At 48.4% G+C, this 57,671-nt stretch carries 46 protein-coding genes, 4 tRNA genes and 1 rRNA gene (2 of these 51 running past the window's edge); 32 read left to right on the forward strand and 19 right to left on the reverse strand.

Annotated elements, in window-relative coordinates:
• Window positions 1-580, forward strand: a 23S ribosomal RNA gene (locus tag LC508_RS25020); it begins 2,305 nt to the left of the window's first position.
• A 245-nt stretch (window positions 581-825) separates the two neighbouring features.
• Here the strand turns inward: LC508_RS25020 and LC508_RS25025 are convergent.
• Window positions 826-2,094: an MFS transporter gene (locus LC508_RS25025; RefSeq protein WP_033143731.1), complete on the reverse strand. Its 1,269-nt coding sequence runs from the start codon at window positions 2,092-2,094 to the stop codon at window positions 826-828.
• 279 nt (window positions 2,095-2,373) lie between these two features.
• On the opposite strand from LC508_RS25025, the gene LC508_RS25030 reads away from it, so the two are divergent.
• From LC508_RS25030 to LC508_RS25055, 6 genes are all read left to right on the forward strand, one after another.
• The gene (locus LC508_RS25030) at window positions 2,374-3,774 is read left to right on the forward strand and encodes an ABC transporter substrate-binding protein (protein ID WP_033143730.1); all 1,401 of its coding nucleotides are present in this window, start codon (window positions 2,374-2,376) and stop codon (window positions 3,772-3,774) included.
• A 44-nt stretch (window positions 3,775-3,818) separates the two neighbouring features.
• Window positions 3,819-4,742 (forward strand): carbohydrate ABC transporter permease, encoded by a 924-nt coding sequence (locus tag LC508_RS25035; RefSeq protein WP_033143729.1) that lies wholly within the window; start codon window positions 3,819-3,821, stop codon window positions 4,740-4,742.
• A gap of 1 nt (window position 4,743) precedes the next feature.
• Window positions 4,744-5,571, forward strand: a complete 828-nt coding sequence (locus tag LC508_RS25040) for a carbohydrate ABC transporter permease (protein ID WP_033143728.1) — start codon at window positions 4,744-4,746, stop codon at window positions 5,569-5,571.
• 89 nt (window positions 5,572-5,660) lie between these two features.
• Window positions 5,661-7,265, forward strand: a complete 1,605-nt coding sequence (locus tag LC508_RS25045; RefSeq protein ID WP_103732639.1) for an extracellular solute-binding protein — start codon at window positions 5,661-5,663, stop codon at window positions 7,263-7,265.
• A 3-nt stretch (window positions 7,266-7,268) separates the two neighbouring features.
• A complete protein-coding gene (locus LC508_RS25050; RefSeq protein ID WP_103732638.1) occupies window positions 7,269-9,134 on the forward strand; it encodes a sensor histidine kinase in 1,866 nt (621 codons plus the stop codon).
• Window positions 9,106-10,524, forward strand: a complete 1,419-nt coding sequence (locus LC508_RS25055; protein WP_103732637.1) for a response regulator — start codon at window positions 9,106-9,108, stop codon at window positions 10,522-10,524. Before LC508_RS25050 ends, LC508_RS25055 begins: the two co-directional genes overlap by 29 nt.
• 74 nt (window positions 10,525-10,598) lie before the next feature.
• Here the strand turns inward: LC508_RS25055 and LC508_RS25060 are convergent, their stop codons facing one another.
• Both LC508_RS25060 and LC508_RS25065 read right to left on the reverse strand, forming a co-directional pair.
• On the reverse strand, window positions 10,599-11,303 hold the full coding sequence (locus tag LC508_RS25060; protein ID WP_033143235.1) for a DUF6320 domain-containing protein: 705 nt from the start codon (window positions 11,301-11,303) through the stop codon (window positions 10,599-10,601).
• A 21-nt stretch (window positions 11,304-11,324) separates the two neighbouring features.
• Window positions 11,325-12,623: an alcohol acetyltransferase gene (locus LC508_RS25065; protein ID WP_103732000.1), complete on the reverse strand. Its 1,299-nt coding sequence runs from the start codon at window positions 12,621-12,623 to the stop codon at window positions 11,325-11,327.
• A 164-nt stretch (window positions 12,624-12,787) separates the two neighbouring features.
• Between LC508_RS25065 and LC508_RS25070 the strand changes: the two genes are divergently transcribed.
• Window positions 12,788-13,684: an alpha/beta hydrolase gene (locus LC508_RS25070; protein WP_054350769.1), complete on the forward strand. Its 897-nt coding sequence runs from the start codon at window positions 12,788-12,790 to the stop codon at window positions 13,682-13,684.
• 5 nt (window positions 13,685-13,689) lie between these two features.
• On the opposite strand, the gene LC508_RS25075 is transcribed toward LC508_RS25070, so the two are convergent.
• From LC508_RS25075 to LC508_RS25095, 5 genes are all read right to left on the reverse strand, one after another.
• Complete coding sequence (locus LC508_RS25075) at window positions 13,690-15,246, reverse strand: PucR family transcriptional regulator (protein WP_054350770.1); 1,557 nt, start codon at window positions 15,244-15,246, stop codon at window positions 13,690-13,692.
• 148 nt (window positions 15,247-15,394) lie between these two features.
• A complete protein-coding gene (locus tag LC508_RS25080) occupies window positions 15,395-16,765 on the reverse strand; it encodes an MFS transporter (protein ID WP_054350771.1) in 1,371 nt (456 codons plus the stop codon).
• A gap of 32 nt (window positions 16,766-16,797) precedes the next feature.
• Window positions 16,798-17,787 (reverse strand): uroporphyrinogen decarboxylase family protein, encoded by a 990-nt coding sequence (locus tag LC508_RS25085; RefSeq protein WP_033143240.1) that lies wholly within the window; start codon window positions 17,785-17,787, stop codon window positions 16,798-16,800.
• Between the two features lie 127 nt (window positions 17,788-17,914).
• Complete coding sequence (locus LC508_RS25090; RefSeq protein ID WP_033143241.1) at window positions 17,915-20,515, reverse strand: PAS domain-containing hybrid sensor histidine kinase/response regulator; 2,601 nt, start codon at window positions 20,513-20,515, stop codon at window positions 17,915-17,917.
• Between the two features lie 48 nt (window positions 20,516-20,563).
• A complete protein-coding gene (locus LC508_RS25095) occupies window positions 20,564-22,252 on the reverse strand; it encodes a methyl-accepting chemotaxis protein (protein ID WP_054350773.1) in 1,689 nt (562 codons plus the stop codon).
• A 201-nt stretch (window positions 22,253-22,453) separates the two neighbouring features.
• Between LC508_RS25095 and LC508_RS25100 the strand changes: the two genes are divergently transcribed.
• Window positions 22,454-23,887 carry a GntR family transcriptional regulator gene (locus tag LC508_RS25100; protein ID WP_103732001.1) on the forward strand — a complete coding sequence of 478 codons (1,434 nt, stop codon included), beginning with the start codon at window positions 22,454-22,456 and terminating at the stop codon, window positions 23,885-23,887.
• Between the two features lie 58 nt (window positions 23,888-23,945).
• Here the strand turns inward: LC508_RS25100 and LC508_RS25105 are convergent.
• The 4 genes from LC508_RS25105 to LC508_RS25120 form a co-directional block, all read right to left on the reverse strand.
• A tRNA-Cys gene (locus LC508_RS25105) sits at window positions 23,946-24,016 on the reverse strand.
• Between the two features lie 77 nt (window positions 24,017-24,093).
• Window positions 24,094-24,165 (reverse strand) — tRNA-Glu (locus LC508_RS25110).
• A 21-nt stretch (window positions 24,166-24,186) separates the two neighbouring features.
• A tRNA-Cys gene (locus LC508_RS25115) sits at window positions 24,187-24,257 on the reverse strand.
• A 4-nt stretch (window positions 24,258-24,261) separates the two neighbouring features.
• Window positions 24,262-24,333 (reverse strand) — tRNA-Glu (locus tag LC508_RS25120).
• A gap of 197 nt (window positions 24,334-24,530) precedes the next feature.
• On the opposite strand from LC508_RS25120, the gene LC508_RS25125 reads away from it, so the two are divergent.
• The 4 genes from LC508_RS25125 to LC508_RS25140 all read left to right on the forward strand — a co-directional run bounded on the left by LC508_RS25125 (window position 24,531) and on the right by LC508_RS25140 (window position 27,815).
• Window positions 24,531-24,926: a PH domain-containing protein gene (locus LC508_RS25125; protein WP_033143244.1), complete on the forward strand. Its 396-nt coding sequence runs from the start codon at window positions 24,531-24,533 to the stop codon at window positions 24,924-24,926.
• Between the two features lie 210 nt (window positions 24,927-25,136).
• Window positions 25,137-25,706, forward strand: coding sequence for an RNA polymerase sigma factor (locus LC508_RS25130; protein WP_052099673.1), 570 nt, complete (start codon window positions 25,137-25,139; stop codon window positions 25,704-25,706).
• Entirely contained in the window at window positions 25,703-26,449 is a 747-nt protein-coding gene (locus tag LC508_RS25135; protein ID WP_054350818.1) for a hypothetical protein, read from the forward strand. The genes LC508_RS25130 and LC508_RS25135 overlap by 4 nt, the downstream gene beginning before the upstream one ends.
• Window positions 26,450-26,651: 202 nt before the next feature.
• On the forward strand, window positions 26,652-27,815 hold the full coding sequence (locus LC508_RS25140) for an SAM-dependent methyltransferase (protein WP_118593827.1): 1,164 nt from the start codon (window positions 26,652-26,654) through the stop codon (window positions 27,813-27,815).
• 69 nt (window positions 27,816-27,884) lie between these two features.
• Here the strand turns inward: LC508_RS25140 and LC508_RS25145 are convergent, their stop codons facing one another.
• Window positions 27,885-28,631, reverse strand: coding sequence for a DUF6198 family protein (locus LC508_RS25145; protein ID WP_054350819.1), 747 nt, complete (start codon window positions 28,629-28,631; stop codon window positions 27,885-27,887).
• A 142-nt stretch (window positions 28,632-28,773) separates the two neighbouring features.
• Between LC508_RS25145 and LC508_RS25150 the strand changes: the two genes are divergently transcribed.
• The 3 genes from LC508_RS25150 (at window position 28,774) to LC508_RS25160 (ending at window position 34,869) form a co-directional block, all read left to right on the forward strand.
• Window positions 28,774-32,409: a DUF11 domain-containing protein gene (locus tag LC508_RS25150; protein ID WP_158587238.1), complete on the forward strand. Its 3,636-nt coding sequence runs from the start codon at window positions 28,774-28,776 to the stop codon at window positions 32,407-32,409.
• Between the two features lie 179 nt (window positions 32,410-32,588).
• Window positions 32,589-33,296 carry an ABC transporter ATP-binding protein gene (locus tag LC508_RS25155; RefSeq protein WP_103731878.1) on the forward strand — a complete coding sequence of 236 codons (708 nt, stop codon included), beginning with the start codon at window positions 32,589-32,591 and terminating at the stop codon, window positions 33,294-33,296.
• On the forward strand, window positions 33,289-34,869 hold the full coding sequence (locus LC508_RS25160; protein ID WP_054350827.1) for a hypothetical protein: 1,581 nt from the start codon (window positions 33,289-33,291) through the stop codon (window positions 34,867-34,869). Before LC508_RS25155 ends, LC508_RS25160 begins: the two co-directional genes overlap by 8 nt.
• Before the next feature lie 5 nt (window positions 34,870-34,874).
• Here LC508_RS25160 and LC508_RS25165 read toward each other — a convergent pair whose 3' ends face one another.
• Both LC508_RS25165 and LC508_RS25170 read right to left on the reverse strand, forming a co-directional pair.
• Window positions 34,875-35,084 carry a hypothetical protein gene (locus tag LC508_RS25165; RefSeq protein ID WP_199687227.1) on the reverse strand — a complete coding sequence of 70 codons (210 nt, stop codon included), beginning with the start codon at window positions 35,082-35,084 and terminating at the stop codon, window positions 34,875-34,877.
• 26 nt (window positions 35,085-35,110) lie between these two features.
• Window positions 35,111-35,587 (reverse strand): hypothetical protein, encoded by a 477-nt coding sequence (locus tag LC508_RS25170; protein WP_199687224.1) that lies wholly within the window; start codon window positions 35,585-35,587, stop codon window positions 35,111-35,113.
• Window positions 35,588-36,124: 537 nt separating this feature from the next.
• On the opposite strand from LC508_RS25170, the gene LC508_RS25175 reads away from it, so the two are divergent.
• From LC508_RS25175 to LC508_RS25210, 8 genes are all read left to right on the forward strand, one after another.
• A complete protein-coding gene (locus tag LC508_RS25175; protein WP_103731877.1) occupies window positions 36,125-36,433 on the forward strand; it encodes a hypothetical protein in 309 nt (102 codons plus the stop codon).
• On the forward strand, window positions 36,433-38,520 hold the full coding sequence (locus LC508_RS25180; RefSeq protein ID WP_054350828.1) for a DUF11 domain-containing protein: 2,088 nt from the start codon (window positions 36,433-36,435) through the stop codon (window positions 38,518-38,520). The genes LC508_RS25175 and LC508_RS25180 overlap by 1 nt, the downstream gene beginning before the upstream one ends.
• Before the next feature lie 184 nt (window positions 38,521-38,704).
• Window positions 38,705-39,883: a DUF6070 family protein gene (locus LC508_RS25185; protein ID WP_103731876.1), complete on the forward strand. Its 1,179-nt coding sequence runs from the start codon at window positions 38,705-38,707 to the stop codon at window positions 39,881-39,883.
• Window positions 39,884-40,015: 132 nt separating this feature from the next.
• Window positions 40,016-40,651 carry a GyrI-like domain-containing protein gene (locus LC508_RS25190; protein WP_103731875.1) on the forward strand — a complete coding sequence of 212 codons (636 nt, stop codon included), beginning with the start codon at window positions 40,016-40,018 and terminating at the stop codon, window positions 40,649-40,651.
• A gap of 68 nt (window positions 40,652-40,719) precedes the next feature.
• Window positions 40,720-41,199 (forward strand): MGMT family protein, encoded by a 480-nt coding sequence (locus LC508_RS25195; protein ID WP_054350832.1) that lies wholly within the window; start codon window positions 40,720-40,722, stop codon window positions 41,197-41,199.
• 308 nt (window positions 41,200-41,507) lie between these two features.
• Window positions 41,508-42,044, forward strand: coding sequence for a helix-turn-helix domain-containing protein (locus LC508_RS25200; protein WP_054350833.1), 537 nt, complete (start codon window positions 41,508-41,510; stop codon window positions 42,042-42,044).
• Between the two features lie 26 nt (window positions 42,045-42,070).
• On the forward strand, window positions 42,071-42,790 hold the full coding sequence (locus LC508_RS25205) for an ABC transporter ATP-binding protein (protein WP_103732557.1): 720 nt from the start codon (window positions 42,071-42,073) through the stop codon (window positions 42,788-42,790).
• Entirely contained in the window at window positions 42,777-44,342 is a 1,566-nt protein-coding gene (locus LC508_RS25210) for an ABC transporter permease (protein WP_103732556.1), read from the forward strand. The genes LC508_RS25205 and LC508_RS25210 overlap by 14 nt, the downstream gene beginning before the upstream one ends.
• Window positions 44,343-44,345: 3 nt before the next feature.
• On the opposite strand, the gene LC508_RS25215 is transcribed toward LC508_RS25210, so the two are convergent.
• Genes LC508_RS25215 through LC508_RS25225 form a run of 3 tightly spaced genes read right to left on the reverse strand, consistent with a single transcriptional unit; the run spans window position 44,346 to window position 46,765 of the window.
• Entirely contained in the window at window positions 44,346-45,077 is a 732-nt protein-coding gene (locus tag LC508_RS25215; protein ID WP_103732555.1) for an ABC transporter permease, read from the reverse strand.
• A gap of 3 nt (window positions 45,078-45,080) precedes the next feature.
• A complete protein-coding gene (locus LC508_RS25220; RefSeq protein ID WP_054350838.1) occupies window positions 45,081-45,854 on the reverse strand; it encodes an ABC transporter permease in 774 nt (257 codons plus the stop codon).
• Window positions 45,851-46,765 (reverse strand): ABC transporter ATP-binding protein, encoded by a 915-nt coding sequence (locus tag LC508_RS25225; RefSeq protein WP_033143259.1) that lies wholly within the window; start codon window positions 46,763-46,765, stop codon window positions 45,851-45,853. Before LC508_RS25225 ends, LC508_RS25220 begins: the two co-directional genes overlap by 4 nt.
• Window positions 46,766-46,925: 160 nt before the next feature.
• On the opposite strand from LC508_RS25225, the gene LC508_RS25230 reads away from it, so the two are divergent.
• Both LC508_RS25230 and LC508_RS25235 read left to right on the forward strand, forming a co-directional pair.
• The gene (locus LC508_RS25230) at window positions 46,926-47,645 is read left to right on the forward strand and encodes a response regulator transcription factor (RefSeq protein ID WP_103732554.1); all 720 of its coding nucleotides are present in this window, start codon (window positions 46,926-46,928) and stop codon (window positions 47,643-47,645) included.
• On the forward strand, window positions 47,642-49,024 hold the full coding sequence (locus LC508_RS25235; protein ID WP_103732553.1) for a sensor histidine kinase: 1,383 nt from the start codon (window positions 47,642-47,644) through the stop codon (window positions 49,022-49,024). The genes LC508_RS25230 and LC508_RS25235 overlap by 4 nt, the downstream gene beginning before the upstream one ends.
• On the opposite strand, the gene LC508_RS25240 is transcribed toward LC508_RS25235, so the two are convergent.
• Window positions 49,012-49,179 carry a hypothetical protein gene (locus tag LC508_RS25240; RefSeq protein WP_181014500.1) on the reverse strand — a complete coding sequence of 56 codons (168 nt, stop codon included), beginning with the start codon at window positions 49,177-49,179 and terminating at the stop codon, window positions 49,012-49,014. The two genes, LC508_RS25235 and LC508_RS25240, sit on opposite strands and share 13 nt — an antisense overlap.
• An 846-nt stretch (window positions 49,180-50,025) precedes the next feature.
• On the opposite strand from LC508_RS25240, the gene LC508_RS25245 reads away from it, so the two are divergent.
• The 6 genes from LC508_RS25245 to LC508_RS25270 all read left to right on the forward strand — a co-directional run.
• Entirely contained in the window at window positions 50,026-51,006 is a 981-nt protein-coding gene (locus LC508_RS25245; RefSeq protein ID WP_033142194.1) for a LacI family DNA-binding transcriptional regulator, read from the forward strand.
• Between the two features lie 324 nt (window positions 51,007-51,330).
• Entirely contained in the window at window positions 51,331-53,238 is a 1,908-nt protein-coding gene (locus LC508_RS25250; RefSeq protein WP_103732920.1) for a PTS beta-glucoside transporter subunit IIBCA, read from the forward strand.
• A 12-nt stretch (window positions 53,239-53,250) separates the two neighbouring features.
• Window positions 53,251-54,714: a glycoside hydrolase family 32 protein gene (locus LC508_RS25255; RefSeq protein WP_103732919.1), complete on the forward strand. Its 1,464-nt coding sequence runs from the start codon at window positions 53,251-53,253 to the stop codon at window positions 54,712-54,714.
• An 84-nt stretch (window positions 54,715-54,798) separates the two neighbouring features.
• The gene (locus tag LC508_RS25260) at window positions 54,799-55,047 is read left to right on the forward strand and encodes an HPr family phosphocarrier protein (protein ID WP_033142191.1); all 249 of its coding nucleotides are present in this window, start codon (window positions 54,799-54,801) and stop codon (window positions 55,045-55,047) included.
• A gap of 40 nt (window positions 55,048-55,087) precedes the next feature.
• A complete protein-coding gene (gene ptsP / locus LC508_RS25265; protein ID WP_103732836.1) occupies window positions 55,088-56,701 on the forward strand; it encodes a phosphoenolpyruvate--protein phosphotransferase in 1,614 nt (537 codons plus the stop codon).
• A 224-nt stretch (window positions 56,702-56,925) separates the two neighbouring features.
• Window positions 56,926-57,671: the 5' portion of an ABC transporter ATP-binding protein gene (locus tag LC508_RS25270; protein WP_054350845.1), read on the forward strand. It continues 43 nt past the right edge of the window; 746 of the gene's 789 nt are visible here — the first part of the coding sequence; it begins with the start codon at window positions 56,926-56,928; its stop codon lies beyond the right edge, outside the window.

Genomic DNA, 57,671 nt, shown 5'->3' on the forward strand with positions numbered 1-57,671 from the left:
AGAGTGCAAAGGCAGAAGGGAGCTTGACTGCGACACCGACGGGTGGAGCAGGTACGAAAGTAGGGCTTAGTGATCCGGTGGTATTAAGTGGGAATGCCATCGCTCAACGGATAAAAGCTACCCTGGGGATAACAGGCTTATCACTCCCAAGAGTTCACATCGACGGAGTGGTTTGGCACCTCGATGTCGGCTCATCGCATCCTGGGGCTGTAGTAGGTCCCAAGGGTTGGGCTGTTCGCCCATTAAAGCGGTACGCGAGCTGGGTTCAGAACGTCGTGAGACAGTTCGGTCCCTATCCGGCGTGGGCGTAGGATATTTGAGAGGAGCTGTCCTTAGTACGAGAGGACCGGGATGGACGGGCCGCTGGTGTACCTGTTGCAGTGCCAACTGCATGGCAGGGTAGCCAAGCCTGGAAGGGATAAACGCTGAAGGCATCTAAGCGTGAAGCCCCCCTCAAGATGAGATATCCCATTCTTTAAAGAAGTAAGACCCCTTGAAGACGACGAGGTAGATAGGGCAGAGGTGGAAGTGCAGCAATGTATGGAGCTGACTGCTACTAATCGGTCGAGGGCTTGACCTGAGCACGGAAGTGCAAACGGCGGAGTTGAAAAAAGGTTTTTGAGTTTTGTATATGCGGTTTTGAAGGTACATAAAAGATATGTACATGATATCCTATGAACATGATTTGATGTTTATAGGATTTTTTATTTTACAGAAATAATGAACAGAAATATATCCGGCAGCAAAGGGCAGAATACGAAAAAATCCACAGTACACCAGTATTACAAGTGTACTGTGGATTTTTTTGTCTGCTCATAAATCAGATCAATGTTTTTCCCGCTTCAGATCTTTGGAGAAGGACAGAAGCGCCAGCCCTAAAAGGAAAATACAGATATTGAAATAGAAGGGATAGGCCGGATTCAGGTCATAGAACCATCCGATCAGGCTGCCGAAGGGAACGGAAAGGGCAATCATCAGCATGTTATAGAGTGCATATATTCTGGAACGTTCCTTTTCATCTACGAACAGTGCCATAAGCGCGTCTTTCCTGGGAATGACAATAGCGTAAGCGGAGGATTCCAGGATTGTGTACAGCATAACCAGCAGGAGGTTTTTCTGCGGACAGAGAATCAGGAGTATATGGCTGGCTATGTAGATAAAAAATCCGATGATCATGGAGTTTCTGATCCTGAGCCGGTGAAACAGATTCTGCAGGAACACCACGAAGAGGATCATGATCACAGTCCTTATGAGCGGAAATACAGCCACCAGTTCTTCTGAAATATGCAGGCTCTCTGTTATGTAGAGTGAAAAAAAGTTAGTAGTCGCAATCAGAAGTATATTGGTTAAAGTCATAATGTAGACCACAAGGCGCATCCTGGATGAGCGCAGGATCTGCATGAAGATTTCCTTATATCCGGTCAGCATGGAAAAATAGGACATATTCTTAGTCTCTTCCATTCGCTGCCGGCCAATCTTGGTTTCACCTCCGAATTTGTAAAGAAGAACAAATTTGGCTGTCATGGATATTCCTGACAGGAAGAAGATCACGCGAAATACAGGTACCAGATCATATATTTTCAGCAGCCAGATGGAAAGTGGTGCGAAGAATACAGAGAGCATACCGCATATCTGTATCAGGGTAAATGCATTGGTAATATGCTCCGGGGGACAGTCCTCAATAAACAGGCAGTTCCAGGAAGTATTGGTGATCTGAAAGGAGGCATTGATGGCAGCTGCAATCAGAAAATGCCAGAAATTCTGGGAGAAGGCCCATATAAAACAGGGGATACTCCAGGAGATGGTGTCAAAGATCACAGTTGCCCTGCGCCGCCCCATTTTGTCAGTCAGGGCGCCTCCGATAAATGCAAAGAAAACCTGCAGCAGAAAACCAAGTGAGAGGGTAGTCCCGATCTCCAGGCTGGAAAGCCCGATCTTCCGCATATAAAGTGCCTGATACGGGGAAAAGAGAGAATAAGGGATGAACCAAAGAGGCTCTGTGCAGATAGACCATTTAGGGTTCCCTTTCAGCTGGAGGAAGGTCTGTACCAGAACATGGTTTCGGATTCTGTTTCTTAAGGGGTAAGATTTCATAATGAGTAAGCGTTCCTTTTCATCGTAATATTATAGAGAATCTTTTTTCATTATAAGGAAAGGCAGCCTTTAAGTAAAGCAGATAATCTCTTAAAATTCAACAAAATTTCACCATGGAAACAGTCGTTATGCTCAGAAAATTAGGCGTTTCTAAAAAAATGACACCAGATTAAAATTTGGGCCATTATGTGAGGAAAAGGCCGGAGATATAATAAAGCCATCTCAAAAGGAAGCAGCACCATAAAGCGTGCAGAATAAAAAACAGGAGGAATGAAAAGTATGAGAATGAAAAGAGCAGCGGCATTTACACTGGCTGGTCTGATGGCAGTTTCCATGACGGCATGTGGTTCAGGAAACGGGGGAAGTGCAAAGGGCAGTACATCTGACAGCACAGAGGAGACGAAAAATGAGGCGGCGGCTACAGCGGGGAAAAAGGATGCCTCTGAAAAGCTGGTCGTGTGGACACTGGCGGATGACCTGAAACAGTTTGCTGAGCGCTACTGTGAAAAGAACCCGGATGTACAGATAGAAACTGTGACCATCGCACCTGCAGATTATCCCACAAAGATACAGACAGCCATGCGCGGAAAACAGACCACTCCGGATATCATTGTAGGGGAACCGCAGATGCTGGAGGATATGTACGAGGCGGGATATTTCGAGGATTTGGATCAGGAGCCTTACAATGCCCAGGACTATGCAGATAAGATCGTAGACTATGTGTGGGATGTGGGAAAAGACGCAGACGGCGTGCAGAGAGCAATCTCCTATCAGATCACTCCCTGCGGTGTTTTTTACAGAAGGGATATTGCAGAGAAAGTGTTTGGGACGGATGACCCGGAGGAAATCGGTAACATGTTCCAGGATTATGACACGATTCTCTCAACAGGGGAGACACTCAGGGATGCCGGCTACAAAATATTTGCCTCTGACATGGAGATGACATATTTTTCCGGTGACAGCGCCTGGGTGGAGGACGGAAAGCTGAAGATAGATCAGGCCAGAATGGACTATCTTGACTCCTGCGTGAAGCTCTACCAGAACGATATGACAGCATACGTTGCCCAGTGGTCCACAACCTGGTATCAGGCTATGGGCGGTTCTGTGCCGGTGATCGACAAAGAAACAAACGTATGGGATGAGACCGAGATGGAGGAAGCTGCTGAGAACGGAAAGACAACAGAAATCTTTGCCTACGGCCTTCCCGCCTGGGGTGTGGTGACCATGCGAGACCATGTGGGCGACTTATCAGGAAAATGGGGAGTATGCGCAGGTCCTGCTTACGGATTCAGCGGCGGTACCTACATAGGCATCAGCGCTCTCAGTGAAAAGAAAGAGCTGGCCTGGGATTTCCTGAAATTCTGTACCTTGACGGAAGAGACACTGGACTGGTGGATCGAGGCTTCACAGGGAGACGTGGTATCTTATCTTCCATGTCTGGAAAAGCATAAAGAGGATGAAAATACGGTATACGGCGGTGAGAAATTATACCAGTTCTTCCTGGAACAGGCAGAGGGGATTGACTATTCTAAAGTCACCAAGTACGACAAGAAGATAAATGATGCATGGGCAGCGGCCATCGACTCCATCAAGACAGGAGAAAAGTCAAAAGAGGATGCAGTGGATGAATTTTACGATGTAGTAGCATCCACATATCCGGAGATTGAAATCCAGCGCTGAGTGTAACTGTGCAGACAGTTCTGTGTATAGAAAAGAGGGAAAAAATGGGAGAAAAGGCTGTGCCCGGAAAAAAGAAAAGAAACATTGAGTCAACCGGTTATTTCTTTGTTGCTCCGTTTGTGATTGCATTTATCATTTTCAGCGTCTATCCGGTGCTTCGGACATTTTATCTGAGCTTTACCGATTATAAGGGATTCGGGGATGCGGCGCTGACGGGAGGTGTGAATTATCTGCGTGTTCTTCAGGATAAATTTTTCTGGAGATCCCTGTGGAACACCGCGAAGATCTGGAGCGTAAATATTGTCCTGCAATTGGGACTGGCTTTGGCACTGACGATTGTGTTCAGTGATATCAAATATAAGATAAGAGGACTGGCAGTTTTCAGAGCCTTATATTACCTGCCGAATCTGATCGCGGCAACATCTGTTGCATTTCTCTTCAAAACACTGCTGGACTGGAGATACGGAACCCTGAACCAGATCCTTGTGGGTTCCGGCGCTGTGGGCAGCCCGGTCAACTGGCTTGGCTCCACGGCCACAGCCCCCTATGTGATCTCCGTCATCAGCGCGTGGATGTGGTTTGGCAACTCCTTTATCATGCTGATGGCAGGGGTACAGGGTATTTCAAAAGATTATTTTGAAGCAGCGGCCATCGACGGGGCAGGGAGGATGAAAACTTTTACAAGAATTACACTGCCGCTTCTAAAGCCTATTATGCTGTATGTGGGAATCACATCACTGATCGGCGGACTGCAGATGTTTGACCTTCCGTTCCTTATCAGCGGCGGTACGGCGGGAAATCCAAGCGGCAGTACCCAGACAGTTGTTATGTATCTCTACAAATTCGGATTTGAGACAAATCAGGTGGGATATGCATCTGCTATTGCCTATGTATTGTTTATCATCATATTCCTGTTTTCCGCACTGCAGTTTAAAGTGATGTACGGCAGGAAAAAGGGAGGGAACTGATATGGCAGCAAAAGCGAAAAAGAGTATATTGTACATCATTCTGATCCTTCTGGCTGTTATATGCCTGATGCCTTTTGCGCTCATGATGGTAAATGCCACCAGAAGCGGTTCCGAGATCGTACATTCCTTTACACTGATCCCAAGCAATGCTCTGGCGCAGAACTGGGAAACCGTGTCCGGATACTTTGACCTGTTCAAGGGAATCTTAAACAGTCTTATAGTATCTGTTCCGGCCACACTGTTATCTTCTTATTTCTCTGCCATGGCAGCTTACGGGCTTGTGATGTATAAATTTAAGGGAAACAAATTCATCAGCGGCGTCATCATTATTTTCATGATGATACCGGGCCAGCTCAGTATGATAGGATTTTACGACCTGATCACAAAAATGCATATGATCGATACCTACTGGCCGCTCATCCTCCCTGCCATTGCCGCTCCCGGCACCGTGTTTTTCCTGAGGCAGTATTGTGAGGGCGCTCTGCAGCCTGCCCTTATTGAGGCGGCCAGAATGGATGGGGCGAAGGAAATCTATATTTTCCATAAAATTATCCTTCCCCTCATGTCACCCGGCATAGCTACTATGGCGATCGGTGCTTTCATCGGAAGCTGGAACAGTTACCTGATACCCCTTATCTTACTGAACACACCGGAAAAATTTACGCTTCCTGTCATGATCGCATCCCTGAATGCATCCACGGATATCACGGCAAACCAGGGAGCCATTTATCTGGCGGTTGCTATTTCCGTGATCCCGATTCTCATTGTGTTCGCATTCTGTTCCAAATACATCATCGGCAGTATATCAGCCGGAGGTGTCAAAGAGTAGGAACTGTGATATAATAAACAAAAGCTTGCTCATATTTGGAGGCTGCGGTTTCTGCCGCAGCCCCGGTCAAAAGAGAAGGAGCGGATAAAATGAGAAAGAAAAGGTATCTGCCCATGCTTGCGGCTTCCCTGGCCCTTGCAGGTCTTATGGGCGGCTGCGGCGATACCGGCCTTATGCCGGCCGGACGGGAAGAGGAGAAGACAGAGAGCAAAACGGCGGATCTGGACTGGTATATTAATTTTTCCTGGTTTACCACCACCTGGGGGAAGAGTGAGGTTTCCAAAGCTGTCACGGATCTTACAGGGGTCAATGTCCATTTTCTCTCCCCAAAAGGGGACGAGTCTGAAAAATTAAATGCCATGATCGCCGCTGATACCCTGCCGGATCTGGTCACTCTTGAATGGTCAGCAGCGCAGAACAGTGAAATGATAAAAAACGGACAGGTATATGCCCTGAATGAGCTTGCGGATCAATATGACCCGGGCTTTTATGACGTTCTGGATCAGGATGTACTGGATTGGTACAAACAGTCGGACGGAAATCTGTATGCCTATTACAACTCTTTCTATACCCCGCAGGATTATGAGGAGAACGAAGAGATTCCGTCCAATCAGGTATTTCTTGTGAGAAAGGATATCTACGAGGCATTGGGAGAACCGGATATGACAACGCCGGAGGGCTTTTCGGAAGCTGTAAAAAGAGCGGCGGAATTATTTCCGGAAGTAAACGGGGAACCTCTGATTCCCATCGGTGCGGATGAATTTACAGACAGGGGAAACGTTTCTTTTGGTCTGTATCTGCAGTCATTTCTGGCGGTACCTTATGAAAAAGACGGAATATATTATGACAGGAACACTGACCCGGATTATCTGGCATGGCTGAAGACGTTCCGGGAGCTTGCCGGTGAAGGGTATCTAAAGGACGAGATATTTGTGGACAAAAGGCTGCAGCTAAAAGAAAAATTTGAAAAGGGGCAGTATTTCTGTCTGCTTTACCAGTCTACAGATATTATTGACCAGCAGAGGAAGCTGGGAGAGACGAACCCGGACTGTGTGTATATTGCGGTGGAGGGACCGCGCAATCTGGCAGGGGATGATCCGCAGCTTCCGGTGGGCGGGATCTACGGATGGACAGCCACCTATATACCCAAAAACTGCAGTGATCCAAAGAAAGCACTGGAGTTATTAAAATACCTGATCAGCGAGGAAGGCCAGAAAATGACTTTCCTGGGTGTTGAGGGGAGTATGTACGATATGAAGGATGGCGTGCCTGTGGTGAGGCCGGAAGTAAAAGAACTGCTGTCCTCTGACAGGCAGGCCTATGACGAGCGCTACGGGGCAGACAATACCTACTGGATGATGCAGAATAATGTGATGCAGATGAAGTGGAAAAATGAGACAGATCCTGTGATCCGCCAGCTTCAGGAGTGGACCTATCCTTATACGATATATACATCCCAGTACAGTACCAATTTTAACGGGGACGCCGTGTTGGCTGCGCTGGAGGAAAAGCAGCAGAAAATATGGGGAGATACCCTGCCAAAACTGCTTCTTGCGGACAGTGATCAGGAATTTGACAGGATACTGCAGGACTATCTGGAGCTGAGAGCGGAAAACGGATATGACACCTATGCGGAGAACATGACGGAGGCTTACAGACAGAACAAGGAAAAACTGGGATTTTCAGAGGATTAGGCTATGGATAGAGTGGGGAATGTATTTGCGAATCTGAAACTGAATCAAAAGTTTACACTTGCCATCATGCTGATCGTTGTCATGCCCATGGTGGGCTTTTCCATTTTTCTGTATCAGAACATATCCAAGAATACCTTGCAGCAGTCTGCCTCGGAGCTGGGCAATCAGGTGAAAGAGGATTATGGAACCATGCAGAGTATTGTGGAGTTCTCTAATATGTCTGCTCAGTCCTTTTTGGGAAACCAGGCATTAAAGGATATGCTGCTGCGCTTAAAAGACCATGAGGAGATCAGAACAGAAGATTACATAGCATTCAACAGGGATGATATCGCCCTGCTGGAACGCCTGGTGAACAGCAACCCCTATCTGTATCAGGTGCGTGTCTATGCGGACAACAATACATTTCCGGAGATGATACCCATCCTCTATCACGGGGACAGAGTCTATGATTTTCCCTGGGGAGAGGATTACGAACCCGGCAAATGGCAGATCGACTATGCAGACGATTCCGTCACACATCTGATGGCGCTGATCAATGACGCGGAGGATGATTACGGGAACAAAATAGGGACCATTGAGACAGCGGTTTCCATGGATGAATTTTTTCCTGACATGTACCGGGGCGGTGAGCGCGTCTGGTCTTGTTTTGTGTCTGCGGACGGACAGGTAGCTGCGGATGACAGGGCAGCTTCAGAGAGCCCCTGGAAAGAGGCGGCAGCTAGAATGGCCGCCCGGACAGAGCAGCCCCCAAAGGAGATGGAGATGAAGAACATTACCCTTGAGGGGGAACCCGTCATATGGGTGAGCCAGCCTGTAAAGGAGCTGTCAGGAACCTATATCCGGGTTGCCAGCATTAAAGACCAGATGAATCGGCTTGCAGCTTATAAAAACCAGCTTCTGCTTATCCTGCTGGTTATTTTTCTATGTCTGGCGCTGGTCGTGAACAGCGTTGTGAAGGTACTTCTGCGGAAATTCTATCACATGCTCCTGGTGGTTCGGAAGGTACAGGAGGGGGACCTGGCACAGCGTGTATCCAACCCCGGCAGTGATGAGATGGGGGAGATGAGTACTCAGTTCAATAAGATGCTGGACCACATCCAGATTCTGATGAAGGAGAACATAAACAGGGAGGTCCTGATCAAGAACACAGAGATCAAGGCACTTCAAAACCAGATCAATGCGCATTTTATCTACAATGTTCTGGAGGCTGTCAAAATGATGGCTGAGATCAACGAGGAATATGAGATCTCGGACTCTGTGACAGCACTGGGCGAACTGCTCCGGTACGGTATGAAATGGACATCCAGCGATGTGACGATCCGCCAGGAGGTGGAGTATATAAAGAACTATATACAGCTTATGAACCTCCGTTATGACTACACCATCGGACTTTCCATCAATATACCGGATCATATCTATGAGCAGCAGATACCGAAGATGTCCCTGCAGCCCATTGTGGAAAATGCCATCTGCCATGGAATTGAGGAGACGGAAGAGGACTCTGTTATCTATATCAAAGCAGTCTGTCATGAGAAGGACTATGATATAGAGATCACAGATTCCGGAAAGGGAATGGATGAGCAGCAGATCGCGCTGCTGAAACGTAAGGTGAGTGGGGAGATTGAAGTGAGCGGCGGCTCAGGAAACGGAATCGGGCTTAAAAATGTACAGGACAGAATCCATATCCGTTTCGGGGAAAGCTATGGCCTGCATTTTGCATCCAGGGAGGGGTGCTATACAAAGGTGAGCGTGCGCCTGCCGTATTCGGCGGCTCACATTCCGGAGGACAGCGGTACGTTTGGCGGTACAGAGAAAGAAAAGGGGATTGAGGAAAAAAGAGATGAAGACGCTGTTGATTGTGGAAGATGAAAAAATGATCCGCCAGGGAATCGCTGTTATGTCAAAGCGCAGCAAGGTGGAGATTCAGGAGATCCTTGAGTGCAGAAACGGCCTGGAGGCAATGAAGCTTCTGGAGGAGCGGGACATAGATGTAATGTTCACAGACATCCGCATGCCGAAGATGGATGGGATCGACCTGGTAAAGGAGACGGAGAAATTAAGCCGCAGGCCCAAAATAGTGGTCATCAGCGGATATGATGATTTTAATTACGCGGTGGAAATGCTGAAGCACGGTGTCCAGGACTATATCCTGAAACCTGTGAAAAGAGATAAAATAGAGGAGCTGCTGCAGAAGCTGGACGCGCAGATCATGGAGGAAAAGAAATGCGCGGGATTTGACAGACAGGCGTTTTCCAGGCAGATGATGTACTATCTGGAAAATCCCCAGGTTTCAGAGGAGGACCTGGCAGCGCTTAAGTGGAAATTTGAGCAGTATATGGGGCAGGAGTCCTATTACGCGGTGGCAGCGGGCAGAACCGGAGGGAGAAGACCCACCGGTGCTCTGTGTATGGAAAACGAGGGGCAGTGTATATTCTTCTGCCCCGGCAGTGCTGTCTATGAGGAGGAGCCGGATATGTGCGCGGGGATAAGCGGCCCGCATATCTCCTTTGAGGAGGCTGCAGATGCTTACAGGGAAGCCATGGAGGCCAGAATACAGGCCTTTTTGTACGGCAGCTCCCGGCGCTGCCGGTGCGGGGAGGAGAGCGGGAAAATTCCCGGTGATTTTGTGGAACGTTTTGTTCAGCAGTTTCCGACAGAACATTTAGACCAGGCATTGATTTCCTTTCAGAATTATTTTTTTGAGGCAGAGCATGGGAAGATAGACGGGAGAGATATGACAGACACTGCCCGGAATCTGCAGAGAGCGCTGGAGGAGACCTATAAAAAGCTGCTCCCGGAAGAAGAACAGGATATTTTTCAAAGGGAACACCCCCTGGCATGGAGATGCGCAGAGGAATACCTGGAGGATTTTGTATCCTGGGTCAGACAGGCAGGGAGCTGCCTTGACCGGGTCTGTGACAGCAACCTGAACCACAGCAGAATCAGGGCAGCAGTGCGCTTTGTGGAGGAGAATTTCAGGAAGGATGTGAATATGGCTATGGTTTCCAATCACGTCTCCATGAACTATTCCCTGTTCTCCATTGCTTTCAAAGAATATACAGGCGTGAATTTTGTCAGCTATCTGAAAAAACTGAGGATTGAGGAGGCGAAACGTCTTCTGGAGACTACAGAGGAAAAGGTCCAGGATATCGGCCGGATGGCCGGATTTGAGAATGATAAGAATTTCCTGAAGTGTTTCAAGGCAGCCTGTGGGGTCTCGCCTTCAGAATACAGGAAAAATACGGCAATGAGAAAGTAAAAGTCAAAAGTCCGGGGACATAAAAAGCCGCACGTTCGATCATAAGATCGTCTGTGCGGCTTTTTCTATTGCTCTTAGATATGCATCCTTTTTCTGACCTCATTTCTCAGGCCGCTTCTTCTCAGGATGGTGATCAGTGCCCCGTCAATTATAACAGAACAGGTTAGCACTACAGCAGACCAGGACAGGGCCAGGGGTTCCTGATAGTAGTGCTGGATCAGCAGCTCAATACAGATTGTCAGAACCGCGATCTCCGCCAGAACCACTGCAGCCAGGGACAATATGGAGCGGTGCCTGTACCTGAGGCAGAAAGCAAAGATGAGGAAGAGCACTGTGATAATACCGATTATGGGAACGGCAAGCTGCACGTACCATCCTCTGCCCGGATGCAGCCAGGCAATGATGCCGAAATACATGGCAATGCTCAGACCGTCCAGAAAAAGGCTCACATAAGGATTTAATTTCGCCGAAAAAAACAGGGGCAGGAAAAAAATCCACAGAACTACACAGATCCCGATCACATACAGGGACCAGCTTCCGAACTGAAAGAAAAACAAATTTAACAGACCGCAGACCACCGCAGTGGTGGCCAGTATAACGGTCATGAGAATGGTGATATCACGCCGCGGCACCTGCTCGGCATGGCCTTCTAAGGAGGGGAAGGGTTTGGGCGCGGCAGTATCCGGCGGCTGTTTTGGATTGATGACTTTTGTATTGCACAGGGGACAGACTTTACAGGTCTTGTCAAGTTCCACCCCGCAGTTCACACAGTATGACATAAAGGATTCCTCCGAATTTATTTAATCCTCGGTTTCTCGGTTGCTCTCTATTTTGACCGAAATTCCGTCTGATACCAGTTTGCGGAAGAATATGCGTTCCACATCGGCTTCCACAATACTGCTGGCAAAACTTATGGTCAGGGTATTCTCGTAGCTGACTACCGCACAGTTGGTCCTGGCTGAAAACGGCTGGCCCATGAGAACATCAAAGCGCTCCACATAGGGTTTCATCTCCTCCGGGACCTGTACAATGCCAAGGTTGGTAAGCCCTGCCGTGGACTGCCGGTCCTGTACCCGGATGTAGAACTGTCTGACCACAAAATCCTTTAAAAAAAGAGGGACAATGCGGATGAAAGGGCTTTGCTGGGTGGCGGCATTGGTGGTGATGTCAGCATTTAAGAATTTGTTGTTGATATAATACCGCATATAGTGGTGTACCTGCACCAGGATTTCCTCAAAGGTGTATTCCCCCATTCTGGGATCAATGGAAGGATAGACCATGGTGATAAAATTCCGCAGCGTGATGGATGGAAAGAATTTGCGCAGGTTCACAGGCAGCGCAAGCTTCACGGGTTTTTCGCGGAATACGTGGTCAGCCTTTTGTTTTTCCAGAAGGGAGTAGAGAAGCACGGCATTTAAATATTCGGTTATGGATGCCTTATAGCTTCTGGCAACCTTAAGGATTTTATCCACGGGCATGATGCCGCTGATAATATTCAGGGTATAGAAGGGTTCCTTGGTTCCCCTGACCCGGTAGGCACTGCCCTGTGTGCGGGCCGGCTTTACCCTTGAGGAGGCATAGCGGATATAGGCGTCTTCCAGTTCCTCGGGGTCCGGCTCCTCATGGATATCCAGAACGCCGTCCCGGTTTGGTATCTCATGGCCCTGCAGGCGCAGATATACGGCTGTGATGGTCCGCAGCAGGTACAGGGCGCCGTTACCGTCGGAAAGGGAATGGAACATTTCCAGGGATATCTTGTTATGGTAATAGTATATCCGGATCAGATACCGGTTATTGGCCTTAAAGGACATAGGCATACAGGGATTCACAATGTCAGGCTGGACGAAGGGCCCGGGTCTGTCATTGGGCTCCAGATATCTCCAAAACAGCCCTTTTCTCAGTGCCACCTTGAAGGCAGGGAAACGGGGCAGTGCCAGGTCCACGGCTTTCTGCAGAAGGGGAGGGTCCACCTCCTCTTTCATGATAATGGTGATCCGATACACGCTGGAAAAGTTTTTTCGCTGCAGCGTGGGATATACATTTGCGGATAGATCTAATTTGTACCATGTAGCACGGTTTTTGTTTGTTTTTTTCTCCATAGGTTTATTATAAGGGGATGCGGGAAAATTATCAATAAAAACAGAAAAGAAACCGGAATGTTACTGTTCACGCAGTGAACAGTAACACCGGAATAGACGGATGGGAGGGACTGTGTTAGAATGAAACTATATTGCCAGGCCACTAAAAGCAGAAGGAGAATCCTATGGAAATAAATCTAAAGAGCAGCCAGAGCCTCATGAAAGCCATCAAAAAGATGCATACACTGGTAGAAAGCCCCGATGTGGAGAAGCAGAGGGCATCACAGGAAAATATAAGCGGCATTTTCTCAAAGAGCAAAGACATGAAATATGAAAATTTTGAGATAGAGGGAATTCCCGCCGAATGGGTCAGTGTGGACCGAAGGCATATGAAAAAATATGTGATCCTCTACTGCCACGGCGGCGGCTACAACACGGGGAGCTTCCGCTATGCCAGAAGTGTTACCAACAAGCTGGCCAGCACCACATCCATGGATGTACTCAGCTTTGATTACCGCCTTGCGCCGGAGTGTCCTTATCCGGCGGCTTTGGAGGACGCGGTCAAGGTCTGGGATCACCTCATGCATGTAGGTTATGGGGCCAGGGACGTGATCGTGGCAGGTGACTCCGCCGGGGGGAATCTGGCGCTTACCCTTGTGCAGAAATTAAAGGAACAGGGCCGCATTCTTCCAAGGGGCATCATCCTCTTCTCTCCCTGGACGGACCTTACAAAGAGCGGAAGATCCCATGAATTGAAAGCGGAGATCGACCCGATCCTTTCCGAGGAATATATCGATAAAGCAATCCGTGACTATGCGGACGGACAGGATCTGAGAAATCCCTTTATCTCCCCGCTTTTTGCGGATTTCACGGGATTTCCGCCCACCTATATCCAGGTGGGTGAGAATGAGATCCTGCTCTCCGATTCCCTGAATCTGCAGAAACGGCTGAGAAAGTTTCATGTGCAGGTACAGCTTGATTATTACAGCGGCATGTGGCATGTGTTTCAGATGTCACCTTTTAAGGCTGCTTATGATGCCATGGACCAGATGGCAGAATTTATCTTTGACATCTGCAGATAGTGTGGTCAGATGTAGTCCAGGATATAGAAGCCCATCATCAGGTAAAGCCGGGTCATAAAATCATCCAGGTTTGCCCCTGTAAGCTGGGTGATGCGGTTCAGCCGGTGGGGTAGGGTGCTTCTGTTTATTTTGAGGAGCTGAGCGGTGAGTGTGCTGTTCCGCTCATTCATGAGATAAGTCTTCAGGGTCTCGTACAGCTCCGTGCCGTGCTCTTTGTCGTAGTGGAGAAGCTGGTGCAGGGTATCCGGGGCAATGCTCTCCTTTGTGAACTCGCCTATGCCCTCCAGCAGCCAGTATTTCAGCACATAGTCCTGGAATTCATTATACCAGTGGGGGACACGCTCCATCTGGCTGTAGCTCAGGGCGATCTGGGCCTGTTTTAAGTGGATGGGCAGTGTTGAGAAGCCGTGGAAGGGAAAGGATACGCCCATGCGCAGAAGCCCCTCCCTTATGATATAGGACATCTTCATGCGCAGGTCCTGAGGGGTGATCCGGCTTTTGCTGAGGTTGACCAGCAGATAAATATGGCCTTTATAGTAGCATGCATGGCATGCCTGGATGCGCTCCTCGATCTCATTGCAGATGCTGTACACGGACAGCTTCGTCACGTCTGTGCTCTCAAAAGAGATGATACCGCACAGGTACCGGTCTTCCTCCTCCCAACCCAGAATCTCCAGTTTGCGGCTGATATCAAGCCGGTCGGTCTCTGTGCCGCTTATAGTGTCTATGATCAGCTTTTCCAGCGGATGACGCTCGTCGTCCCCGGTATCGTTGCGCCGCAGAAGCGCCAGCTTAATGATCTCCGCAAAATAGGAAGCTATATAGAGCTGGCCGCGTGTCAGCGGTGTCTCCATCTCTGAGATGATAAATCTTCCCCTGTAACTCCCGTTCATCCACAGATTCACATAGATACAGCGGTCATTGTTGAAGTCGCTGTCCCAGAACTGTCCCCCAATGGTACTCAGTGTCTTTTTGTACGCCGGACTTGTCCGGAAGAAATTGATGGTGTTCAGATCCTGCATATACCGTTTGGTCTGTTCATTATAGGTAAAATTAAGTGCTCCCTCAAAATGGCGGGGACAGGCGAGAATATGGAAATACTCGTCGTGGATAAACACCGGATTGTGAAAATGCTCCAGCGCGGCAACGGTTATATCATACAGGCTTCCGTCCCGGTTCAAAATGTCGTTTAATTTTCGCTCAAGAAGGGCAAAGCACGCAAATATCTGCTGCAGAGTATTGAAGATTTCCGGCAGGGACATGGCATCGGGAAATATAAGGAGGCTGCAGGATGCGTGGAAGGTTCCTTTTTCGGGTTCCCCGGCCACGGCCAGAAAACCGTCAGGCAGCAAAAAAGGATGGGCGGACAGGGTTTTACAGTCAGCAAGATAAAGAAAGGCCCGGGACAGATCCTGCTGTCCGGTATAGAACTGTATGCCGGTCAGACATGGTTCCTCGCTTGGCGGCAGCAGGGAAACCGGTATTTCACGTTCCTTCAGTTTTTCATATAAGATCTGCATGCTCAGCAGAAGGCCTGCGGACGCGTTGTAGTTTTCACTCATGGTATTCCCTCCAAATCTCAGATAACATGGCAAAATCCATCCGGATTCCGGCAAAGGCTGCGCAGCCCGCCGGAAAATGGACGGATTTTGAAAATCTTTACTTGATTCTTATTTTATCGTATGGGAGGGCATTTTACCAGTGCTGATTTCACGTATCCTGGTCTAATTTGTAGCCAAACGCCAGAATTACGGCACCCAGCAGGATCACAACAGCCGGAATGATCATAAATCCCATGCTGATGCCTCTCTGAAGCTGCAAAGAAGCCATGGAGGGGTCTGTCTCTGAACTGAACTGCGCAAGCGCCAGACAGGCAGAAATCAAAATGCCTCTTGACACAATACCGATTTTGATCGGTACCGTTAAAAGTCCCATGACCGTTCCGGTCACATCGTAGCCCAGTTTTTTTCCGCTGTAGGCCGCGCAGTTGGAGAAGAGTTCCGGGTCACAGGCATTGGTCAGTACAAGTATGAACATGACTGCACACATGGCGGCCATGACCACCCAGGTCTGACTGTAAGCAAAGAACGCGCCTGTGGCGATAACTGCCATCAGAAAGTAGGAACAGACCACGGTCTTCTTCGCGGTGAATCTGGCAACGATGAATTTTGATATGTAGGAAGCCACAACGCCAAGCAGGTTGGCGGCAAATACAAAGGTGGTCAGCAGCGCGGCATTCTGGCCCACATATGTAAAATAGTAGATAGCCAGCCCGTTCACCAGGAAGAGCACAATGTATTTTGTGATGCAGGACAGGAACAGCCACAGCAGGTGCGGATTACACCGGATGGCATCCAGCGCCCGGACTTTCTGGGCATTTGGTGCCGTTTGGGCAGAACGGGCCTGTCCGGCCATCCTCTGCAGTTCTTCCTCTTTGGTCATCTCATAGCCCTTGAACATGTTGAAATGGGCGTAAAATCCCGCTGCCATCAATGCGGAAAAAGCAAATGCAGTGGCAGCATAGGCATTCTTCTCCCCAAGCCACGCGGCAAAGACAGAGACAGCGGCAGGCCCGGCGTAGGAATATACCACAGAGGCCAGGGATGTCCACACCATCCTGGTAGAGGACAGGGTCATTCTCTCTTTTGGAGTCTTACCTGCAATGTTGATCATGGAAACATTGGCAATGAATGGAATGTTCCAGGCAATTCGGCTGGTGATCATAGCCACCGTGACGAAGATGGCGGCAGCCAGCCCGTTGCCTATTTTTATAAACTGCATGGCATACAGGAAGGGGACCATCCAGGGCGTCAGGATCAGCCAGGAGCGGTAGCGCCCCCATCTCTTGGGTTTTATCTTGTTCAGAAATGGACCATACAAGCAGGAGAGGATAGCATCCACCACTGCGGAGATGGTCGTCATCACAGTGATGACACCCAGGGAAAACTTTGCAATATTCGTAAAGAAGTAGGTTGCGTAAAACGTATCAATATTGGACATCAGCGTAAAGCCGAAATCGCCCACGCCGAAGAACCGTTTTAAGGGGGTACTCAGACCGTTTCGCTCTTTTTTATCCGGCATAAATCTGTCTCCTTTTCGGGGGTGTATTTATGTCAGAAGAGTTTAGCGCTGACTTTGGCGATCTCTTCCGTGATCGTGTCATATACGCCCGGGAAGATAGATTCCGGGCCGCCCATGGTATTGCAGGGGATAAAGAATTTTGTGCCGTTTTCTCTGCAGACACGTTCTACTTCCTGAGCAATGTGTTCTCTGCTCCAGTCTTCCCTGTCCACTTCGCCGCTGTCAATGCCGCCCATGAATGTGATCTGTCCGCCGTATTTTTCAATCAGCTCGGGGATATTGTTTGTACTCATAACGCCCTGCCAGATATCTATGCCCATCTCGATCATAGAAGGAACCAGATTGGCTGCATAGGAATCGGAGTGATGGATCACAACCTCAACACCGTGCTCCTTGTAATATCCGTAAACCTTCTTATAAGCCGGTTCATAGAATTCCTTGAACATCTGCGGGGAGATGAAGGAGCTGCTCCTGGAACCCCAGTCGTCGTGATGGAAGAGGGCATTCGGTTTTAAGTATTTGCAGATTTCTTCCGCGTATGCCAGCTCCCAGTCTGTGATGTAGTCGATTAGCTCATGCATATATTCCGGTTCTTCATAGAACTGGATCAGACAGTTCTGGATCTCCAGAAGATAATGGCACTGCTCAAAGATACCCGGTGCTACAAAGGGAGCTACAAAATATTCGTCACGGTCAATTTTTTCAGCCTCTGCGACAAAAGGGGCCCATTCTTCTGCGGAGAATTTTACGTTAGGTGCTTTCACATAATCTCTCCAGTGTGTGATGTCCTTGCAGACAATATGCTCCTCATCGTGAACCGGGAAAGGCCCCGGCATTCCTTCCGGGAAGGAAATGGTGACACCCCATGCGTTTTTAACATTGGGGCCGCCCTTTGTGGGCATGGCATTCCTTACGGAGTAAGGGGTACCGAAAAGAAGGGCGATGGCTTCGTACTGATTCACATATCTGTCAGGATGGCCTCCGCGGATGGTTTCTAATAAATTCTGTCTTTTTGATAACATAGTATAAACTCCTTTCTCTATTTTGTATGTCCGTTGGTTTATACTAATATTATAGGGGATGGGGCTTATGTGCACAATTAATCAAATATGGGAAATTATGAGGCAAATATTAGACATAATGGTGGTTTTACTTTATAAGAAGTTTCTCCTTTATCGTCTGATATAACTGATCAAAGTCAACTGGTTTTGCCAGATGACCGTTCATTCCGGCTTCATAAGATTTCACCACATCTTCGTGGAAGGCATTGGCTGTCATTGCTATGATGGGTATGGTTTTTGCCATGGGGTGACCTGATTTTCTTATAATTTCAGTGGCCTGATAACCATTCAATACAGGCATCTGTACATCCATTAGAATAATATCGAAGGCATCGGGAGCAGACAGGAAATTGTCTACAGCCTCCTGTCCGTTGCAGGCACAGGTGACATCCAGCTTCATTATGTTTAACAGTTCCACTGCGATCTCCCTGTTGAGCTCATTATCCTCTGCCAGCAGCACGCGGCGGCCTTCTGTTTCAGGATTTTTGAAATCATGTTTCTTATGGCAGGGAGCTTTGCCGGCGCCTGTGACAGACAGCAGTGTATTGTAGAGTGTGGAGGAGAAAATTGGTTTGGAAAGGAAGGCATTGGCACCGGCCTCACGTGCACTTTTCTCAATGGAGCTCCAGTCATAGGCTGTGATTATGATGATCGTGGTTTCCGGGCCTACATATTCCCTTACCCGGCGTGTTACTTCTATGCCGTCCATATCAGGCATTCTCCAGTCAATGAGACATACATCATAATCATCACCAATTTTATGGGCAGCGATCACCTTGTCCACACACTCTGTGCCGCTCAGTACCCAGCAGGATGATATACCCAGATTTTTCAGCGTCAGTGAGGTATGAAGACAGCTGTCCTGGTCATCGTCTGCAATGAGGACATGCAGAGATTGAATGGCCTGGGGAGAGTGGCTGACCCGGTTCGTTTCCGCGGGAGTATCAAAATCCAGTTCCACCCGAAAGGTGCTTCCTTTACCCGGTTCACTTTCTACGGCAATCGTGCCTCCCATTAATGTGATCAGATTTTTGGTGATAGACATGCCCAGGCCTGTACCTTTGTATGTCTGTCCTGCAGATACATTTTCCTGTTCAAATGGCAGAAACAGACGGTCCAGGAATTCTCTGTTCATGCCAATACCTGTATCACGCACAGTGAAACGGAGACGGACCCGGCCTTTCTTTTTCTGAAGCTGCCGGATCTCCAGGGTAATGGTCCCGCCTTCCGGTGTGAACTTAAGTGAATTGGAAAGGAGGTTGATCAGTATTTGATTTAACCGCAGAGAATCACCAATCAGATCCGTGTCAGAGAGATCTGCCAGAGGGATACTGAAATTCAGGTGTTTTTCCACAGCCTGGGGATATATGATGGAAGTAATGGATTCCACCACGCTTTCCAGATTAAAGGGTTCCTTTGTCAGGGTCATTTTACCCTCGTCGATCTTGGACATGTCCAGAATATCATTGATGAGGGTCATCAGATGTTTGGAAGCGTAGCCTATTTTTTCAAGGCAGCTCTCCACACGGCTGCGGTCTGTTATATAGGTGGCGGCAATGGTGGTCATGCCGATAATAGCGTTCATTGGAGTACGGATCTCATGGCTCATTCTGGAAAGAAAATTCTGTTTGGCAGCATTGGCATTCTGGGCATTTACCAGGGCATCGTTTAAGGTCTGCCTGATACGCATATCTTCAGAACGGTCGAAAACAGTTACAATGCAGCGGATGGTCTTGCCATGAACTGTCTCCGGGAATATCTGAAGGCGCATCCAGTGTATTTCTCCGTTAGGAAACTGCATCCTAAAGTCTATACTCCTTCCGTCTGCATGTTCCTTCAGATGTACAAATTCATCGAATGAGACCTTATCTTCCTCCAGGACCCGTTCACGAAGCGCATCCAGTTCTTTTGTAAATGCATCTTCTTTTATTCCCAGTACACGCTCACAATTTGTACTGATATACTCCAGTGAATCATTGTTCAGATTGTGAATCAGAAAGACTTCATCTACGTTTGCTGAAAGTATATTAAACAGATGTTCCCGGTAATGAATCTCCCTTACATTTTTCTTCTCACGCCAGAATGCAATTAAAAAATAGGAAGGAAGAAATACAGTGAGGAGAACTGATGAAACCGTTGCTTTGACAGCCATAATCCTTGAGTTTTTTTCCAGACTCTGTACCTTTTGGTCCGCAAAGGCAATGACTGCGGTAAGGGCGTCATTCACGGCATCGTATTTGGGATACAGAATTTTTTCCACATATTCTGAAATGGCGGCATTGTCTAATGTGATAACAATGGGCAGTGCTTCGTTCTGTGTCGTTTCCAGATCCTGCATAGCTTTCAGGAGATTTTCACTGTCTTCTTTCGGTCCAAGGTATTGTCTGGTGATCACCTGAATGGCATCATACTGCATAGTATAACGTTCCTGCAGCGTCTGCTGCAGATCATCCATATCCAGGTCATCCTGCGAAAACATGCTCATGATAAAGAAACGCATATCCAAAAGACGTGAACGTGTGGCTCTTGCTTCGTTGGAGACTGAGTAGGGATGTTCGTATATCTCAGACGCCATTTTCTGCATATGAAGGGTCGTAAATATGCTGGAACCAGATACAATGACAGCCAGTATACAAACTACAAGTATCCCTATCTCGGAAAGTGCAGGGCGTTTTTTTCCTGTTTTCATTGGTTCTTTCTCCTTTTGACATGAATGATACGGAAACGGAAAGGTCTTCTATTCTGCAGGGCTTCTTAATCTGAAATGAGCAACAAGCTGGCTCAGGAGTTGTGCCTGAGAGGAAAGTTCCTCACTGGCAGCAGCGCTTTCTTCAGCAGTAGCGGAATTTGACTGCACCACATCTGAAATCTGATTCATTTCCTGGGTGATCTGATGGACGGATTCTTCCTGTTTGACAGAAGCTTCTGTTATGTAATTGATAGATTCTGTTATACTCCCAACACCCCTTACGACTTCCTGCAGAGAATCCGCGGTAAGGTCAGCGCTCTTTATTCCCCGCTCGATGTTTTCCAGAGATTTTTTGATCAGCACTGCTGTATTTTTGGAAGCATCAGCGGAATTGTTTGCCAGATTACGAATCTCTTTGGCGACAACAGCAAACCCTTTTCCATGTTCGCCTGCCCGTGCGGCTTCGACTCCGGCGTTCAATGCAAGGATGTTTGTTTGAAAGGCAATGTCTTCAATGGTCTTGATGATCATCTCAATGGCTTTTGAACTTTCACCAATATCCGCCATGACAGAAAGCATATCCTGCATTTGCTGTTGGCTTGCCTCAGCGCTTTTCCTCACTGTTTTTATATTTTCATGGACAGCTTTTGCACTTTTAACATTATTTTCAACCTGATCATATATGTCATGGATCGCAGATACAAGAGTATCTATAGAGGCTGTTTGTTCGGCGGCTCCCTGTGCCTGTATCTGTGCCCCGGATGATACCTGCTCAGAACCGGCGGCAACCTGCTCTGCAGACTGATTGATCTGCAGTAAGGTCTCACTCAGACTGGTGTTGATCTTAAGCAAAGAGGAGAGTACCGAATCTAATTCCCCCACATAGCTGTCCCCTGCCCGGCTGCTGACGTCAAAATTCCCCTCTGCCATTTCATTCAGCAGATAGGTTTCGTCCCGGATCACCGCTGTCAGCGTCATCACCATGCTGCGCATATCTTCTGCAAGGCATCCCATCTCATCTTTGGAATAGTAATTGATCTTGGTGGATGAAAGCTTTCCTTGTGCAATGTTTCTGGCTGCCTGTTCCAGCTCGCGGATGCCGGAGGATATCCCTTTTGAAATGTAAATACCAAAAAGAATGCTGATCACTAAGCTTGCAGCCCCCAAAAATACCAGCATCTCAATGGCAAATCTCTGTTTTTCCTGTAAATCGTTTATCAGTTGCTTTCCTGTGGAATTACCGCTTTCTATCAGTTTGTCCAGCTCTTTCTGGGCTTCTTTGATCACAAGAATATTATTATTTTCCATGTAAGTGGCGGCTTCTTCCGTTTTGTTTTCTGCAGCCAGGGACAGAACGTGTTCCCGCATGGGCGTAAGTCTTGTGAGGCAGTCTTCCAATCGTTCTATGATCTGGCTGTCCCCCTGAAAGTGTTCTTTGATAACAGGAAGCTCGTTCTGGATGAGGTTTGCGGAATCCAGAGAATTGGCAGTAGCTTCGCGGGTGATCTTGGTGTCTGAATTTGCTATAGAACGATAGGTAGCTTTCTGCATTCTCTCGAAATTAGCGTTGATCAGACTGGCACTGTCGTTAACAATAAACGGTCCATTGTAAAAAACTTTGACCTTAGAGTTCAGATTAACCAGATTTACAATGCTGACAGAAAATCCTATGACCATAAAAATTAAAATTACCGCATAGGAAATTAATAATTTTTTCCTTATTTTGATATTTTTCATCCCCCAACCTCCATTGTTTTATGTTTTTGCTTTTTCCCCTGTAATGTGTGAATTTAACTCTGCTCACATACTTATTGTATTTTACCATACCCTTAATTTATAAGCAATTGATTTATTCAGTCTTATGCGGGAAAGCCAAAATCAGTAGCAGGTATACACAAAATGTGGTAGAATAAATTGATAAAATTAAGAGGTGAATGAATGAAAACCCAAAGTGAACTGAACTGTCTTGTTTATGATTTCTATGTAACCAGAATTCTCTTTGGTTATTATTCCTACGGGGATAGCCTTCCGCCTATGCAGAAGATCAGTGAGTATTTTCGGCTGGCTGTGCCAACTGTCAGGACTGCGCTGAAGCTTCTGGAGAAAGAAGGATATATTGAGATTTCCGCTCCGAAAGCGGCCAGAGTGATTTATCAGGCTTCCGGAAAGGACTATCTCAGGAATATCGCACGCTATCGGTCTGCCCGCAAGGAAGGACTCCTGGATATGCGGCAGGTGAACCGGCTGCTGCTTGCTCCATTGTTAAATGCGGGAATATCGGCAGGAGACGAGTCTTCCCTAAAGGACCGCTGGAAGAAAATGAAAGATAATGAATTTGACGGAATGTCCGTCTCCATAGGGTTATATACGTCTGCACTTGCCAATCTGGATAATAATATGGTCATGAATTTTTACTGGGAAATGAACCGCTATACTCGTATTCCATATATGTTAGGTAAACTTGAGGCATTGGAAGAGATTATTGAAAAGTTAGATACACTGCCAAAGGAGGAGATGGGAGCATTTCTCACAGAGGAATTAGAGTCTGTTTATGTGAATGTAGATAAGATATTGAATAAGAAGATTCAGAGCGAATATCCCAAACTCCTGGACGGCCAGTATCCGGGGATTCCCTTTGAATGGAATTTTTATTATAAGCGTTCCCAGATTCGCTATACACTTGGGGCTAAAATGATACAGGAAATATTGTATGGATATTATCCCATCGGAAGTTATCTGCCGTCTCTGCCGAAACTGGCAGAACATTATGGAGTATCGGTTGCCACTATCCGTCGTACAATTGACTTTGTGGCAGGTTACAATATAGTGAAAAGTTTCCAGGGAAAGGGCACACAGGTTTGTCTGGGAAAAGAGGATGTAACGGCATCACAGGAGGTGGTCCGGCTTGCACTGAAATATTTTCTGGACGGTATGCAGTTTGTGGCGCTGACGCTTCGTCCGGTCTGCCGGTATACATTAAAGCGTATTTCCGCTGAGGAGTTAGATAAGCTGGGACGGTTTCTTTTGACGATCTGTGAAAGGAAAAAGGAGTATCTGCTTTTGGATATCTTTTTAACATTCATTGCGGAGCGCTGTCCATCCCCCGCTGTCGGACATTGTTATCTCAAGATATTGAAATGCCTGGTCATGGCGTATCCGTTTACATTGTTTCAAATGGAACAGGCAGAATTTGACAGAATCTATGGTGAGATGATCCGGCAGACCATTCATAATATAGAAGGAAGAGAGATTGATAAGATCACAGATGGATGGGGTGTTTTTTTTGAGGAGCAGGAGCGGTATTTCAGGGAGGCTGCCCGTAATCTGACATATGACAGATATAACTGGAAAGTAAAGCTGCCAATCCATTGATCCTCAGGTATATGACAAGAAAAAAGTCCTGGAAAAATGAATTTCCAGGACTTTTCAGAGGCGCCAACCAGATTTGAACTGGTGATAGAGGTGTTGCAGACCTTTGCCTTACCACTTGGCTATGGCGCCATATCTATATTATTCTGTTTGAAGAAGTGTTACACTATATTATATTACCACATTTTCAAAAATATGCAAGTAAAAAATGACTCCAAGGGGATTTGAACCCCTGTTACCGCCGTGAAAGGGCGGTGTCTTAACCGCTTGACCATGGAGCCGTTAAGATAAATAAATAAAAGAGGCGCCAACCAGATTTGAACTGGTGATAGAGGTGTTGCAGACCTTTGCCTTACCACTTGGCTATGGCGCCTGAGTGACTCCAAGGGGATTTGAACCCCTGTTACCGCCGTGAAAGGGCGGTGTCTTAACCGCTTGACCATGGAGCCGTGTTTTATCGGAGCGACCATGGACTATAATAGCATAAGGAAATACAAATTGCAAGCATTTTTTTCAAAAATTTACACTACTTACATTGTTTCCATGGGTTGTATGGTGTATACTGAAATTGACTGTAGTACACTGCATAGGAAAAGCACTTTTTATGGCACATGTTGACGGGAATGCATGAGAAAGGTGGTTTTATATGAAATTTAAGGGGAAAATAGCAGTATGGTTCTGGATGATACTTCTGGCGGGAAATGCTGCGATGGCTTACGGACTGCTGGTATCCAGCGATGTATCCGCTGAGATCGTGGCTGCCCTGGTCGTCTACAATGCCATATTCATTCCCATTGTTGTGAGGAATTATGTAGTGGTTGACGGAGACAGGATGGCAATTTACTTTGGGATCATGAAGGATTCCATGGAAATTTCAGAGATCAGGGAGATACGCAGGACCTGTAACCCCATTTCTGCCACAGCGGCGTCACTGGACAGGATTGAGATCAGGGGCAGAAGGCAGGAAATGATATGTGCGGTCCGGGACAGGGAGCGGCTGATCGAGGAGCTGGTAAAGTGCAATCCGCAGATAAAGGTGTGAAAAGAGAGCGGGAGAAAAAGTTCTGAATCTAAAGGTTCAGGGCTTTTTTCTATTTTTTTGCAGATAAGTGTAACTTTTGGATGATACTTTCGATTAATAATCAGAAAGTAAACGATTTCGCGGCTGTGAGGGTATTGAAGAGGGTATTGAATGTTTCATTATTTCGTGCACACTTAGTATATTTACTTTCGGAAACAGAAAGGAAACCATATGACCCGGGAAGCGCTCAGCAGTATGACAGATGACCAGCTCATGGAATTGGTCAGGGATAAAAATTTAAGACAGGCTTATGACGTGCTGGTTCTCAGGCATTACCGGGAGGCTGTGCGCTTCTGCATGAAAATGTTGGGGGATGAGCAGGCTGTCCTTGATATTGTACAGGACAGTTTTGCGGATATCTATGTGCATAGATCCAGGGTTTCTCTGTCCTGTGCATTCAGAACGTATCTTTTGGCTGTGGTGAAGCACAAGGCACTGGATGAGATCAGAAAAAATGCCAGACATAGGACAGAGGAGCTGGTCGCATCCAGGATTGAGGTGCCGGGGCAGTCAGAGCAGTCGCCGGAGGAACTTTATGTGAAAAAGGAAGAATACACAGAAATTCTCCAATGGATCGAAGAATTGCCGAGGGATTACAGACAGGCGCTTATATTATTCTGTGTGGAGGGAATGTCTTATCAGGAAATAGCGGCAGCCATGGGGAAAAATCTTGCCCAGGTCAGGATAATACTGTACAGGGCAAGGAAAAAATTGCAGAGGCAGAGGAGGGAACAGGAATGATGCAGCCGGAAAACGAACTTTTAGAAGCTGTGTGGGAAAAAGCAGAGCGAAAAGAAGAGAATCTGAAACTGGCAGGGGAACTGAGCCGGATGCCCAGGCAGGAGGGACTGGATTCTTTTTTGTGGGAGATGTTCTGCGGAACCGGTATCCGGCATCTGTATGCGCATATGACGGATATTTTATTGCTGTCCTTTATCCTTATGGTGCTCTTTTTCTATATCGGGCTGAAGATGGTGGGGATTGGCGCTGTGACTGCTTCAGGCGCTGTTTTTGCTGCAGCCCCGGTTCTCTATGCAGCCATTTTTTATCTCTCTTTGGTGAAGGAAAAGCAGCAGCAGACCTGTGAACAGCATATGAGCTGCGAATATACTTCTTTTTATCCGATGGCTGCGCGTATGTTTTTCAACAGCCTGATGGGGCTTGGATTTGATCTGGGGTATGCATGCATTCTGGCTATCAGATTTCAGGCGGATGTTCCCAGGCTGCTGGCAATGGCCTTTGCCTCCCTGATGATCTTTTCCCTTCTTCTGGTTCTCGGAATTGTGAGGGGGAAGAAAATCGCGTGGGGGTCGGCAGTGAGCAGTGTCTGGATCATCGGGAACCTTCTTCTTATGGGGCTGGTAGCGAGCTGGTATCGAACGCTGTTGGAACAGGTTCCGGTGGTTCTGTTAGAAGCGGCAGGTGTGGCAGCCGCGTTCATTTATATCCGTCATCTGCTTCTGTTATGCGGGCAGCGGCAGTGATAGTTCTGGGAAGCGAAATAGTGACAGCGGACCTGCAGTTTGCCGCGGAGAGAAGGTGTAACATCCGCCAGAGAGGTTTTAAGATGTATGAACCGGTTAAAATATGTTAAAAATGGAACTGTACGGTAACTTTGCAGCAACGTGTAAAAATCCATACAGAACCGCTTTAAATGCGAATACGCGGCAGCAAGGAGGAAGAAAAATGCTGGAAGAAAACATGATGATACAATTTTTAAAAAAATTTGATGAATATCCGTTTCTGGTGAAAGCATCAGGGAAGGAGTATCTGATCGGAGAGGGAAGTCCCCTGTTTACGGTAAACTGCCATAAAATGATTCCCATGAAGGAGCTGGTCACGAGCACCTCCCTGGCATTGGGAGAGGCGTACATGAACGATGATCTGGAAATAGAAGGGGATTTATACGAGGCGCTGGATCATTTTCTGGGGCAGATGGATAAGTTCTCCACGGATCGAAAGGTTCTGAAAAAGCTCATTTTCTCCTCCACAACGAAAAAGAACCAGCAGAAAGAAGTCAGGAGCCATTATGATATAGGAAACGACTTTTACAAGCTCTGGCTGGATGAGACTATGAGCTATTCCTGCGGATATTTTCTTCATGAGGATGATACACTGTACCAGGCACAGGTCAATAAGGTGGACTATATTTTACAGAAACTGTATCTGAAAGAGGGGATGAGCCTGCTGGATATCGGATGCGGCTGGGGATTTCTTCTCATAGAGGCAGCTAAAAAATATAAGGTCAAAGGCACAGGAATCACTCTGAGCAAAGAACAGTATAAAGTATTCCGGAAACGAATCCAGGAGGAAGGGCTGGAGGACCTGCTCACAGTGGAGCTTATGGATTACAGGGAGCTTGAGAAAAGTGAGTGGAGATTTGACCGGGTTGTGAGTGTGGGCATGGCGGAACATGTGGGACGTGAGAACTACAAGCTGTTTACAGACTGTATCAGCCACGTTCTGCAGCCGGGAGGTCTGCTTCTTCTGCATTTTATCAGTGAGTTAAAAGAGCATCCCGGGGACCCCTGGATCAAGAAATATATCTTTCCCGGCGGTGTTGTGCCGAGCCTCAGGGAAATGGTCTCCTATCTGGCGGAGGACGGCTTTCATGTGATGGATGTAGAGAACCTGCGGAATCACTATAACCGCACACTTCTGTGCTGGGAGAAGAATTTTAAAGAACACGCAGATGAAGTGAGAGAAATGTTTGATGAGAAATTTGTCCGCATGTGGGACTTATATCTTGCATCCTGTGCAGCCACTTTTCACAACGGTGTGATAGATATCCATCAGATACTGGCGTCAAAGGGAATCAATAATGAACTGCCGCTGGTTCGGTGGTACTGAGAAGAAGAAAAAAGACTGCGGCAGCAGAAGGGGATGGTTTCGATGTCCCGTTTCTGCTGCCGCAGTTATTTACATACATGTCTCTGCCATCCCTGCCAGTGACAGCATCTTTTCCTGAGTAAGGTGATTGAACACAGCGATTACCCGCCCCACACCGATCACAGCGATCACGGTGCCCAGACCGATGCCTGTGAGATGTCCGGCAAACAGCAGGCTGACCGCAATGGTGAAGGAGATATTCAGAAGGTCAAAACAGTTTTTGGTAAATCCCACTTTCCAGCCGGTGCAGTCCGCGATGGCCTGGACGATGCCGTCCCCCGGGTTGGGGATCACGCGCATGTTCAGGGACATGGCAGCCCCGGCTCCGGTCAGCGCTATGGCAAAGAGTAAAATAAGGATCCTTCCGGCAAAACTGCCCAAAAAGCTACCTGCGTAAGCCGTCTCAAATTCCGGGATCCTGTCTGAGAAAAGATTGAGAAACCGGGTAAAGACAAGGCTCAGGGGAAGCTGCAGCACATCCATCAGAAGTACCAGCTTCAGATTCGTCCGGTTGGCATGAGCCAGGACCTGCCCTCCTCTGGCAGAGTATTTTTTATTGCGGACAATGTGGAGGCACATTTCCACCAGGACAAAAATACTGTAAAGGATAAATGTCATGTCTCCGAAGTTCAGATTCCAGATGGAGGAGATGCTGTAAGAGACGGATATGATGGGAGAGACACCAAGTCCGGATTTGGTGTTCAGGGAAATCCCCAGGGCCAGCAGCAAAAGTCCTGCTGCGTAATACAGCCCCCGGTAAAAAAATGGTTTTTTCATAATGCTTATGTACACTTCCTGTTTTCTTTTATTTACACGTTCTTATCTTACCACACAATAAAATAAAAATGAAGAACATTTCGTCCCACTTCCGAATATGTTATAGGAGGCAAAAACCGAAACATAAGCGGGAGGTATGAGGATGGCAGAAAAAAACAGCGGTGCAGAGGGGCGGACAGCACTCGGTGCGCCGTTTCCATGTGATTCTAAAATGATATTGTTTTCCGGGAGGCCTACAAGCTGGTATGAAGTAGAGATGGTGACAGGCAGGGCAAAGCTTCGGGGAACCCTGGTTCCTGAGAGAGAGGTAAACGCCATTGGCTACAATGTGCTGGATTCTTATATTTACGGATATGACCAGAAAAGCGGCCAGTTTGTCCGGGTGGACAGCAGCGGCGCGGCGGAGGTCCTGACACCCAGGCCCCGGGGACTGCCTGCGGCTTTTTATGATGTGGGGACCCTGGATCTGAACGGGTATTATTATCTGTATGCGTCAGGAGAGCAGAGATTTTATACCGTGGATCTGAGGCCGGGTTCCCCCACGTATTTAAGACTGGTGGACCCGGCTGCCGGTTATGGGGAGCAGACGGAGAACTACGGCACAGCGCTCACACAGCCCCTTAAGATCGGAGACTGGGTGTGGCAGTCACAGGAAAATGTTCTGTATGGGGTAGCGGATGACGGAACCGTGTACCGGATTTTTACTGACGGTCAGGTGACAGCCCTTGATACTACAGGGCCTGATCCGGGCAGTACTTTCGGGGCAGCGGTCATGGACCGGAATGGGGTGCTCTATGCGGTGGCAGGCGGGGACGGAACCATTTACCGGTACCTGATCGAACAGGACAGGGCGCAGGCAGCCCGGTTTTCCGCAACCGTGCAGAATGCATACCAGGATGGTACCATGTGTCCGTATGCGGCTTTAGAGGTAGATTTTGGTGATGCGCCTGATATCGGAGGCACAGCGGGAAGCGGGAATTATAATACGCTGCTTGCCAGTGACGGGCCGCGCCACAGAATTGTTGACGGGCTGACTCTGGGACTTCTGGTAACCGGGGAGACAGAAGCACATCAGAATGCCGCAGCGGATGGGGATGATCTGGAGCGCCGGATACAGGATGATGCCCTGACTGTTCCTCTGGCTTCCCTGCATGTGACAGACAGCACATATCATGTACTTGCGGGGGTCAGAAACCTTACGGGCACCCCTGCGAATCTGTACGGGTGGATCGATTTTAACAACAACGGGCTTTTTGAGGAGGAGGAATCGGTACACCTGGTCGTGCCGGCCAGTTCCCAGACCCAGATGATCTCCCTGGATTTTACGGTTCCGCCTTCCGCCAGGCTTCGGCCGGGGCATACATTTTTAAGACTCCGCCTGACCACGGATGATCTGCCGGAGGGGACATTGCTGGGACAGGACACGAGAAGCGTAGGGCCTGCGTCTGACGGGGAGGTGGAGGACTATATCATAGAAATCCATGCGCTGGCAGATCTATCTGTGGAGAAAACGGCTGAACCGGATTCTCTCAATGAGGGGGAACGGATCACCTACCGCATTGTGATCAGAAACCAGGGTCCTCATCCTGCTCTTGCAGTGCGTCTGACGGATGATATCCCGGAAGAGATTTTTGAGCCTGAATACAGCACAGACAACGGAGGAACATGGAATCCGTGGACGGGAAGCCTGGAGATTGGGGAGATGCAGGCCGGCGAGGAGCGGGTGGTTCTTATTCGCGGCATCTTCCGCAGCGGCACAGCCACTGAGGTGGAGAACACGGCCCGCATCACAACAGGCTCCCAGGATGACAATCTGGATAACAACACGTCCACAGTGGTAACTCCGGTTAACCGTTCGGCTGATCTGTCTGTCACTAAGAAAGCAATCCCTTCTCCGGCTGTTGCAGGGGAACAGGTGGAATTCCTGATAGAAGTCACAAATCATGGGCCGGATGACGCGCTGAATGCCAGGATGACGGATGATATTCCGGCGGTACTGGAAAGACCTGAGATATCTTATGACCAGGGCGCGTCCTGGCAGGTATTCAGCGGGCAGACCGATGTATTTCGTGTGCCTTCCGGCAGCAGTGTGACATTCCATATAAGAGGAATGCTTTCGGCGTCGGCCGCAGGCAGTTTTTCCAACAGGGCTGAGGTGCAGTCTGAGACACCGGACCCGGACCTTTCTAACAATACAGATACCATAGAAGTTCCCATTGACCGGTCCGCAGACCTATCCGTGATAAAAAGGGCAGTCCAGGCTGCAGTATACGAAGGACAGAGAATCGAATTTACCATAGTGCTTGAAAACAAAGGGCCATCGGATGCGGAAAATGTCACACTGACGGATGCAGTGCCGGCGGAGATCGTGAACGCTGAATTTTCCCTGAATGGGGGAGGCGTGTGGAATATCTGGAGCGGCTCCTATACCTGGCCCGATTTCCCGGTGGGAAGCAGTGTGACGGTACAGCTTCGCGGTACGGCAGCCCCCGGATTTACCGGAACAGTGACGAATACGGCGGTGGTGACTTCATCCGTACCGGACCCGAACCCGGATAATAATTCATCCGAGGATACAGTCACAGTGGAACCGGGCGCAGATCTGACAGTGAGCAAGACAGCAGAGCCGGACAGCATCACAGCAGGACAGAGAGTTGTGTACACCATAACAGCCGGCAACCTGGGACCCGGCAGGGCTGAAAATGTTATCATCCGGGATGCAGCGTCCCCGTATCTGATGGAGACAGAGTATTCCATAGACGACGGAAGGACCTGGCTTCCCTGGAGCGGTTCCTATGCCGTCACATCTCTGGAAGCAGGGGAAAGTGCGGAAATCTCCCTGAGAGGCAGGACAGAGCCGTCCTTTACGGGCACACTTCGCAACACAGTGTCTGTCAGTTCGGATACACCGGACCCGAACCCGGGGAATAACACAGATGAGACGGAAGTGGTGGTGGATGTGTCGGCAGACCTGTCTGTGAGAAAGACGGCAAAACCGAATCCCGCCAAACCCGGCGTACCGGTCACCTATGAAGTTACGGTAAAGAATCTGGGACCGTCGGATGCCGTGCAGGTGATTCTGGAGGATGCCATGCCGGCCGTTTTGGTGAACCTGGAGGTCTCCGCAGATGACGGGGAGAACTGGGAACCCTTCAGCGGCTCATGGACAACGGAATTTCTGGCTGCGGGTACTTTTGTAAGGCTGCTGCTCAGGGGATTTGTGCCCCATAATGCCACGGGACAGTTGGTAAATACCGTGGAGGTAAGCAGCAGTACCAGGGACCCCTATCCTGACAACAACAGGTTCGAGCTTGTGACCCCCATCGCGCCCATGCCGGAGTTATTTATCACCAAGACCGCGTATCCGGACTGCGCCATACCCTGTGAATATCTGATCTACACCATCCTGGTGGAGAACAGCGGTTCCGCAGACGCGGAAGAGGTGGTGCTCACGGATTACGTTCCGCGGGAACTTTGTAATCTGCAGTTTTCCGCAGACGGAGGCAGGACCTGGTCAGAGTGGAATGGGTCAGAAGCGATCGGAACGATCAGCAAGGGAGAAACTGTGACCATACTCATTGCGGGGATGGTCCGTGGCAGAGCCTGCGGGGTTATCACCAACACCGCATCCGTATTCCGCGCAGGCTCGGAGGAATACTATCCGGATGACAGTGTTACCATAACCACGCCGGTAAAACAGTGCTGCTGTTGTGAACCGGGAAGGCCGATCCCTCTGGAAAATAGCAGGGTGTACCGGGATTTCTTCCATAACATGTGATTAATGACACATCCCCCGGGCTGTCCGGCATATCCCTGTGCGGGGAATACCGGGCAGCCCGGCATAATGTAACAAAATGTTCACGTGACAGAATGGGAAGTTCTGGTATAATAGACATATCACTTTATAATTGTCTATTATTTCAAGGCATAAGGGCAGAGCAGGAGAGGAGAAACAGCATGAATTTTGTCATAGAACATCTTTCAAAAGCCTTTGAGAAAAAGCAGGTACTAAAGGATATTACATTTACTTTTGACAGTGGAAAGATCTACGGACTTCTGGGAAGAAACGGGGCAGGCAAGACCACACTTTTTAACTGTCTGAACCGGGACCTGAAGACGGACGGAGGGGATTTCTTCCTGCAGGAGAACGGGGAGAGAGCGGAGTTAGCGGCGGAGGATATCGGTTATGTCCTGTCAACGCCCACTGTCCCGGAATTTCTCACAGGAAGGGAATTTCTGAAATTTTTTATTGATATCAATGAAAAGAGTATTGCGGATATAAAAGATTTGGATGAGTATTTTTCCATTATGAACATTGATGAGGAGGACAGGGATAGGCTTCTCAAAGACTATTCTCATGGTATGAAAAATAAGATGCAGATGCTGATCAATATCATCGCACAGCCAAAGCTTCTGCTTCTGGATGAGCCGCTCACATCCCTGGATGTGGTGGTGGCTGAGGAGATGAAGCAGCTTCTGCGCTCATTGAAAAAGGACAGGATCATTATTTTTTCCACACATATTATGGAGCTGGCTCTTGACCTGTGTGATGAGATCGTGATCCTCAACCATGGAGAGCTGGAAGTGGTAGATCCGTCTAATCTGGATAATGGCGGATTTAAGGACAAGATCATACGGGCACTGAAGGAGGAAGAGAATGATTAGGACGTTTCGTATTTCTTTTTCGCTGAAAAATACATACCGTGTGAACACGATCCTCTATTCCCTGAAGCAGATTCCCCTTATCAGGAAGATTCTGCCCCAGAGCCTCTACAGGAGCCAGGGGCTGAAGATATTTGCCAATATACTGTCCGGCCTGTGGGAAATCGCGGGAACTTTTCTGGGGAAGGTTTTATATCTTCTGATCATGGTATTCGGGTTGGGGATGCTCTATGAGAACACAGGGGACGGAAGAATGTTTGTACATATTTTGTTCTTTCTGAGTCTGGTTGGGTCTTATATGAATACCTATATGTTCAATCCCAGTAATGATAAGTATTATGCCATGATCTTAATGCGTATGGATGCAAGGTCCTATACACTGACGAACTATGCCTATGCGGTGGGAAAGTGCATCCTGGGATTTCTGCCTTTTACCATTTGGTTTGGGGTGGAGAGAAATATTCCGCTGTGGTGCTGCCTGCTGTTTCCGTTCTTTATCGCGTCAGTGAAGATGCTGATAGCCTGGAACTATCTGGTTGATTTTAAAAGGACAGGGGAGAGCAGGGATGAGAATCTTCCCGGTAAGCTGGGATGGATACTGACAGCAGTCCTGCTTGCGGCGGCTTATGGGCTTCCTTATCTGGGAGTGCTTCTGCCTATGTGGCTTATGGCAGCGTTCATGGTGCTTTCCGTGGCGGCGGCCTGCGGGGCAGCAGTTTATATGGGGCGGTTCGATGAGTACAGAACCCTGTATCAGCAGCTTCTGGCAAAATTCAGAAACGGTATGGATTATAAAGCAACAGTAAAGGCCGCGGTTGAGGAGCAGAACCGTAAGCTTATCAGCCAGGACACCGGAATTACCAGCAGCAGAAAGGGATTTGAGTATTTTAATGAGCTTTTTGTGCGCAGGCATCAGAAAATCCTCTGGAAATCGGTGAAGAGGCAGGCGGTTATCTGTCTGTTTCTGTTTGTGGGGATTCTGTTCCTGTTTCAGGTAAACGAGGATATCAGGAAACAGATCAACAGGATGCTTATGGTGTTTCTGCCGTACTTTGTGTTTATTATGTATATGATAAACCGGGGGACAAGTTTTACGCAGGCGCTGTTTATGAATTGTGACCACAGTATGCTCACATACTCTTTTTATAAGAAGCCGGAATTTATTCTGAAGCTGTTCCGCATCCGGCTCAGAGAGATCGTGAAGGTGAATCTGCTGCCCGCGTCGGTGATCGGTGTGGGGCTGCCGGTGCTGCTGTACTTCTCCGGGGGGACGGATAATCCTGTGAATTATTTGCTGCTGTTTGTGTCAGTGATGGCTATGAGTGCGTTCTTTTCCGTGCATTACCTGACCTGTTATTATCTGCTGCAGCCTTATAATGCGGGGACAGAGGTGGTCGGGGGGACTTACAAAATTGTCACCTGGGCGACCTATATTGTCTGCTTTCTGTTCATGAACTTAAGGATGAGTACACTGGTGTTTGGAACGGTCGTTACCTGCTTTTGTCTGATTTACTGTGTGGTGGCCTGTATTGTGGTTTACCGGGTAGCCGGGAGGACATTTCGGATTAGGAATTAGGGTGTTTATGACTCCGGTTCGCTGTTGTCTGTGGGACAATCAAAGCGGCAGCACTCCAGCGCTTCCAGCTTGGCATAGAGTACCTGTTCCAGGAAAGTGACTTTGGTGACAGTCTGTTGGACGGATTGATTGACTTTCAGAAGGTCACAGATGTTGTCGGCCAGTTCGATGGCTTTCTGTAGTTTTTCACCTTCTGCATTCAGGATGTGGGCCAAAGCATTTTCCGTCCTGGCGATTGACTTCAGGATGGCACAGGCAGCGTCGGAACAGGAATTGCAGTTGCAGTCACAGTCGGAATCACAGTCACAGCTGGAATCACAGTCACAGTTACAATCACAGTCGGGTCTGCAGGAGCATTTGGAACTGCAGTCACAGTCAGGGTTGCAGGAGCATTTGGAACTGCAGTTACAGTCAGGGTTGCAGCAGCATTTGGAACTGCAGCCGCAGTCGGGTCTGCAGGAGCATTTGGAACTGCAGCAGCAGTCAGGGTTGCAGCAGCATTTGGAATTGCAGTCACAGTCAGGGTTGCAGGAGCATTTGGAATTGCAGTCACAGTCAGGGTTGCAGCAGCATTTGGAATTGCAGTCGCAGCCGGGTTTGCAGCAACACCCGGGTTCACAATCACATTTGGAACTGCAGCACTTGGGGTAGCAATCGCAGTCACAGTCGGTTTTGCAATTGCTGCCTGATTTGCAGCAACCCTTAGAATCACAGTCACAGTCGGGCTTGCAGCATACTTTAGAATCACAATTGCAGTCAGATTTGCAGCAGCCCTTAGAATTACAGTTCCGATCGGTTTTGCACCTGCAATTCATTTCAGAAATATTCATTTCACTTATATTCATTTTACAGATATCTGCAGCGGATATATCCGTGCCATATATTTCCTCAGCCAAACTGGCTATAGTTAGAGGTTCTATTTTTTGATTCATATATTTCTCCCTGATTAAAAAAAGCCAGAGCGTATTAGAAAATCATTCTCCGCAGACAGTGATAAACTGCGGGCAGGATTAAAGTTTCAAATTCACTCTAAAGTCCGTTTCCATGCAGATGCACATCGGAAAACAGCAGGACAGTTACCGGACAGCACCGGAATGGCAGCATATTTGTATTTAATATATGCGGGTTTTCGGATGACGGTACAGGATGTTTTATTGTCCAATATCCTGTCCTATTAACTGGAGGCAAGTACCTGCATATATATAAATAATGAGCAGATATTTGCTCAGAATATGAATATTTAGGGGGATATTTTATGGGTATGCCCATTATTATGCCGGGGGACACTACGCTGGACCAGGCTGTAACAGATTTGATAATATCAGTTGCTATGCAGGAAACTTCACTTTCCCACATTCTGAACGCGGAGGGGGAAAAGATGGAGGCAATTATTTCCATGGAGGGAACATCTCCGGAAGACCTGATGAGGATGAACCAGTCTGCGGAACTCATAACAGGCGCGGTCACAAGGCTGGAGCTGATACTCCAGAGTAAATTAGAGCTGTTTGTCCGTTGTCCTTCTGTGACGAGCAGCAGTATGAATGGAACAGGAGGGGAAAGCTGATGGCAGTAGTAGCAGGCAGAGTGATATTTGACCGGGACAGAAGTGCAACTGTCAACAGCGGAGATTCCGGAATTGCCAATATTCCGGTTGTTTTGCAGAATGTAGACACCAATGAAAGGCTTACCGTTCTCACGGATGCAAATGGAAATTATTCTTTTATCAATGTACCCCCGGGAAATTACAGGGTGGTAGAATCCTACGGAACACAGGGAGGCGTTCCATCACCGGGGAATTTTGCCGATGCGGAGACAGGAAGCATACCGCAGGGTGTGAACCCGCCCATCAGTACGGTGACGAATCCGCCTGTCGGTTCAACCAATCTTGACTCAGTGACGCCGGATACTCTGTTTGTGACAGTGGACATGGCAGATGTGATGAATCAGAACTTTCTGAACGGCCCGGTGATCTATACGCCTATTGGGGCACTTGTAGATTTGTGTGCGGTGGTATCAGGGGAAAATCTCATTGAAGCCGCGGATAACGGCACTTTCGGCAGTTTTCCGGCGGGGACGCCTGCCAATACAGGAGTACCGGTTGAGCCATATCCTGATGTGACGCCGGATTTCACTTATGTGCTGCCGAATCCGGATGTTTTTGCGCCTATGGGCGGGGAATATACAGTAGAAAATATTATGAATGATGCCAGAAGTGAGCAGATTGGCGCATGGTGGCGGATCGCAGACCATACGGAAGGCAATGAAACAGGACGAATGATGGTGGTAAACGGATACAACCCCGGCGCTGTATTTTTCCGTGCCGCGGTGGATGTTGAGGAAAACACCAGCTATCTGTTTACTGCATGGATACTGAATCTGTTCAGGGTTACAGGTTATCCCAATCCGGAATTGGGCGTGCGGGTTCTGGACAGAAACGGTAATATCTTATACAGCGCAACGCTGGGCCTGCTGATTCCGCCAAATGTAAATGCACCGGAATGGAAGCAGTTCGGTACAGTCCTCAACTCCGGGAACAATACCAGTCTCACAGTGGAATTTTTGAGTGAAGGCCCCGAGGTGATCGGGAATGATTATGCCATTGATGATGTAGCATTCCAGGAAATAGAGGTACGCCAATTTGTTCCGGTGAAGACTGCCAGTACCTCGGCTGCAGGTATCGGAGAAATTTTTGATTATACCGTCACATTGACAAATACCTGTGAGAATCCGCTTACAGATGTATTCTTCCGTGATTTGGTACCCCAGGGACTGACATTCGTTCCGGGCAGTGTGACCATCAATGGGACCACATTTCCGCAGGCAGACCCGGCGGAGGGATTTTCACTGCCCGATATTGCCGGCGGCCAGACCACAGCGGTCAGATTTTCTGTAGTGGCCAATGCGGTACCGGAAGAGAATCCCACGATCAACCGGGCAACTATTAATTACTCTTATACGCCTGTGGAGGGCGGAATCCCTGCTGCTTTCCAGGTGGAATCCAATGAGGTCCCGGTATTGATATCGGGGGCGCTGGCGGATCTGTCTGTGGTAAAGACAGCCAGTGAAAGCACTGCGGGACAGGGGGCACAGCTAACCTATACCATTACTGTGTCAAATGCAGGCCCGTCTCCGGCTGAAGATGTTCTTTTAACAGATGCAGTACCCCCATCCCTTACAGATGCGGAATATTCTGTAAATGGTGGTACTGTTTTCAATCCGTGGAGCGGAAGACTGAGTCTTGGCACCCTTGAAGCGGGAGAAAACCGGATTATCCTCATCCGGGGAATCGTAAGCCCTCAGGCAGCGGGAACTATTGTTAACACCGCTGTTGTGACCTCTTCCACACCGGACCCCAATCCGGACAATAACTCATCCACCGTAACGATAAGCATTCTGACACCCAGATGCCGGGCCCTTGTAGATTTGGTAGAATCCGTTGCGCTGCAGGAAGCCGCCCTTGCCCGCATTCTAAATGCAGAGGGACAGAAAATGCAGGCGTTTATCAATTTGGAAGACGTGACCAATGAGGAATTATTCAAGCTCAATAGCTCTGTGACAAGTATGATCGGGACGGTTTCCAGACTGGAGATCGTACTTCAGGCAAAATTACAGAATGTGTCCTGTCAGCTTAATGACTGCCTGGATGCATAAACGATGTTGGCTTTGATGTAAAGACCGGGGCAGAAAGTATTTTTTCTGCCCCCTCATGTTTTCTATTGACTTTGAGGCCATATAAGTGTAAGCTTTAGACAAGCATCCAGAAAATCGTGCCGGAAAAGGCATGATTTTTCTTTGGATTCTAATCTTACAAATGTAATAATAAGGAGGATAGTATATGAGAAACAGAACAACCGAAGGGCGCCGGATGTTTTTCATTCTTATTTTATGCGTAAGTTTGGCGGGGTGCGGGAAGCTTTTGGTGGATGACAATGTCAGGGGGCAGAAGAATGAGAAGGCTGAATTTCTCCCTGAAAACGTACTGGAAGAGTATAGGGAAATATACACAGAGGCAGAAAACGCAGATGAATGGATGGAGATAGGGACAAGAGAGAAGATGGCAGCGTGTATAGGAAGCGCAGGATTTGCAGTCGTGGATATGGAGAATCAGATCAATATGGAGAATCCGGAAATTATGGAAGAATTTTGTGAGAAGGCAGAGAATGGGGAAAAGGTGTCTGCTTTTTTGATCCAGATCCGGAAAAGCGGAGAACTGCTGCGTATAGATTTTGCCGCGGAGGAGAAAAAGCTTGAAGTGAGAAAGACAGCACTCGACTGGCAGGGGGAGAAGCCGGAGATAAAAGAAGCGGATTCTTATGAGGCGGCATTTTGGGCGTATACACAGAAGGGATATCTGCTCTATGAAAAAGATCTTCCGGAGGGGTATGACGGTCCCCTGGGACACGATGCGGTACGGATAAAGCCGCTGGATGAAAAATGCAGGGCATACGGTCTGAAATATCTGATGCCCATAGGATATAAGGGAAATAATATGTTCCTGACAGAATGGAGTGAGGAGGACTATGGGGAGCTGGATTTTTTTGATTTGTATGAGCCGCTGTATCAGTTGAAATATGGAGAGCTGTTGAATGTCTCACTGGATACCCGCAGGGTACCGGCGGAGTCATTGGAAAATGTGATTGTGTCTTATTTCAGGATACCGGCGGATGTGCTCAGGGAGAGGGAACCGTTTGACCGTGAGACAGAGGAATATTTATGGCATAAGAGGGGATGGTATGAGTATTCTTTCAGCGATATGCCATATCCTGAGGTGACAGCGTATCGGGAAAATGAGGACGGGACGCTGACGCTTGTGACGGACGCGGTATGGGCAGAAGAGAACCTGGACCGGGCCTATTCCCATGAAGTCACTGTGCGGCTGCTGGAAGACGGGCAGTGGCAGTATGTATCCAATCATATTCTTCCGTCAGAGGAGAATAGGATTCCCGCATATACGGCTAGGTTTACGGAGGAGGAATGGGAGAAGTATTATGGGGATGTGCAGAAGGGGCAGTAAAATGCAGCGGTCTTTTTGAACATGACAGATAGATGTCGCGTTTGCGTGCTATACTTGTAATATAGATGCAGGAAACAGAAAAAGGCAGCCGGACAACCGGCAGAACGCAGAAGCAGTCCAGGAGGAAAAGTTATGAAATATGATTGGAGAAAACAGGAAAAGAAATTATACAGCCCGGGGGAAATGCCGGAGGAAGTTTGTGTTCCGGCACAGAGATTCCTTATGATAAGCGGAAAAGGAAATCCGAACCATGAGGACTTTTCAAATCGTGTGGGAGCTCTTTATTCTCTGGCTTACAGTATAAAAATGCGGTATAAGGCAGAGCGAAAAGGTATGGGAAACAGGGATGCAGATATGGAAGAATTTGCCGTATACCCGCTTGAGGGAGTCTGGGATATGGAGGAAGAGACGGGAGCGGACGCACATGTGCTGGAGGACAAGGAGCATTTGCGCTACACGATCATGATACGGCAGCCGGACTGCATTACAGAGGAGATGTATGAGGCGGCTCTTGCAGCGGTGAAAAAGAAGAAACCAAATCCGCTGCTGGATGAGATCACCTGGGAAATCTGTGAGGAGGGCAGGTGCGTACAGATCCTTCACACGGGTTTGTTTGATGATGAGCCGGAGTCTTTCCGAAAGATGGACCTTTTTCTGGAGGAAATGCATTTAAAAAGGCGCAGTAAGACACACAGGGAAATCTATTTGAAAGATATGAGCCGTACAGCGCCGAAAAAAATGAAAACAATTCTGCGGTATACGGTATAAATCAAAACCGTCTCATTGCATATTTATCCGGAAGCGGGTATCCTTAGAGCATAAAGGAGGTGTTTTATATGGCGAATGAAGACAAGAAGGATTTCAATGCCATGCTTCACAAAGACACAGATATGCCGAAGGTACAGATTGTGACGGATGAAAAAACCATACAGAAGTACGGAGGCAGCAGAATGTATTTTGCACCGCCGGTTCATTACGATGAAATTATGAAACGGATACCGGGGGGAAGGCTGACCACAGTGGGGGAGATCCGCAGTTACTTTGCGAGGAGCAATGGTGCTGATTTTACAGACCCTATCACAGCCGGCATCTTCGTATCCATAGCGGCCTGGGCCAGCCATCAGAGAACAGAGGATATCACGCCTTACTGGCGGACTCTGAAGGCAGGCGGTGAACTGAATCCCAAGTATCCGGGAGGCGTGGAGGCACAGAAAATAAAACTGGAGGCGGAAGGGCATGTCATTGCCCGGAAGGGGAGAACGAACATAAAATATTATGTGAGAGACTTTGAAAAGTCATTGTTTCCCCTGACATAGAAGAATCGAAGTTACTATTCACGGCCACTGTTCCGCGAGGTGTTTTCAGGCCAAAGGCATGAAAAGCCCGAGGCAGCCAGCGCGATATGGGGCAGAATGCTCCATATCTGTGCATCGCGAAGCGTGTTACTGTTCACAGAACTGCGCTTTTTGCAGGGCTGTGAATAAGTAACGAATCGAAAGACGCACCCTCTGCGGTGCGTTTTTTGTGTTGACAAATCTCCGGAAGTGTATTATTATCAAAAATGAGAATATTATATAAATTGAAAACGTTAAGCCGCAGTATAGAATAACAGGAGGTGTGGCAAATGGAAGGAACAGACCTGGCGAAGATCGTCATGAATCCGGTGAGAATACGGATCGCCCAGTACCTCATTCTTCATGAGCAGGGGACGACAGCGCAGATTGGGGAGGAACTGAGTGATGTGCCGAAGGCCAGCCTGTACAGGCATATGAAAATGTTGGAGGACGCGGGCCTGATACAGGTAGTGCAGGAAAATAAAAAACGGGGAACCGTGGAGAAGGTCTATAAGCTCAATCAGGAGAATCCCATGGGCGGCAGAGAGCCGGGGAAAGAGGAGATAGCGCAGCTCATACACAGCTCTCTTCTGAGTATTATGGGAGAATTTCAGCGGTATCTGAAGCGGGAGGATGCGGACCCGCAGAAGGATATGGTATCACTGACATCCGCGGTTTTTCTCCTGTCAGACGAAGAATTTCAGGAGTTTTTCGGGAAACTGGGTGAGCTGTACAGCAGCGTCATGAATAACCAGCCGGATGGAAAAAGGAAGCCGAGAAAGCTCACCCTGATTTCATCCCCGGTAACAGAGGAAAAGAAAAAGTAAGAAGGCTCAGGCCGGGAGGAAAGAAAATGTTAGAGATCAGAAATTTTACAAAAACCTACAAAGGCGGAAAACGTGCAGTCAGCGGTCTGAATCTGCATGTGGAAGCCGGAGATATCTATGGATTTATCGGCCATAACGGAGCCGGCAAGAGTACCACTATAAAAGCAGTCGTAGGGGTTCTGGAGTTTGAGGAAGGGGAGATCCTCATTGACGGCAGGGATATCAGAAAGTCTCCGGTGGAGTGTAAGCAGATATTGGCATATATTCCGGATAATCCGGATCTGTACGAACACCTGACAGGCATCCAGTATCTGAATTTCATCGGTGATATCTACGGGGTCCCTGCAGCAGAGAGGAAGGAACTGATCCAGAAATACGGTGATATGCTGGAGATCACCAGCAGCCTGGGGGATTTGATCTCTTCCTATTCCCATGGTATGAAACAGAAGACTGCCATCATCTCCGCTCTGATCCACAAACCAAAGCTTATGGTACTGGATGAGCCTTTCGTAGGGCTTGACCCCAAGGCAACCCATACATTAAAGGAAGTCATGCATGAGATGTGTGAGAACGGCAGTGCCATCTTTTTCTCCACCCATGTCCTGGATGTGGCGGAAAAACTCTGTAATAAGATCGCTATCATCAAAAACGGAAATCTGATGGTTGCAGGCAGCACTGCCGAGCTGACCCAGGATGAATCTCTGGAAAGCCTGTTCCTGGAGGTGATCGACCATGACAAAGAGTAAATGCTGGCTGCTTTTTAAGACGCAGATGAGAAATGAGTTCGGAAGGAGCCTGAAGTCCAGAGGAAGAAAAATGACTTCCTTTGCCATTGGGATTGTCCTGCTCATGCTTGTCTTCTATGCCTATATGCTTTCCTACGGGTTGGGAAGCATGGGAATGGCTGAGGTGATCCCAAGCTACGGCCTTGCCATTACCGGGCTGATCACTCTGTTTTTTACGGCACTCAAGACAAACGGCGTACTGTTTGCCTATAAAGAATATGATATGGTGATGTCCCTGCCGGTTAAGACCAGCACGGTGATCGCCAGCCGGTTTATGACCATGTATGTCCTGAATCTGATGCTGACAGCCGTTATTCTGATTCCCATGGGGATTGGGTATGCGGTTTGGGCAGCACCGGGGATAATCTTTTATCCGGAGTGGATACTGGGAATCCTGGCGGCTCCGCTGATCCCCACCACACTTGCGGCTCTTTTGGGAACGCTCATCATACTTTTTTCATCCAGGTTTAAGTATGCAAATGCCGTGGTCACGGTGGTTTCCGTGATCGGAACACTGGCAGTGCTGGTGCTGTCTGTGGGAATGGGACAGTTTGCAGAGACTATTGATATGCCTGAAATACATTCCATCAGTGAAATGATACTTACGCAGGTGCACAGGATTTACCCACCGGCAGCCCTGTTTTTCCAGGGCATAGCCAGGGGAAATGCGGCAGCCATGGCAGCTTTTCTGGCGGGGTCCCTGTTATGGTTTTATCTCTTTGTAAAGCTCATATCCCCGGTTTACAAAAAGCTGAACACCTCACTGGTGACATACCATACCCGTTCCAATTATAAACTGACGGAGCTGAAGGCATCATCTCAGATCCACGCCCTCTATAAAAAAGAGCTGAAACGCTTCTTTTCCTCCACGATCTACTGCCTGAATATGGGGATGGGGTGCCTGATGACTCTTGTTTTGGCCATTGCCCTGATCTTTGTAAGGTTTGACCAGCTTGACCAGATGACGGGAATTCCCAACATGGCAGAAATGGCAGCCAGGATTCTGCCCTTTGCCATCAGTGCCCTGATATCCATGAGCTGTACTACCTGTGTTTCTCTTTCACTGGAAGGGAAAAATCTATGGATACTGAAATCCATGCCCATTGAGGATATCACCATATGCAAGAGCAAGATCCTGATGAACCTTACACTGCAGATTCCGGCAGCGCTTCTGGCAGCACTGATCATCAATATCCGCTTCCCCATGGCATTATCCATGAGGATTCTGATGTTTGTCACCCCTGTGGTGTGCGCGCTTTTTAATTCCCTCTGGGGAATGTTCATCAATCTGAAGATGCCGGATTATAACTGGACATCCGAGACCGCACTGGTGAAGCAGAGCCTGCCGGCCATGGCGGGAACGCTGGGCGGCCTTGTGGGAGGCATGATCCCTATTCTGGCTGTTCTGGCACTGCATCAGATAGACGCAGGCCTGCTTACCGGTGTTATGACTGCGGTGATCCTGCTGGGAGCCTGGGGGCTCTGGGGACAGATCAGGAAAGCAAAGATTTAGCGGTTATGCTTTTACATCTCTCTTTTTCAGCAGCAGAATGCTGATGCCGGAAAAGGCCAGGAAAAAGAGAAGGACGCTCAGGAAGAAGGAGAGGGAATGACCTGCCAGTGTATCTTCATTTTTATTGGAGTTCATTCCCATGAGCATCAGGGCATACGGCCAGTACAGACCAAGCCCCTTGTTGCTGATCACAAGTCCTGCCACGCCTCCTGCCAAGGCAATCCCGATGGGGACCGAGAAGCTTCGGATACACATGGAAAGCAGCAGCTGCAGAGCGCCGATCGCCATAGCCGCCAGAGTTCCGCGCAGGATCCAGACGAGGATCTGGGAGGGAACCCACCCGGGAAGCCCGATAAGTTTTCCGCAGAGAAGAAAGAGCACAGCCAGCCATATCTGGGTGATGAGTGTCACCTTAAAGATGACTGCCAGCTTGGAAAAAAAGATATTGGGAATGGAAACCGGCGCGGTCATCAGTACATTCCAGTTGTGATTCAGGTGTTCCAGACGCCAGAGATAGGAACAGTACAGGGCAATCAGGGGCGCATAGAAGAAACTGGCATAAAACAGGGAAAGCTGGGACCACAGGGAATACCATTTTCCGGTGAGGATGCCCAGGTTCTGCTGATAATTGAAGGTTCCCATAATAGCCGGAATGATGGGAATCAGAATACAGGCTGCCCATATAACAGAATGGCGCAGCTTTTTATTTTCCGCTTTGACGCACAATCGTAACATATCTTACACCTCCTTTTTTACAAAGACAGTCCGGCAGACCACAAAGAATAACAGGCCGAACAATATAAACAGCACAAAGGTTTCCGTCGGAAAGGGAATTCTGTAAAAAGACATCACACGGGTCTGGCTGTCGTAATCCATGCCGTAGGGGGAAAAGGCCGAGAAATACCCCCAGAGGATAAACCGCGCCGCTCTGGGCGGAAAAAACATGGAGAACAGCCCCAGAAACGATCCGATAAGCCCCACAAGCAGGGGTAAAATCTGGTTGGACGACATCAGGGACAGAAAATGCTGCAGCGTCAGAAGTACAAGGCTCACCAGTGTGGTGGTTCCCACATGCAGAAATACCAGGGGCAGAGGCAGTTTCTGTGTAAAATGGCAGAACATGCCTATGAGGGGAACCAGGATTCCTTCGCCTATGGTGAAGATCAGCAGATATTTCAGTTCGTGGATGAATTTCCAGTCGTAAAAGCTGCTTCGCTTCTGAAGGGTGCAGAGCAGTTTCAGTGTATTTCCCTTGATCTCCATATCACACAGCCGGCTGGCAATAACGGCTGTCATAACCGGTACCAGCACTACATTCAGCAGCGGAAACTGATACAGGGTATAGGAATACCCCCTAGCCAGGTCTTCTGCGGATAAAGAGCGTTTCCCTATAAAGGCCCATAGAAACAGAATGACAAGAAAACCCAGGGGGACAATCCAGATTCTGCGGCGGCGCTGTTTTTGCTGTTCAGCAGTAAAGGAACTGCTGATACCACTTTTTATTTTACTCATAGACTGATGCTCCTTCCCGTAAGATTGAGGAAAATATCCTCCAGGCTTTTCTGCTGCTCCTCCAGACGAAGAATCCCCAGTTTGTTTTCAGACAGAATAGTTCCGGCGTGAAGAATATCCTCGTCTCTGTCAGATAAGAGATACAGATTCTCTTTTTCAATCTCCACCGGAAGTCCGGAATGCTTCAGGGACAGGAAGGACTGCCGGTCATCTGTGGTGCGCAGCTTCATGCGGGCCTTGCTGTGTTCATGGAGGCTGGCCAGTTTATCCTGAAAGACCAGGGAGCCTTTGCTGATGATACCCACATAGGTTGCCATCTGGTCAATTTCCGAGAGGAGATGGCTGGATACAAGGACGGTCATGCCGTAACGTGACGGGAGGGTACAGATCAGCTCACGCATCTCCTGGATGCCGGCCGGGTCAAGGCCGTTCGTGGGTTCATCCAGAAGCAGGATGCGGGGATGGCCCAGCAGGGCGGCTGCCAGTCCCAGACGCTGTTTCATGCCCAGGGAATACTGACCCACTTTTTTGTTCTGCTGTTTTTCCATGCGCACTGTCTGCAGAACCTCGTCGATGGCACTTTCCGGGACCTGTTTCAGAGTGCAGATGACCTGCAGATTTTCCCTGCCGCTCAGATGTCCGTAATAGGAAGGGGATTCTATGAGGGAGCCTGTATCCTTCAGGATTGAGAGGCGGTTCCTGCTGTTCACCGTTTTTCCAAGGACTGTGACCGTGCCGGATGTGGGCTTTGCCAGGCCCAGGATCATTTTCATGGTGGTGGATTTGCCGGCGCCGTTTGGGCCGAGGAATCCGTAGATACTGCCCCCGGGGACTTTTAAGTCCAGGTCTTTTACCACCTGTTTTTTACCATATTGTTTTGTAAGGGATGATGTTTCAATGACAATTCCCATATTTCTGCCTCCTTTTTATCTTTTCTGATTTCTGCATTCATGTTACAGCAGGGAACTTAATCAGGACTGAAGGCTGCCTTATTTTTACCTTAAATTTTCCGGTCTCTGTGGATATCAGGCGGGAAATGTTTTATCATAAAGGCAGAAGGAGGGAAGACGGATGAATTTGTATGACTGTAAAATTTTATTGATAGATGACAACGCAGAGCTGGTATCCATGATCAGCGGAATCCTGACAAAGAGCGGGTTTGAGAGCATATATACAGCAGGAAGCTGCAGCAGCGGGCTGGAGGTTTTCTTAAAGGAGGAGCCGCAGCTTGTGATCCTGGATATCATGCTTCCGGACGGGGACGGATTTACCCTGTTCCGCAGACTCAGGGAGCAGTCCCAGGTGCCCATTCTGTTTCTCTCCGCCAGGGATGAGGACAATGACCGCCTGTTCGGGCTGGGCCTGGGGGCGGATGATTATATCACCAAACCCTTTCTGCCCCAGGAACTGCTATTGAGGATACATGCCATCTTAAAGCGTGTCTATTTCTCTTCGGTACAGCTTCCGAAAGAGGAAAAGGTTCTGATTATGGGAAAACGTGAAGTTTCTTTTGAAAATGCCCAGGTGACGGCAGAAGGAATAAGCGTCTCCCTCACGGCAAAGGAACTGCTTCTGCTGAAAAAGCTGAATCAGAATCGGGGGAAGATTGTAACATTTGACGCGATCTGCCAGGCTGTATGGGAGGATTCCTATTACGGATATGAAAATACGCTGATGGTGCATATCCGCCATCTGCGGGAGAAGATAGAGGAAGACCCGTCCCATCCTGTCTGGATCCAGACAGCCAGGGGCCTTGGTTACAGGCTGAAAAAGGAGGAGGGGCAGAGATGAAAAGTCTATGGAAAATCAGCCGCAGGTATATCCTGACGGCTGTATTTATTACCGTGTTTGTCGTTTTTGTCAATCTGGCAGTGTTTATATATATGGCATATACCAGTATAACAGAGGGGGAGAACCAAAACAGCGGAATGACCGTACGGCAGAATATGGAGAAGATAAGCAGCCGGATCCACAGGCAGGGGGAGGGTTACGGGCTGTCACAGGAGGGGTATGACATATTAAAAGAGACATCGTTTCAGTGGGCAATGCTTCTTGACCGGGACGGGAAAGCCGTGTGGGAGTATGCACTTCCGAAAGAAATACCAAGGCAGTTCGGCATACCGGATGTGGCCTCATTCAGCCGCTGGTATCTGGAAGATTATCCGGTCTATGTCTGGCGGCATGGGGACGGACTTCTGGTATTTGGCTGCAGCAAGGGCAGCATTGTGAGGCTGAGCACAATCTGGGACGGCACGCTGATGAGAAATGCAAAATGGAATGCAGGGATATTCTGTATTTTGAATCTGCTGCTGCTTCTTTGCCTGGCACTGGCATTCGGGTACCGTTTTTACAAAGCCTTAAAACCTGTTGCGGGAGGGATTGAGGCGCTTTCCAAGAAAGAGAAGGTGGAGATTCCGGAAAAAGGGATGATTGATGAGCTGGCGGCGAAACTGAATCAGGCGTCAGAGATACTCTGTCTGCAGAACAGCAAGCTGGAGCAGAGGGACAATGCCAGAACGGATTGGATCGCAGGGGTTTCCCATGATATCAGGACACCGCTTGCACTGATCGTGGGTTATGCGGATGAACTGGAGAAGGAAGAAGGGCTGTCGGATGCGCAGCGGGAGAAAGCGGCCGTGATACAGCAGCAGAGCCTTGTGATACGGCAGCTCATATCAGACCTGAACCTGACCTCCAAGCTGGAATACCATGCCCAGCCGCTGTCTGTCACAGAATATGCACCGGCAGAGCTATTGCGGGAATGTGCGGCGGATTATTATAATCAGGGACTGGATGATATATACGAGATAGAACTGCAGATCGGGCCAAAGGAGGAGCGCCTGCGGCTGACCGGAGACAGGGGGCTTCTCATGCGCGCCTTTCGGAATCTGGTGGGAAACAGCATCCGGCATAACCCGGGGGGATGTACCGTCTATGTGAAAATGAAAATTGCGGGGGACAGGGCCGGTATTTTATTTTCAGACAGCGGCCCCGGGATTCCGGAATCCATCCTCCGGGCGCTGAAACATCCGGATTCACCGGAAAGTTCCCGTGTGCATATTATGGGACTGCGCATTGTGAGACAGATCGTGGAGGCCCATAACGGCAGGGTGGAATTTGTGAAAAAGGAATGGGAAGAGGGGTATGCCGTGCGGATTTATCTCGGGTAATTGTTCCCGTTGTTGTTGCCGCAGCTGACACCCTTTTTTATGGGAGCTAACAGGAATCCTTTGATAATGCCCAGATAAAAGAAACAGAGAAGGATGAGGAGCTTCTCCGCAAGTGACCAGTCCCTTTTGAAAAATTCTTTGATTTTTTCTAACATGGCATCTCCTTTGCTGAGTTTTTTGTTGTGACAGGGTTTTTCTATTCATTAATATAGCTTTGGGGACTGGAAGTACAGGACCTTGGACTTGAATTTTCCATGCTTTACAGATAAATTGAAAGAACAAGTTGGGATTCCCAGGTAAAATTAAGGGGTTGGGGTATGGTCTTTACTTGCATTACAGATAAATTGAAAGAACATGCTGGGTTTCGTATGTAAAATTAAGGGGTTGGAGTGTGGTATTTACTTGCATTACAGATAAATTAAAAGAACATGTTGGGTTTCGTATGTAAAATTAAGGGGTTGGAGTGTGGTATTTACTTGCATTACAGGTAAATTAAAAGAACATGTTGGGTTTCGTATGTAAATTTAAGGAGTTGGAGTGTGGTATTTACTTGCATTACAGATAAATTAAAAGAACATGTTGGGTTTCGTATGTAAAATCAAGGAGTTAGAGTGTGGTATTTACTTGCATTACAGATAAAATGAAAGAACATGCTGGGTTTGGTATGTAAAATTAAGGGGTTGGAGTGTGGTATTTACTTGCATTACAGATAAAATTAAAAAAACGCTGGATTTTATATGTAATCTTATGGATTTTACCGATTGCTGCTTCTGTTTTTACAGATAAATAATGGAAAAAAATTTAAATTTATACGTACATCCCAAAATATAACGGGCAGGCATCCTTGCTTTGCAGCTCATCTGAAACGCTGGTGCATTCCGGATGATGTGTGAACACTAACTCCAAATGGTCTTCAAAATACTAAACGGTCATCAAAACTTGATTTATAAATTTCGGCAGGTTATAATCATGATAAAATAAGCCTTTCAGGAGGATGAGCGTTGAATATCAATGAGATTGCAAAGTTGTCGGGGGTTTCCAGGGCCACGGTTTCCCGTTATCTCAATGACGGCTATGTAAGTGAAGAGAAAAAAGAAAAGATCAGGAAGGTGATTGAGGAGACAGGATATCAGCCCTCCAGCCAGGCACAGATGCTCCGCACGAAGAAGACCAGGCTTGTGGGCGTCATCCTTCCGAAAATCAATTCCGACACGGTGAGCCGCATGGTGGCAGGTATCAGTGACGTGCTGGCGAAGAACGGATATCAGCTTCTTCTGGCAAATACCAACAACAGTGTGGAGGAGGAACTGAAATACCTGAACCTGTTTAAAGATAACCAGGTGGACGGCATTGTGTTTATTGCCACTATATTTACCGCCAGGCATAAGAAGCTTCTGAAGGAGTGCAGGGTTCCGGTTGTGATCCTGGGACAGCATCTGGATGGCTATTCCTGTGTCTATCATGATGATTTCCATGCATCCAGGGAAGTGACACAGTTACTGCTGGAAAAGGGCAGGACCGTGGGCTTTATCGGCGTGACCACAAAGGATGAGGCTGCGGGACTCGGCAGGAAGAAGGGCTTTGAGGCAGCTATGAAAAAAGCGGGGAATGTCTGCAGGCCGGAGCAGATGGCTGAGGCAAAGTTCAGTATTGAATCCGGGTATGAGAAGATGAAAGAACTTCTGGAAGCTGTGCCTCAGGTAGATTCCGTCTTCTGTGCCACAGATAATATTGCCATCGGAGCTATGTCCTATTTAAAAGAAATTGGGAAATCGATTCCACAGGATATCCAGCTTGTCGGAATAGGTGACACACCGCTTGGCAAGCTTGTGACGCCCAGCCTGACAACCGTGCATTTTTATTATAAGACAAGCGGGATGGAGGCTGCGTCCATGCTGGTGGACATACTTGAGACAGACAGAACGGTGAACAAAGAGCTGAAGATGGGCTTTGAGGTGATCAGGAAGAACTCCACTCGTTAATGGGAGAAGCAGAAAAAGACAGCGAAAAACAGTAAATGGAACAAAGTGACCGGGATATCCCATATATGGGGTATTCCGGTTTTTTTCAATTTATTGGACGGGGAAAGCAGTCCTACAGGCGGGAGGAGGTTCTTTGGTAAAAATGCATGATTTTTGCCTTTCAGTTTTGTGAGGATTATCAATTTACAAAGACGGATATCTCGGATATAATGAAAACAATATATGAGAACGATTCCATATAATAAAAGCGTGAATACAAAAGGATAAATAAAAGAATACTAGATATGTATATGGGAACGATAACATGAAAAGGAGAGAAAAGGCATGGATTACAGAAGCATTGCACAGCAGATCTATGACAACATCGGCGGCAGGCAGAATATTGTATCCGCTGCACACTGCGCCACCAGGCTTCGTCTGGTTATCGGCGACAATGAAAAATGCAGCAAAGAGGCTCTGGAGAATGTGGAGGGAGTAAAGGGGGTTTTTGAGGCCTCCGGGCAGCTCCAGATCATTCTGGGAACGGGAACAGTGAACAAGGTCTATGATGAGTTCATTGCCATTGCCGGGATTTCCGCTGCCAGTAAAGAGGAAGTGAAGCAGGCGGCGGCTTCTAAACAGAATGTTTTCCAGCGGCTGATCAAAACCCTGGGGGATGTCTTTGTTCCCATTATTCCGGCCATTGTGGCCAGCGGTCTTTTGATGGGGCTTCTGGAAGGGCTTGGCAAAGTATTCCCGGCTATGACACAGTCGGGGACTTACACGATCATTCATCTGTTCAGCAATGCGGCCTTTGTATTTCTTCCAATCCTGATAGCGATCAGTGCGGCGAAGGTCTTCGGAGGCAACATTTTCCTTGGAGCTGTCATCGGTATGATCATGATCCATACCGATTTGATGAATGCCTGGTCTGTGGCCTCCGCGGAGACAATTCCGACAGCAGATGCCTGGTTTGGCCTGTATCAGATCAACCTGGTAGGATATCAGGGGCATGTGATTCCTGTGGTGATCGCCGTATGGTTTATGTCCATGCTGGAGAAGAAGCTGCATAAGATTGTCCCTGAGATCATTGACCTTTTCGTGACGCCCCTGGTGACTGTTCTGGCCACAGGATATCTGACGCTTACCGTGTTTGGTCCTGTCTTTTCCTGGATTGAGAACGGAGTTCTGGACGGTGTGCAGTTCCTGATCACGCTGCCTCTGGGCATTGGTTCCGCTCTGGCCGGCGCTGTATACGCGCCCACAGTGGTTGCAGGTGTGCACCACATGTATAACGCTCTGGAGGCCGGACTTTTAAGTTCAAAAGGGCTGAATATCTGGATGCCTATTGCCACAGCGGCCAATGTGGCACAGGGGGCCGCGGCTCTTGCCATGGCTCTCAAGACAAAGAACCAGAAGCTGAAAGCACTGGCACTTCCCTCCTCCCTCTCCGCTTTTTTGGGAATTACGGAGCCGGTCATCTTTGGTGTCAATCTGCGTTATATGAAGTGTTTTATCGCCGGATGCGTGGGCGGAGCTGTGGGCGGCCTGATGGCCGGACTTACCGGCGTGGGCGCCTCCGCATACGGAATCACAGGGCTGTTCGGCTATCTGATTACCACGGATTATACAGTACAGTATACTATGGTGGTTGCGGCTTCGGTGATAACAGCATTTGTGATTTCCTGGGTTTTATACAGAGAAGAACAGATACCCGCGGCAGAGAGTATAGAGCAGAAATCTGAGACAGAAAACAGCAGTGAGACGGAAAACAGCAGCGCACAGGCAGAATTTAGATGCGAAAAAAATACGGTTTACAGCCCGCTCAAAGGAAATGCAATTCCTCTGACAGAGGTAAAAGACTCCACATTTGCCGGTGAGATTCTGGGAAAAGGAATGGCTGTGATCCCGTCTGAGGGAACGGTATACGCACCTTTTGACGGTACTGTGGAGACTGTCTTTGATACAAAACACGCCGTGGGACTTACCAGCACAGATGGGGTAGAAATCCTGATTCATGTAGGAATCAACACTGTGGAGCTGGGCGGAAAATATTACGAAACTCATGTCAGTGAGGGCGATAGTGTACATGCCGGTCAGCCCCTTGTTACTTTCTCCATAGAGGATATTAAGAAGGCTGGATATGATATCACCACACCGGTTATTGTCACCAACACAGATGATTACCAGGAGGTTGTCATGGAGGCAGCCGGAGAGATTCAGGTACTTGACAGGGCAATCACAGTAAAGTAGAGGCGGTAAGATATGAATGTGATGAGAGATACGCTGCTGCGGGTGATACGCCGCAGGGAGACGGAATATCAGAACCGGCCGGGCCAGGATAAGTGGAGGCTTCGCTTCCACATCATGCCCCCGGCAGGGTGGCTCAATGACCCGAACGGACTTTGTTTTTACAGGGGAAAATACCATTTCTTTTTCCAGTATTCCCCTTTTGACCCGGAAGGCGGGCTGAAAGTGTGGGGAGAATATACCGGCACAGATCTGGTGCACTGGCAGTATGAGGGAACACCGCTTCTGCCGGACAGCCCCTGGGACTGCCATGGAGTATACTCCGGCTGCGCATTTACGGAGGACGGGCTGCTGGACATCTTTTACACGGGAAATGTAAAGCTGGATGGGGATTATGACTATGTGAACAGCGGCAGAGAGGCCAATACGATATATACATGCAGTGAGGATGGCATTCATTTCCGGGAAAAGGAATGTCTGCTGGAAATGAAAGACTACCCGACAGGATATACCAACCATATCCGTGACCCGAAAGTATGGAAAGCAGGGGATACCTGTTATATGGTACTGGGCGGCAGGAAAAAGGACAACCGGGGAGCCGTGCTCTTATATGCATCCAAAGATAAAAAACACTGGGAATTTGTAAGAGAAGTGACTACCAGGGAGCCTTTTGGTTACATGTGGGAGTGTCCGGATGCCTTCTGTCTGGATGGGCAGTGGCTGCTCTCTGTATCGCCCCAGGGGCTGAAAAGAGAAGAGTTTTGCCGGCAGAATATTTACCAGTCCGGATACTTTATACTACCTGAAAAATGGATGGAAGAAGGGGAGCCGAAAGAGTTCCGGGAATGGGATATGGGATTTGATTTTTATGCCCCACAGACATTCAGGGATGAAAAGGGAAGACGGATCCTTGTAGGCTGGGCTGGCCTGCCTGATATCAAAGAAGAATACAACAATCCAACGGTGGAACAGGGGTGGCAGCACGCCTTTACTATACCGAGGGAGCTTAAATGGAAGAATGGAAAAGTGTATCAGTATCCTGTGAAAGAGGCAGAAATGCTGCGGGAAAAAGAGCTTTTTTCAAGCAGCAGACAGGACCGGGATCCGGAAAAAACACAGGGGATTCTGGTTGAGGATTCCTGCTTTGACTGGGAGATCAAGGAGACAGATTCCAGGTCTTTTATCATAATAATAGAAGAGGAATGTGTACTCAAATATGAGGACGGCGTCTTTTTCCTGTCTTTTGAAGGGGCCATGGGAGCCGGAAGAAAGGTACGAAAAGCGCTTGTACCAAAGCTTTACAGTATCCGTATCCTGGCGGATACCTCACTTATGGAAATTTACCTGAACGAGGGAGAATATGTATTCACCTCCAGATATTATACAGAGAGTGACGTAAGGCAGCTTTCGGTCCGGGGCCTGCAAAATGCGGGAAATATCTGGACGATGAAGAAGCAGACATGCTTAACGGGCTTATGATAAATGAAACAATAGGTGCATGTGCCATTTCACAATAATTATGGCTGACATGCAGCATCAAACCAAAGAAAAGGAGAAAAAAATATGGGATCTTTTCATTATGTAATCAAGGACGAAATCGGAATTCACGCAAGACCTGCAGGAATGCTGGCTAAGATGGCAAAAGGTTTTGACAGCGCTGTCACGATCACGAAAGGTGAGAAGACTGTGGATGCCTCAAAGCTCATGGCAGTTATGGGACTGGGAGTGAAAAAAGGCGATGAGATCGTCATTTCCACAGACAATACAGAGGATTTGGAAATACTCAAAAAGTTCTTTGAGGAGAACCTGTAAATAAAGGCGCAAAGCATAGGGAAAAGAAAGGAAAGCTATCATGGAGCAGTATACCGGAAAATCAATTTATAAAAGTGTTGCGATCGGTCCAGTTTATTTCTATTCCAGAGGTGAACAGCAGGTAAAACGCTGCAAAGCGGAGGACAGCCAGGCACAGCTTGAACGCTATGAAACAGCCAGAGACCGTGCGGTGGAGGAACTGCAGCAACTTTACCAAAAGGCGCTGAAGGAAGTCGGGGAAGTCAATGCGGCGATTTTTGAGGTACATGCCATGATGCTGGAGGATGAGGATTACAATGATTCTGTAAAGAACATCATCTTTTCCCAGCAGGTCAACGCTGAGTATGCTGTGGCTGTGACCGGCGATAACTTTGCCCAGATGTTTGCTGAGATGGATGACGAATATTTCAAGGCAAGGGCAGCGGATGTAAAGGACATTTCCGAGCGTGTGGTGGGTATCCTGTCAAATAAAAGGGCAGGAAGCAGCATAGGCCGGGAGCCGGTCATTGTGATCGCAAAAGACCTGGCGCCCAGTGAGACCGTACAGATGGACAAATCCAGGCTGCTGGGCTTTGTGACGGAACTGGGGTCTTCCAATTCCCACACGGCGATCCTTGCCAGGACTATGAATCTTCCCGCACTCATCGGCGTTCCGGTTAAGGAGGAGTGGAGCGGAAAACTGGCCATAGTGGATGGGTACCAGGGAATTCTCTACATTGATCCGGATGAGGAGACACTGGAAAAAATGCGGAAAAAACAGCAGGAGGACAGGGAGAGATCCAGACTTCTGCAGCAGTTAAAAGGCAGGCTGACCGTAACCCCGGACGGCAGAAAGATCAATCTCTACGCCAACATCGGCAGTGTATCGGATGTGGCGGCGGTACTGGAAAATGACGCGGAGGGTATCGGACTTTTCCGAAGTGAATTCCTTTACCTGGAAAAGGATACATACCCCACTGAGGAGGAGCAGTTCCAGAGCTATAAGCTGGCAGCAGAAATGATGGCCGGAAAGAAAGTGATCATCAGGACGCTGGATATCGGTGCGGATAAGCAGGTAGAGTATTTCCATCTCGGGCAGGAGGAAAACCCTGCTATGGGTTACCGGGCCATCCGTATCTGTCTGGAGGAGCCGGAGGTGTTCAAGACCCAGCTTCGGGCTATTTTCCGGGCCAGTGCTTACGGAGAGATCGCGGTCATGTATCCCATGATCACCTCTGTGGAGGAAGTGCGCAGGATCAAGGCAATAGTAGAAGAAGTAAAAGAGGAGCTGGATGCCAGAAATATCCCCTACAAAAATGTGGAACAGGGAATCATGATCGAGACGCCCGCAGCAGCTGTCATCAGCGATATGCTGGCAAAAGAGGTGGACTTTTTCAGCATTGGGACGAATGATCTGAGTCAGTACACCATGGCGATCGACAGACAGAACCCAAGGCTTGACGCCTTTTATGACCCCCATCATCCGGCACTTCTGCGGCTGATACGCATGGTCATTGACAATGGACATGCTCATGGATGCTGGGTCGGAATCTGTGGGGAACTGGGAGCAGACCTGTCCCTGACAAAAGAGTTTCTGCAGATGGGGATTGATGAACTTTCCGTAGCTCCCGGCATGGTGCTGCAGGTCCGTGAGGCAGTCAGAAAAGCAGAATGACAGGCCCATAATACAGCAGGGGAACTGAGAAAATATATGAGAATGTGGAGGCGCATATGGTCCGGGACTGTATGCGCCTTTAATTTATTGCAGGGCATCTTGACACCTGTTTGCCTGAGTGCTACACTAAAGTTCCTTTCCCGGTAAAGGGAAGGCTCTGCCACGGGTTTCCCCGGCAAAATCCAGGGATATCGTGGCTTGCCAAAACCAGGAGGAAAAACAAAATGATCGAAGTGCAGCACCTGTGCAAGACGTTCCGTGTGGCCAGACGCGGAGCCGGTTTTGGGCAGGCAGTGAAGACTCTGTTCCATCGGGAATACGAGGAAGTGAAAGCGCTGGATGACGTCTCCTTTTCCATCAGCGAGGGAGAAATGGTTGGGTATATCGGACCAAACGGCGCGGGAAAGTCATCCACCATCAAAATCCTCAGCGGAATCCTCACACCGGACAGCGGTGTGTGCAGCATCAACGGGAGGATTCCATGGAAGAACCGGACTGCCCATGTAAAGGATATCGGGGTTGTCTTCGGGCAGCGGACGCAGCTTTGGTGGGACGTGCCGGTTATTGATTCTTATGAGCTTCTGAAAGATATTTACAGTATATCCGAAGATACATATCAGGCCAATCTGGAGGAGCTTACATCTCTGCTGAATTTGTCGGAACTATTGAAAACACCGGCCAGACAGTTGTCACTTGGCCAGAGAATGCGCTGTGAGATCGCGGCGTCTCTGCTTCACAGCCCTAAAATCCTGTTTCTGGATGAGCCAACTATTGGTTTGGACGCAGTTTCAAAACTGGCAGTACGGGATTTCATCGTCAAATGCAATGAAAAATACCGAACAACGGTGATACTGACCACCCACGACATGCAGGACATTGAGGCGCTGACAGACAGGATCATTCTCATCGGAAAGGGAAAAATCCTGCTGGATGGTACGCTGGATGACATACCGGGGGCGGACAGGGGGCT

The sequence above is a fragment of the Blautia parvula genome (assembly GCF_020215665.1).
Taxonomy (GTDB): domain Bacteria; phylum Bacillota; class Clostridia; order Lachnospirales; family Lachnospiraceae; genus Blautia; species Blautia celeris.

Excerpts from the sequence above, each read along its gene's own strand:
- LC508_RS25025 (WP_033143731.1), bottom strand. The coding sequence starts at position 2,094 with ATGAAATCTTACCCCTTAAGAAACAGAATCCGAAACCATGTTCTGGTA.
- LC508_RS25030 (WP_033143730.1), top strand. The coding sequence starts at position 2,374 with ATGAGAATGAAAAGAGCAGCGGCATTTACACTGGCTGGTCTGATGGCA.
- LC508_RS25035 (WP_033143729.1), top strand. The coding sequence starts at position 3,819 with ATGGGAGAAAAGGCTGTGCCCGGAAAAAAGAAAAGAAACATTGAGTCA.
- LC508_RS25040 (WP_033143728.1), top strand. The coding sequence starts at position 4,744 with ATGGCAGCAAAAGCGAAAAAGAGTATATTGTACATCATTCTGATCCTT.
- LC508_RS25045 (WP_103732639.1), top strand. The coding sequence starts at position 5,661 with ATGAGAAAGAAAAGGTATCTGCCCATGCTTGCGGCTTCCCTGGCCCTT.
- LC508_RS25050 (WP_103732638.1), top strand. The coding sequence starts at position 7,269 with ATGGATAGAGTGGGGAATGTATTTGCGAATCTGAAACTGAATCAAAAG.
- LC508_RS25055 (WP_103732637.1), top strand. The coding sequence starts at position 9,106 with ATGAAGACGCTGTTGATTGTGGAAGATGAAAAAATGATCCGCCAGGGA.
- LC508_RS25060 (WP_033143235.1), bottom strand. The coding sequence starts at position 11,303 with ATGTCATACTGTGTGAACTGCGGGGTGGAACTTGACAAGACCTGTAAA.
- LC508_RS25065 (WP_103732000.1), bottom strand. The coding sequence starts at position 12,623 with ATGGAGAAAAAAACAAACAAAAACCGTGCTACATGGTACAAATTAGAT.
- LC508_RS25070 (WP_054350769.1), top strand. The coding sequence starts at position 12,788 with ATGGAAATAAATCTAAAGAGCAGCCAGAGCCTCATGAAAGCCATCAAA.
- LC508_RS25075 (WP_054350770.1), bottom strand. The coding sequence starts at position 15,246 with ATGAGTGAAAACTACAACGCGTCCGCAGGCCTTCTGCTGAGCATGCAG.
- LC508_RS25080 (WP_054350771.1), bottom strand. The coding sequence starts at position 16,765 with ATGCCGGATAAAAAAGAGCGAAACGGTCTGAGTACCCCCTTAAAACGG.
- LC508_RS25085 (WP_033143240.1), bottom strand. The coding sequence starts at position 17,787 with ATGTTATCAAAAAGACAGAATTTATTAGAAACCATCCGCGGAGGCCAT.
- LC508_RS25090 (WP_033143241.1), bottom strand. The coding sequence starts at position 20,515 with ATGAAAACAGGAAAAAAACGCCCTGCACTTTCCGAGATAGGGATACTT.
- LC508_RS25095 (WP_054350773.1), bottom strand. The coding sequence starts at position 22,252 with ATGAAAAATATCAAAATAAGGAAAAAATTATTAATTTCCTATGCGGTA.
- LC508_RS25100 (WP_103732001.1), top strand. The coding sequence starts at position 22,454 with ATGAAAACCCAAAGTGAACTGAACTGTCTTGTTTATGATTTCTATGTA.
- LC508_RS25125 (WP_033143244.1), top strand. The coding sequence starts at position 24,531 with ATGAAATTTAAGGGGAAAATAGCAGTATGGTTCTGGATGATACTTCTG.
- LC508_RS25130 (WP_052099673.1), top strand. The coding sequence starts at position 25,137 with ATGACCCGGGAAGCGCTCAGCAGTATGACAGATGACCAGCTCATGGAA.
- LC508_RS25135 (WP_054350818.1), top strand. The coding sequence starts at position 25,703 with ATGATGCAGCCGGAAAACGAACTTTTAGAAGCTGTGTGGGAAAAAGCA.
- LC508_RS25140 (WP_118593827.1), top strand. The coding sequence starts at position 26,652 with ATGCTGGAAGAAAACATGATGATACAATTTTTAAAAAAATTTGATGAA.
- LC508_RS25145 (WP_054350819.1), bottom strand. The coding sequence starts at position 28,631 with ATGAAAAAACCATTTTTTTACCGGGGGCTGTATTACGCAGCAGGACTT.
- LC508_RS25150 (WP_158587238.1), top strand. The coding sequence starts at position 28,774 with ATGGCAGAAAAAAACAGCGGTGCAGAGGGGCGGACAGCACTCGGTGCG.
- LC508_RS25155 (WP_103731878.1), top strand. The coding sequence starts at position 32,589 with ATGAATTTTGTCATAGAACATCTTTCAAAAGCCTTTGAGAAAAAGCAG.
- LC508_RS25160 (WP_054350827.1), top strand. The coding sequence starts at position 33,289 with ATGATTAGGACGTTTCGTATTTCTTTTTCGCTGAAAAATACATACCGT.
- LC508_RS25175 (WP_103731877.1), top strand. The coding sequence starts at position 36,125 with ATGGGTATGCCCATTATTATGCCGGGGGACACTACGCTGGACCAGGCT.
- LC508_RS25180 (WP_054350828.1), top strand. The coding sequence starts at position 36,433 with ATGGCAGTAGTAGCAGGCAGAGTGATATTTGACCGGGACAGAAGTGCA.
- LC508_RS25185 (WP_103731876.1), top strand. The coding sequence starts at position 38,705 with ATGAGAAACAGAACAACCGAAGGGCGCCGGATGTTTTTCATTCTTATT.
- LC508_RS25190 (WP_103731875.1), top strand. The coding sequence starts at position 40,016 with ATGAAATATGATTGGAGAAAACAGGAAAAGAAATTATACAGCCCGGGG.
- LC508_RS25195 (WP_054350832.1), top strand. The coding sequence starts at position 40,720 with ATGGCGAATGAAGACAAGAAGGATTTCAATGCCATGCTTCACAAAGAC.
- LC508_RS25200 (WP_054350833.1), top strand. The coding sequence starts at position 41,508 with ATGGAAGGAACAGACCTGGCGAAGATCGTCATGAATCCGGTGAGAATA.
- LC508_RS25205 (WP_103732557.1), top strand. The coding sequence starts at position 42,071 with ATGTTAGAGATCAGAAATTTTACAAAAACCTACAAAGGCGGAAAACGT.
- LC508_RS25210 (WP_103732556.1), top strand. The coding sequence starts at position 42,777 with ATGACAAAGAGTAAATGCTGGCTGCTTTTTAAGACGCAGATGAGAAAT.
- LC508_RS25215 (WP_103732555.1), bottom strand. The coding sequence starts at position 45,077 with ATGTTACGATTGTGCGTCAAAGCGGAAAATAAAAAGCTGCGCCATTCT.
- LC508_RS25220 (WP_054350838.1), bottom strand. The coding sequence starts at position 45,854 with ATGAGTAAAATAAAAAGTGGTATCAGCAGTTCCTTTACTGCTGAACAG.
- LC508_RS25225 (WP_033143259.1), bottom strand. The coding sequence starts at position 46,765 with ATGGGAATTGTCATTGAAACATCATCCCTTACAAAACAATATGGTAAA.
- LC508_RS25230 (WP_103732554.1), top strand. The coding sequence starts at position 46,926 with ATGAATTTGTATGACTGTAAAATTTTATTGATAGATGACAACGCAGAG.
- LC508_RS25235 (WP_103732553.1), top strand. The coding sequence starts at position 47,642 with ATGAAAAGTCTATGGAAAATCAGCCGCAGGTATATCCTGACGGCTGTA.
- LC508_RS25240 (WP_181014500.1), bottom strand. The coding sequence starts at position 49,179 with ATGTTAGAAAAAATCAAAGAATTTTTCAAAAGGGACTGGTCACTTGCG.
- LC508_RS25250 (WP_103732920.1), top strand. The coding sequence starts at position 51,331 with ATGGATTACAGAAGCATTGCACAGCAGATCTATGACAACATCGGCGGC.
- LC508_RS25255 (WP_103732919.1), top strand. The coding sequence starts at position 53,251 with ATGAATGTGATGAGAGATACGCTGCTGCGGGTGATACGCCGCAGGGAG.
- LC508_RS25260 (WP_033142191.1), top strand. The coding sequence starts at position 54,799 with ATGGGATCTTTTCATTATGTAATCAAGGACGAAATCGGAATTCACGCA.
- ptsP (WP_103732836.1), top strand. The coding sequence starts at position 55,088 with ATGGAGCAGTATACCGGAAAATCAATTTATAAAAGTGTTGCGATCGGT.